Here is a 57,671-nt window from a genome sequence, read left to right as displayed (position 1 = left end):
TTTATATCCTTTTTTGGTGGTTACAAGAATTACACCTTCTGAAGCACGTGACCCATAAATAGATGCAGATGCACCATCTTTTAGTATTGAAATGGTTTCAATGTCATTGGGATTAATATTGTTTAAAACTCCAGGAATACCATCGACAATAACCAAGGCACCATCACCATTTAAAGATGACGCACCTCTGATTGTAATATTAAATCCGGCCCCCGGCTGCCCAGATGTAGGCTGAACAGTTACTCCAGGAATTTGGCCTTGCAATGCTTCGGAAACATTGGTAACCGGCCTGTCTTGTAATGCCTTTCCATTAATTTGCGCCACAGCACCGGCAACATTTACTTTTTCTTGAGTACCATACCCAACTACAACTACCTCATCCAAATCGGCAGCGCTTTCCTCCAATATAATGTTAAAATTAGTCTGTCCATTTAGGCTCACTTCTTTTGTAGCAAAACCAACGTAAGAAATTACCAATACCGAGTTTTCGTCTTCTACAGATATTGAAAAATTCCCATCAAAATCAGCTTGAGTTCCATTGGTCGTTCCCTTTTCAAGAATATTTGCTCCCGGTAAAGGAACACCATCCAAATCTGTAATGGTACCGCTTACTTGATATTGCACATTTTGATTCACCAATACTGCTTGACCGCTATCAACTGATTCTATGAGCTTTTTCTTCACGACAATAGTGCCACCTTCCGTGAAATTATACGTAAAACTTATAGGAGATAAGCATTTATCAAGCAGCTCCCCGGCTTTAATCACTCCTTTTTTGAGGTCGATATTTGGGGCGGTTTTAATCAGGTCATGCCGATAAATAAACTTATAATCGGTTTGTTTATTGATTAGGCGAAAGGCTTGTCTTATTGTCAGGGACATATCGGTATCAATGATAATCTCAGCATCTTGGGCCTCACCATTAAGGGGAGCGAGCGCAAATGAAATCGAACAAAACAGGAAAATAATGGATTTCATAAAAAAGTGTAAAAGAACTTTGCCCAATGGACAAGGTGGTCGGTTGATTAATTTAATTTTCATAAATTTGTAATGGTTTAGTTAAACATTGTTTTAATTGATCTACTGGGAAAAAGGCTATTGCTGTGGAAGGTGCTAGCCTTTTCCTTTTTTATTTAATAATTATTGTTTTATCGCTGATTTTGAAGGTTAATTGACCTTCGCTAGTGGCCTCAATAAACTTTAATATATCTTCTACCTCCTCGGTTCTTTCCAATATTCCGGTAAATACAAACCTTTTTTGTTTGGCATTCTCAAAAATAACCTCGGTATCATACCATCTTGACAGGACCGTCATTATTTCCTCCAAGGGTTTTTCATTAAAGGAAAACAAACCTTTTACCCATGATATTTCTTGGGTCACATCTATTTCCTGAATATCTATTTTATCACTTTCATTACCAATTCTTGCCTGTTGATTGGGCAACATGGTTTTACTAACTCCTCCATTTTGAATTCTAATTTTTCCCTCTACCAAGGTAGTGGCCATTATCTGGTCATTATTATAGGCCCTAATATTAAATTCAGTACCCAACACATCTATTTCTTGGGATTTTGTAAGCACATGAAATGCTGCCCCCTTGTGAGCTGTGCTTGGCGACACCTTAAAATATGCCTCTCCGTAGATTAATTCTACCTTGCGGGTATGACCGTCCTTAAATGCTACTGGATATTTTAATTTGGTTTCAGAATTTAACCACACCTCCGTACCATCTGATAATTGGACAAAGAATTGACCTCCTCTAGGAATAGTCAAATAATTATATAACTGCTCCTTTACAGCGGCTTCATTTTGCTCTTTATAAACATATACCAATTCCTCCCCATTACTGCTAGCTTTCCCTGTTTGAAATTTTTTTCCTTTTTCCAAAGCCACCTCATCTCCATTTTCGAGGGTTAGAATGGCCTTGTCTGTACCTGCTACAATTAAATTAGGTTGTTTTTCAGGTTCAGGCGTGTTTACCGCTTTGGTGTTATACAACAGATAAAATGTCATTCCCAACACCAACATTATTGAGGCAGCTACTCCCATTCTTTTATATAGGTTAGCCCTTTTAGTGCACTTGTCTTTTTTGAGTTTAGCTTTAATAGATTTCTTGGCCTTATTAACATCGTATTCTGTCATGGAAAGTGTACTTAGGTATTGTGTTTTAACATAACTAATGAAGACTTGCTTGTCCCCCTCATTCTTAAGTAAATCTTCCAATTTTTCCAACTCGGAATGATTTGCTTCTTTATTTAAAAACTTAACAATTATTTTTTCTATTTCGGCCATTTGAATTTCAACACTTATACACCTAATACGTTTAAAATTTTAATACCCCTTTATTTTTTTATGATTTTTTTTAGATATTCACTATTATTGTTAACTAATATTAAGAATCACCTATTTCAATGAAAAATCATAAAAACTTGTTTTTGGCTCAAAGATTAATTTCAGGGGACCCAAAAGCCTATGATCTATTGATGGATTCTTATTATCAGAATTTGTGTGCTTATGTCCAATCCTTATGCCATGACCATAGTATGGCAGAAGATATTGTTCAAAACGTTTTTGTTAAGGTATGGGTTAAGAGAAAAAAAATTAATCCAGACTTATCCATCAAGAGTTATTTATATAAATCGGTCTATAATGAGTTTATCAATCAGTATCGCAAGAATAAACCTGTAATATATCTGGAGAAAAAATATTTTGAGGCAATTGATTTGGTAGTCGACATAGAACCGGAAGAATTGGAAAGTTTAATTAAATTGATGAATATCGAGATCGAAAATTTACCCTCCAAATGCAAGGAAATATTTTTAATGAACAAAAAAGAAGGCCTTACCCATACTGAAATCTCCGAATACCTTAATATCTCCGTTAAAACCGTAGAAGGTCATATTACACGGGCCTTTAAAATTCTAACCGAAAAACTGGGCACAAAAATGGAAGCCGTTCTTTTTTTACTTTTTAATTTCAATAAACAAAATAGACAGACGTCCTTAAGATAAAGTCATTTAATTTTGTCCCGCTGTTTAGAGGCATTTTTGACTATTCTATTTTCATTATTATTAAAGTTGTGTTTAGTCACTTTTTGGATTACTTCAAAATCTTCAATGGGAAACAAAAAGTTATTCCATAAATTTCTTGGTTTAACAATACTATGAAATTGGCGTTAGAGGTTTTTCTTGCAATAACTCTCCTTAAGGCCCAAAGAGCCAGCCCAGCGTACGAGTCAATCCTGTTCCCTCTTAATTTTGACTTCAACTTAAATTAGCTCACACATTTTTTCCTTTAGACGCAATACTTATATTGATAGAGCCCGTGTAGCCAAATATTTTTTTACATATTGTCTTGTTATTCCTTTAAACAAAATTGACTATGAAAGTTAAACAGTTTGAATGCAAACCCTTAGCACATTATTCCTATGCCCTAATCAGTGATGGGGAAATGGCAATCATTGACCCTGAACGCAATCCTATGCAGTATTATGCTTTCGCCAAGACCAATAAAGCCAAGATCATTGCGGTCATTGAAACCCATCCACATGCAGACTTTGTAAGTTCGCATTGGCAAATTCACCAAGAAACCGGTGCAACCATCTACAACAGTAAAAAATTGGGAGCGGATTATCCACATAAATCCTTTGATGAAGGGAACACCATTAAAATTGGACAAATAACCCTTAGTGCCATCAACACCCCCGGCCATTCCCCAGACAGTATTACCATAGTTGCAAGAGAAGGAAAGGAGACCATATTGTTTACAGGCGACACCTTGCTTATTGGCGATGTAGGTCGACCTGACCTTCATGAAAAAGCCGGTAATATGAGGTCCAAACGCCAAGAAATGGCTGAGTCAATGTATCATACCGTACAGCAGAAGTTCAAAAATTTGCCCGATGAGGCTATCATTTACCCTGCCCATGGTGCCGGTTCGCTATGTGGAAAGAGTCAAACCGACGCCAGCAGCAGCACTTTGGGGAATGAGCGTAGGGACAATTGGGCATTTAAGAAACAGACACAAGAACAATTTATAAACGAGTTGCTGGATAGCCAGCCCTTTATTCCTTCTTATTTTGGATACAACGTGGACGTGAACAGACAGGGCGCGGCAATGCTTCGTACTGCTATTGCTGAAGTACCCTTTAAACTGAATACCTCCGTTGAAGGATTGATAGTGGATGTACGGCAGGAATCCGCTTCTAAAAAAGGACACTTAAAAGGAAGTATAAACATTCAGGCAACCTCTAAAGAGGCCCCCTTTGAAACTTGGTTGGGTGCCATCATTAAACCGGAGGAAAAATTCAGCTTGGTCATAGACGCCCCAAATGATTTGGAAACAGTCTTGCAACGAGTGGCAAAAATTGGATATGAAAAGCAACTGCATATGGTATTGACCCTTCCCAAAGAAAACCTGATTAAAACACCCCAATTGGATCTTTTGGATTTTAAAAAAAATCCCGAGCAATATACCATTGTTGACATTCGCAACGAGAGCGAGGTTGCCGAAGGTAAAATCTTTGGAAGCGCAATGACCATTCCATTAAACGAATTGCGGAAAACAGCAGCCAAAATCCCGTCCAACAAACCTATTATAGTGCACTGTGGCGGCGGCTATCGGAGTGCGGCAGGAAGTAGCATTATAGAAAGCAAATTGGATGGCGCGACCGTTTTTGACCTGAGCGATCATGTGACCCAGTTTAAGCAATGAGAATAAAAAAAGCCTCCCCTGTTATTAATATCTTACTAGGTTTCCGCGTTATTGTCCAACAAAAAAACAAAATCCTGTCATGCTCGAAAATTAGATACGCAAACCTCTCTCATTTCAATCACATTTTTTCGTAAGGCCAATGCGTATCTACTCCTTGACTACGAATGAGGCTTTGAAATTTCCGCACCGCAGCAGGATCTTTGTAAACCTCTTGGGGGCTTCGTCCCGTTTCCATTAAAAAAGGCACAAACATCCCTATGGTCTCACCAATACTCCATTCCACGGGGTGCAGTCTGTAACATCCGTTGGTAAGGTGGGTGGTTCCAATATTTTTATTTACGGGAAATATATTTCCCATCCGTTGTGGAATTAGCGCTCCTAACGGAATTTGAAATGGAAGGGAAGCAAAATCGATATAATTATCCCCTCCACTACTTGGATGCAGATCAATATGATAATATCCTATCCCCACACTATCCTCAAAATTATGGGCACGGGCTTCAGCTTCCGAAACGCCTTGAATACTTGCTCTTTGGGTTTTTCCCACATGATGTTCCGTGATACGGAATAAAGGCTTAATTCTTCTAGCCTCCCGTATATAGGGATATTTTGCCAATCCATCATTCGTTCCCATTACATCAGGTCGCAGTCTAATACCTGGCCAGCCCCAACCTCCATCTGGCCTAGGTGCTTCGGTTTGCAGCCAGTACAACAGGGACAGACTTAATTGCTTGGCCCTATTGATATGATGTTTCAATTCACTGTCGCTAACATCGACGATATTACCTAAAAAATAATCGTTTTGGGGATAGTTGACCAGGGTGATATCTCCTGTAAGAAAACCTTCCTCAAAATTATCCTTGGCCAATATCCTGCGATACATCCACAGGTTCAATACCTCCTTCATATGATTTCCCCGAGGATCAAAACCCAAATTCTTTGGCAAGAGGGTTTGCGGGTTGGAATAGTTGAGCTCGAGTAATTTTCCCACCCAAGGCATTTTCATTTCTGGGGTAAAGTCGCGCCAAAACCCATACTCCTCGGGTTTGTCTATAGTCCAATCCTCATTGGGCCTATAGTCCATGGCATAACAGACCGTAAAGGCCTGATTATTTGTAGGATCTGCTATTTCTGCCGCATGTAGTTCTCCTGTATCGGATTTGGCTTCGGCACCGGTAACATACTCTGTACCTGTCATGGGCAATAAATCGCCTAATTCTGTTGCGTCCGCAAAGAAAGGCGCCTCTAAATTCCTTTTCTCCCCTGTGGAAAGGTTTATAACCCTTACCGATTGCACTTTGTTCCCCTTGGTAGAGGCGTCCAAAGCCACTGTTTCCCTTAATAGGACCAGTTTACCGGCACTGATATAAGGGTCGAACATGGTTTCCAACACCCGTAACGAAATTTTGGGCTCATGGCTAATTTCCGAAACACTGGCATTCCCAGGATTAAACCTCTCGTTATCGGCATGCTGTTCTTTTATTGGATAATTATTGCGATAATAGGCCCTAACTTTTTTTCTAAACTCCCTATATAACGCGGTAGCCCCAAAATCATTGATCCATTTATGCTCATCAGGGGGTACGCCCTGTTGCGTTAATTGACCGCCAATCCAATCTGTTTCCTCGGTCATTATTACGGTCAAACCGTTGCGAAGCGCCCCAAAGGCCGTGGCGCAACCACCCGTTCCGCCACCGATTATTACAAGATCTGCTTTTAAGGTCCTACCTTCTATATTTATACTATTGACTTTTTTAGAATGCTTTTTTCCTTGGGATGCATAAATGGGGTTTAAAACCAACAACCCCGTACCTGCGGCCAAATTGCCAAAAAAAATTCTTCTTTTCATGGGAAGTAAATTACGAAAATACCTTTACTGCTAATTGCTGGACAATTAACGATATTGACAACAGAACTAAAATAGTCATTTTTTCACCTCAAGCTAAGTGTTGATATCGGTATGGTGAATATCTGTGATTTGTAGCGTAGTTCAATTCCATTAAGTTATCCACTTTACGTTTAAGAATGAAACACCAAAAACAAGTATCAAAAAAAGGAACAATGGTTTCCCAATGTTCCTTGTTACTCTAAACTAACTCAAACAATTTTGAGACTAACATTAAACTAATATAAAATTACCTACTGCTTCATTTCTGACCGCACCGATTTTATCCAAGAAGAATGTAACTGTAATAGTTCGTTCAACTTTTTCGGATTGGACTCGGCCAAATTGTTCTTTTCACCAATGTCATTTTCCAAATTCAACAAGTATAATTTTTCCAACTCGATTTTCTTCCCTTCAACAACAGGTTCTCTTACATTTCCAATAAGTTTCCAAGGACCTTTGCGCACTGCCCATTGGGCCATTTTGTCGTCATAACTCCCCAATTGCCAGTGCACTACCTCATGAACTGATTCCTTTTTATTATCCAGAATAATGGGCATAAGACTTTTTCCATCCAAATTATCGGGCACTTTGGAGTTGGTCAATTCTGCTATAGTAGTAAACCAATCCATTTCCATACTCAACTGATCGCGAACTTCATTTGCGGGAATAATTCCTGGATAACGTATTATAGCCGGCACACGGATACCCCCTTCGAACAAACTGAATTTGCTTCCCCTATAAGGCCCAGCATTACCTCCTCCCCAAAATGCCCTTTCCTCCAAGGAATGCCCGTGATCTGATTGGAAAACAACAATAGTGTTATCCGCTATACCCATCTCGTCCAGATAATCCAAGACATCACCAATTTTCTCATCCGTATTGGACACGAAAGCGGCGTATTCCCTTCTTGGCGTTGGAAGGTCCTTGTAATGCTCCAACCACTTTGTGGTACCTTGATAGGGATAGTGCGGTGCATTAAACGCCCAATAAATAAAAAAAGGCTCGTCCTGTCTATGGTTGATAACCTGTTTGACTTCTTCCACCATTAAATCGGAAAAATGTTGGCCATCATAATATACCTCCTCTGAATTTCTATACAGGTCGTGTTTGTTGGGCCCGTCCCAATAAAAGGTGTGGGAATAATTATCAATGCAACCTCGCTGATGTCCAAAGAAATAATCAAATCCCTGTCCGTTGGGCAAGTTCTGTTCCCTATGACCAAGGTGCCACTTACCAATCAGGGCCGTATAATAGCCATTTGGCTTAAGCATCTCTGCCATAGTGATCTGCTCGGTAGGCAATCCATGTTCCCCACTAATTTCCGCTCGTTCGGGTATTGGAACATTACCCTCCAGACCTGCCCGTAAATTGGTCTTCCCGGTCATTAGGGCGGCACGTGATGGTGAACATACCGGTGCTCCAGCATAGAATTGGGTAAACCTTACACCTTCCTTCGCCAACCTATCCATATTTGGGGTATGCAGGTCGGTAGCCCCATAACTATTCAAATCTATGGATCCCTGGTCATCGGTCAAAATTACAATGACGTTGGGCCTGTTCTTCTCCTGAGTTTGGGAAAAAGCTCCCTGGTAAAAAAGTAAAAAAAGCAATGCCAATTCAATTCCTATTGATTTTTTGAATACGTTCATTTGGTCTATTTAAAATTTAGTGGTGTATAAAGATTGCAAAAAATAAATAAACCCATACCATGAAATGCAGATTTGTTGTGGTGTCAATTACTGGCATCAAAACATATTATAAAATGGCAAAAAAAAGGAACAGTGGTTTCCCAATGTTCCTTTGAACTAAACTAACTCAAGATTGACGGTATAGTATTATTGATTTTTATTTGTACCTATCCTTTTTTCACCTTCGCTTATAATATCCTTGATATATATAGTGTTGCTTCCTCCATCTTTTAAGGAATTCAACTTATAAACGTTGTCCAATTGACTCTTGAAATGAGCAAATGCCCCATCACCAATTTGCTGAATGGCATTTATCGCAATCAATTTAATGCCTAGATGTTCCTCATTCAGATATTTAGAAATTGTTTCGCTTGCAATACCGGTTTGCCCAATTTGATATAAGGTTTTTGCGGCCAGAATAGCTACATCGGGGCAATCATCGTTCAATAATTCCTTTATAGCTTGCTGCGTATCCCATTCTTGGGCGGCAATCCGTGTCAGTCCTATTAAACTCCAATAGCGTACCGTGGCATTTTTATGGGTAATCCCTTTTTGAAATAGAGCATAGTTGTCCTCATCTCCGGTAGCCGACTTAATTGCAACATCTACAATTTGCTCAATAGGATAATTTTCAGATTGGGCATACTCATATATTGTTCCTGTTCTATTAATTTCAATAAGCTCGGATTCCGGTATAAAAGAGGCATTCTTGGTATTGATGGCATTATCTATCAACTTCCCAAAAAGTTTTTCCTGTACTATTTTGTATTCTGGTTTATCTGCAAGATTATTGATCTCCCAAGGGTCATTCTTCATATCGTATAGTTCCACAGTTGGTTTTTTCTCCCAAAAATAGCTTTGCGCTTCACTGCATTGCCCATTTCTATAGGCCTGCTCCCAAGCCCGGGCCGAAGCAGCTCTCCACAGATATGAAATATGCTGACCTGTAGGTCGATCGGGATAGAAATTATAAATGAGCCGATAACCTTTATCACATACCCCCAGCATATAATCGATGCGTTCATCCATCCTGCCTCGAAAAAAATTAACATGGTCAGGTGCTTCAGAGTTATACTTTCCCAAAAATGGCTTTCCGTCCATATGTTCAGGCGTAGGAATCCCAGCGAGGCTCATGACCGTTGGACCAAAGTCTATAAAACTAACCAATCGATCGTCCGTGCCATTGGGCTTGGTAGGAGCCAGTTTCATATACTTTGGCGGAAATTTAATTAGGAGTGGCACACGTGTTCCCGTATCGTATAAAAACCTTTTGCTTCTTGGCAAAATGCCCCCGTGATCACCATAGAAGAAAACAATAGTGTTATCCTCTTGTCCACTTTTTTTAAGATCCTTTAGAATTTCCCCAACCTGTTTATCCATCAACGTGATGTTATCGTATGATTTTGCCCAATCCTTTCTAATATCCGGACTATCGGGATGATAAGGAGGTAAATTCATTTTTGAGGGATCATGGACAAGATCCTTAGGGTCATAATTATGGATTACGTGCTCATGCGAAATTCCTACATTAAAAATGGCAAAGAAAGGTTGGCCTTTCTTTTTATTCTTATAATGTGCCTTATCCGAGCTTTCGTCCCATATGTTCCGTTTCAACATGGACGAATTGTAATCTTCCTTGGCGTTATTTGTACAATAATAGCCCTTATCTATTAAATACTGGGAATAGCTCTTTATATAAGAAGGAATGTTATAGGTGCTTCTCATGTTATGAGTGCCAGTGGTGGAGGCGTACATCCCTGTAATCAAGGTGGATCTGGCAGGGGCACAAACAGCGGTATTGGCAAAGGCATTAAGATAACGGGTACCTTCAGTTGCCAATTTGTCCAAGTTGGGTGTAATGGCATTGGCATCGCCATAGCAACCTAAATAGGGGCTTAGGTCTTCGGCTACAATCCAGAGAATATTAGGCAATTCGGTCTTAGATTGGGAAAAGGAAAAGTTGGCCGACAAGAGACCTAATACTGAAATATATAGAATTAATTTTGAGTACATCTTTAAAGATTTTTCATTTATGATGGGTTGGATCATTTATATTTTATCCCTAATTTTTATAGAATTTCCGAGATTCCATAAAGGGAGTAAATGGTTGTCCAAAAATTTGGCAATAACACATCCTAATACTTATACCTATTCCATTTTTTGGAACACAGCTCCCAAACGAAAGGTTTTCATAAGGCTAATGGGTAAATAATTTTACAGGTTTACCCCGCAAAGTAAAACACTAAAAAAAAAGAGTCTGAACAAAAATTATCGCTTTTAGCCATAAAATATATACAACAGCTATATAAATCAATAAATTTTCGTTCAGCCTCTTATTAAAAACTTTTATATGAAGCCTAGCTCCTAATATCCCGGATTTTGTTCAATATTTGGATTTTGATCTATAACATCTTGTGGAATTGGGCTCATATATTGTTTGGCCTCAAACTTGGCCGTATATTTCACCTCTTCCTCGACGCTGTAGACCCAAGTACCAGAATTATCCACGGGGCTTGAATTCCTGATGACCATATTGTGTCTTGGGACTCCCATAGTCTCCTCCTGCTGCATCAAGCGCTTGTTGTCAAAATATCTCTTGTTCTCAAAACACAGTTCTACCCTACGTTCCTTATGGATTGCTTCTCTCATCTCTTCTTTGCTGAGGCCGGCCGGAAGGTCTGGAAGGTCTGAACGATCCCTGACTCTGTTGATAGCATTGTAGACAGATGGATCCGGCCCAACGGCTTCGTTCTGCGCCTCGGCATAGTTCAATAGAACTTCTGCATACCTATAGAAAACATCATTCTGTCCGCTGGCATCGTTTCCAGGGGCCGCATCTGGATTCAATCGTTTCTTTTGGTAATAGCCAGAATCCCCAACATCGGTCTTACCTGCAAGGTCTATCTGGTTGGTCTTGTCTGGATTGGCATAGGTCTCATCGATACGGGTATAGATAATATCCTCTGTAGGCATCCAATCCAATTTGTAAGTAGCCCCGTCATAAACAATAAAATCATAGAAGCGCTTTTCCCTGTTTTCATAAGGGTTTTGAGGATCATACCCGGAAGCCGGGTCGGTAATAGGCAATCCATTGGCCATGGCAAACTGATCTACCAATTCCTGGGTAGGGTTATAATTCCCCCAGGTCAGGTAATTGCCCAATACATAGGTAGGTCCACCGCGTCTTTCATAATTGGATCCCATTCCGCCCACATTGGCCACAATTTGTCTATCCCAAATAATCTCCTCATTGTATTCATTGGAAGCCCGCCAAAGATTTGGAAGGTCGTCGAACAGATCATAGGTGCCATCATAAAGATCGATAAACCTTTTGTTCGTCGCCGCCGCAGTCGCCCAACGTCCAGCATCAGCTGTTGCGAAATGCACGAAATTTCCAGGATCCGAAAGATATGCAGTACCGCTGTTGAACAAAGGACTTGCGGCAAACAATTCCAGCCATCCTTTTAGAGCCAGGGCAGCTCCCAAGGTGGCGCGACCTGCGTCACCATTCCCGTTATTATATTTTACTTCCAAACTACCATCATCAACGATAGCACCAAGTTCTCCCGTAATAAAATTAAAGGTTTCTTCGAATGTTGATCTGGGAACCAGGAGTTCATCCTCGCTCATGGTATTTCTGTCCAGTGGCTCAGTGATAATAGGCAAGCCGCCAACATGCATAAAGTACTCGCTATAAAAGAAAGCTCGTAAAAACCTAAGTTCGGCCACCCGTTGTACGTAATACTCGTCCGAATAGTTTTCCCTGTTCTCCTCCAATTTTTGAATTCCCGTGTTGCATTTCCTCAATTTTACGAAAAAGTTTCTCCAAGTATACCCATTTGTAGGGCCATAAGTACCGCCCCATGGGCTATCATTGCTAGAGGATGGTGCCTGACATATTCCCTGTCTCCAGTTGGAAGCCGTATAGTAATGACTAATGTTGTAGTCATCGGTATAATAATCTAATTGCTCCGCCAGTGTACAAATCCTGGGAATTTCACTGTAGACGTCATTGATAAAGATATCGGCATTGGCTTCTGAGGCCCATTGGGTGGCATCGGTAAGTTTGGATTTATTCTCGTTCTCCAGAAAATCCTCCGTATCACATGAAATGGCACCCAATAAGAGCGATGCACAGATTCCAATAGTACTGATTTTATATATTAATCCTTTCATGGTTTTTATGATTTTTAAGTTAAAAAGAAATATCGACTCCAAAAGACAATGTCTTAGTAATAGGATAGGAGTTTTCACGATCGGTATACCCCAATTCTGGGTCTATAAAATCCAATTTACTTATGGTAAACAGGTTCTGTCCCGTTAAACGCAAACTTATCGATTCCATATTTAGCTTTTCGGACACGCTTTTTGGAAGGGTATAACCCAAAACTGCAGTTTTAAGACGTACGTATCCTGTATCTACCATCCAAAAATCTGAAGCTTGCGTATTGTTGGAATATGGTGAGGGTGTAGCCCTGGGATAACTTGCATTTTGATGGTCCGGGGTCCATCTGTTGTTGAAATATTCATACGAGGTATTACTTCCATTATTGGCAAAAGGGGATGTCAAAAAAGTTTGGATATTAATGTCCGAATTAGCCACCCCCTGGAAAAATAAGGAAAGGTTAAAGCCCTTATACTCCGCCGTGGTGTTAAAACCATAGGTAACCGACGGGTAAACAGGATTACCTATTACCGTTTGGTCATTCGAATCGATTATCCCATCAGGTGTGCCATCAGGGCCACTTAAATCCGCATACCTAACGTCTCCTGGGTGCAAATCCCCAAATTGTACCACGTTATAGCCATCCGTACTGTTTATAATTCCGTCTCCGTTGGTATCATCGGCCGTAGAGAAAAGACCCAGAGATTTATAACCATAGGGCGTTCCAAAGGGTCGTCCTACCCTAGTTCTATTAGGATTGTCCCTTTCCGCATCCGATTGGAACACCTCCAACATATTGTTCTCGGCATAGCTAAGGTTGGCATTAAGGGAAAATCGAAAACCATTATCCCACATTTTTTGGGTTCCCAATCCCACTTCAAATCCGTTGTTATCCATAGACCCCTTGTTTTCTTGGGAAAGGGCCAAACCGTATTCAACCGGCACAGTAACCTGCGGTGCAAGAAGCATTCCAGTTCGATCCTCGTGGAAGAAGTCGAACTCCATATTAAAAAGACCGTTCCACATAGTAAGGTCAAAACCTATATCAAATTTGGTCGATATTTCCCATGTAATATTGGGGTTGGGCTCTGTACTTACCCTAGACCCCTGTACAAGGCTTCCATTTCCAAAGGCATAGGCGTTACCACGTAAATCGTATCCTGCCAAATATTGAAATGCGGCAAGATTGCCATCGATATAGGGAAGGTTCCCCGATTTACCCCAGGAGGACCTAACCTTTAAACTATTGACGGAGGTCATCTCCTTCATAAAACTTTCCTCAGATATTCTCCATGCGGCTGAAAAAGCTGGGAAATAGCCCCAACGTTCTCCTGGTGCAAAGGAATAGTGTCCATCATACCTACCAGAGGCTTCCAGGATATATTTATCCTTAAAAGTATATCCTAAACGATATACATAACCGATCTCACTTGCAGTTCCTGAAGATCCGCCATTATCATAATCCAATTTATCTGAACTTCCCAAGCTCAACTCATCTATTTCAATAGCAAAATTGTTCCTACGGGCATTGAAAAAGTCATTTTTGGTCTCGCGAGCCTCTGCCACGAACAAGGCGGAAACACTATGGTCCCCAAAAATACGATCATAATTAAGGTACCCTTGATAGGTGAATTTTGTTTGCCTACGGTTTTCCAACTGCAGCCAAGTATATGGCTGTCCGGCACCTTCCTGCAGGGAAATTGCCTCGGTATAGGTATAAGGTTGCTGATCCAGGTCAATATTATAAAAAATAAAAGGGACGTGCCAAAGTTTATCATTGTTCGTAGTGGGGTCATAACTAAAAACCCCCTTCACCTTTAATCCAGGAATAAAAGGTAATTCTTGTTCAACATAAACCGAACTGAGTAAGGTATTATCCTCATCCTTGCGATAACCTTCGGACTCCAATACCCCTACTGGGCTACCTCCCGAAGATTCGCCCCATTTGTCCCCTTCCGGGTATCTCAAGGTTTGTATAGGCACAAACTTATAGAAACTTCTCATTAAGTGGGTCAGGTTTTCATCGGCATCGATACCGTCCGTATGCTCTATAGAACCGTAAAGTGACATTCCGAACTTGGTGGTCTTGGTGGCCTGAATATCCAAACTCATGTTGTAGTTATACCGTTGGTAGCCTACGGGGTCAAAAATTCCCTCTTGATCAAAGTAACCCAGACCGGCATTATATTTTATCACATCGGTCCCTCCACTTATCTGGAAGTTGTTAATGGATACCCCTGTATTTTTTGCAAACTCATCCGTAAAATTGGAGTCTGGGTATTTGTATGGATCTGACAAGTGTAATTGGTTGTAATCGGCTATAAGGCCCGGATCATTCGGAGGAGTAGTTCCCGAAGGGTTTAAATTAAAGTATCCTTCATTCTGCAAGGCCATATAATCCCGGGCACTCAGCATTTCTGGAAGGTAGGTCGGGTTTTGAAAACCATAAGAACTGCTCAAACTGATTGTAGGTTTACCAGTCTTGCCTTTTTTGGTAGTAATAACAATAACCCCATTGGCACCCCCAATACCAAAAGGCGCAACTGCGGCCGCATCCTTAAGTACGGTTACGGACTCGATTACATTGGGGTCTATTTGGCTCATGTTGTCCCTGCGTATTCCATCTACCACGATCAAAGGGCTAGTATTACCCGTAGAGACAACCCCTCGAATATAAATATCCGGGTTATCACTTCCAGGAGCACCACCATTTGGCCTCATACTAACACCGGTCATCCTACCGGCAAGATTCTGGGAAACATTGGAAGTAGGGATGCTCGCTATTTCCTTCCCTTGCATAGTACTTACCGAACCAGTTAAGGTAGACTTCTTTTGGGTGGCATATCCTACCACAACAATTTCATCAAGGCCAGCGGCATCCTCTTTTAGAATAACTGAGATATCCGTTCTTCCATTAAGAGCGACTTCTTGTGTTGCAAATCCAATATATGATACTACAAGCGTTGCATTTTCACTGTCCAATTGAATTGAAAACTTACCGTCAAAATCGGCCTGGGTACCATTGGTAGTGCCTTTTTCTACAATATTGGCTCCTGGCATAGGGACGCCAGATTCATCGGTAATTAGACCCGAAACCAGAACTTGATCCTGTTTACTGTCATTATCGGATTGTTTAGAAACCGTTTGAGGAATTTTTAAATTTTCGTCTTGAGTTAAGATAATTTGTGTCCCGCGCACTTTATATGCGGTGTGTGTACTACCGAATAAACTTCTCAATACGGTATCAATGTGCTCCTTATTAACACTCAAGGATAATTTACGCTGTAGGTTTACATCCTTTACCTTATAAATAAATCGGAATTTCGTAGTAGATTCAATGTCATCAATAATGTCCCGCACTGTAGCGTTCTCTACGGCCAAGGTAACCTTAGTCTTTTGCGCATAGCTATCATTGGCCTGTAAACCTAATAGAGTGGTAAACAACAGTAGCGTGGTCAGTTTCATTTTTAAGTCAAATTTCAACAAAGGTTTGCCTAACCTCCGCTGGTTAAGTGGTTTTTTCATATTTTTGAATGTTTAAGTGTGGTTAGTAAATAATTACTCGATCACTCTTTTTAACCGGGGAATGTTAGCGCATTTTCCGGTTCTTTTTTATGAATTCAGAGTGACGAAGATTCAATTCGAAATTCTATGTCATAGTTTATTTGTTTTAGGGTTCTACTTCTATTTAATGATTACCTTATTTTCCTGTATGGTATAATCTATTTCATGGGTGTCATTGAAATAACTAAGCACCTCATCAATTTTAACATCATTGAAACTGGCGTTAAAAATTTCTTTTCCCAAAGCAATATTGCTATTTTCCAACTCTATGTTATAATGGCGCTCCAATTTTGCCAAGATCTGATTAAAAGTTAAATTCCTAAAAACCAAATGCCCCTGCATCCAAGAAGTATATTGACTTGTATTTACCTTATTTACCAATATGCCTTTGGAGGCATAGTCAAAAGAACCTTTTTGACCTGGAGTTAAGGTAACAACCGCATCCTCCAATTCCTTTTTATTATCCAAACTCACAGCCCCCTCAACCAGAACAACATCGATATTTTTATCCTCATCATAGGCCGATACATTAAACTGCGTTCCCAAAACTTTCACATCCAGTTCGTTCACATTTACAACAAATGGGTTGGATACATTTTTGGCAACATCAAAATAAGCCTCCCCGGTAAGAAAGACCTCTCTTGGACCTTCGGTTAAAAAAGCTACTGGATATCTTAAGGAACTCCCAGCATTCAAGTGAACTATAGTACTGTCTGATAAAACCAATTGAAATTTTTTCCCGTGGGGTATTTTTAAGGTATTAAACACCAAATCTTCCTTTTGGACAGCATGGGAATAACTGATCTGATTTTGCTCTTGGGCCCCAATAATATTTCCATCCGAATCCCTAACTTCCTTCTTTCCTGTAATATCAATGGTCTGAATGGTACCATTATCCAATTCCAAGGTAATAGGTTCGTCCTCTGGCACCAAAGGTGCCTTACAACATTGACCATGGTTTGTTGAGGTATTTTGTTGAAAGTAGAATCCCAAACCAATTAGCAATGCAATAGCTGCTGCAGCCGCAAACTTTGTCCAAAGTGGGAAAAGTTTTTTAACCGGTTTTGTATTAATGTCGATTTCGTGGGTAACTTTGTTATAGGCATCATCAAGATTATTTTCCAATGTTGCCAAATTTAAATCGTGATTATCACGAACATAAGATTCAAGAATAGTTTGATTTTTTTCATCCTTCAACCAGTCCCGAAGGTCAATAATCTCCTTTTCTGTAATTGTACCAAGAAGCAGCTTAGTTATATTTTTTTTCATTATCTTATCACCAATTTTCTCCCGTTATGTGTTAGTTCCGAAAATCACTTTCATTACACATTACACAACCAATACTTTAAAAAAATATAAAACCCTTAAAAAGAATTAAAAAAATATTTGATATTCGCACTTATGTTCCAACAACCTACCAAACCAACAGCTAGGACAAATGAATGAAATTGAGGCAGTGATTGCCATGAAAAACGGCGATAGGTGTGCTTTCAAATATCTATTCAATATCTATTATAATCGGTTGGTGGCCTATATAGCCACATATACCAATGATAAAATACAATCGGAAGATATTGTACAACACGCCTTTATCCGGTTTTGGGAGGATAAGTCAAAATTGGACGAAACCAAATCCCCAAAGGCATATCTCTATGCCATTGCCTACAATAGATATATAGATACCGTTAAGAAGGCTAAAAAACAGGAAAAATTGCTTGGTCAAATTTGGGAACGCGCTTTAGTGGATAGAATTCAGGAAGACTCCGACGCCCTGGAAGAGCGTATCCAAAAAATGAAACAGGTCATTGATTCCCTTCCCCCAAAATGCAAAGAAATCATCGTGTTGAATAAGATTCAGGGGGTGAAATATAAAGAAATTGCAGATCAAATGGGGATTTCCGTAAAAACGGTAGAATCCCAAATGCGGATAGCCTTTACCAAAATAAGGGAGGCCTTTAAAGAAGATTATGCCCTGTTGTTTTTACTGTTTAAGTAAGTACCGTCCACTGTCTCTCTACTCCTTCCTCCCACATTGCACCCCAAAACTTGTGTACAAGTATACATTATTGAATGGCCGGCTCCTTATCTCTCTTTTAAATATTCAAGCTTTGGAAAGATCCATATACAATTCAACCAATAATTTTTTATGCTCCCGCGTTTACCAAAACCAATATTTTATAAATTAGAAATTAGGAATAATAGCTCGACAACAATTACACGATTATAACCAAAAAAATGGCACTAAATCATGGTAAATTACAAGCCTTCAATTAAAGAAATAGCGGTGTCCTTTTCCAATGGAAATTTTGAACTTGCATTTCCTTATTTATCAGAAAATATAACTTGGAACATTATTGGCGAAAATGTGCTCACCGGCAAAACCGACGTAATTGCGAATTGCCAACAAACAGCTGCTTATTTTAAATCTGTCCAGACCAACTTTATAACGGATCATATTATTGTTGCGGACAATAAAGTGGTCGTTAGTGGAACGGCCGAGTTTATAAAGGACGGCAGACGGATTAATTTTATTTCGGCCTGTGACGTTTATGAATTTAACGGGAACCATGTATTGGAAAAAATTTCTTCATATTGTATTTCCGATAAGAAATAATAATAAAATGCCTTCACGGGCTATAATAATAACATACTGCAGGATTTAAACTTTCATTATAATCCATGGAAAGTGCTAGAAAGCGAATCGTATATATCGATTTTAACAAGGTCTTTTCGACTTGATCGGACGACCCTAAATTAAATTATTTAAAACCTTATCGACCTTCAAATGGTTTTGGTTGACTTAGAGCTATTCACTTATCTTAAATTTATAATGGCTACCATATTGGGGATACTATTTTGCGGCACCTTGAGTGCAATACTTCGAAAAAACCGGACCATAAAAAAAATTATAACCCAAAATAATTCAAATAGCGGTGATTATCAACTCAAGTACCGAAACCAAATATAAGGTCTCAACTGATTTTGAAATTATCAGCCACGCAAAGACTCCTAACTTGGCGGTTCTCAACCTTCACATGCTCTCCCAACGCTCAAAGCCACATTTCCAATGGGTAAATCAATACAAAGTGCTATCTTTAAAGTTTTATTTTTAACCTAAGTGCAGAACAATATTTTGCTAGAATCGCCTTCTATGAAAAACAGTATCCTATTCGCCCTTGTATTACTAATTTGCCTTACCTCCTATTCCCAGGATAAAGAAGAAACCAAAAAGGACAAATGGGATGTCAACACCCCTGAACTTCCCTTTAAAAATGTTTCCATCACCACCAACGAAGGGTCTTGGATAAGCCTGGACGTAAGTCCGGACGGGAACCAGATCGTCTTTGATATGCTGGGTGATATCTACACCATGCCAATAACTGGTGGTACTGCCACCCTGATACGGGGCGGCCATGCCTTTGAAGTGCAACCCAGGTACAGCCCGGATGGAAAACATATTAGCTTTACCAGCGATGCCGGCGGGGGCGATAATATTTGGGTAATGAATACCGACGGTTCCGAAGCCGAACAGATCACCAAGGAGGATTTTAGATTGGTCAACAATGCGGTTTGGTCCGTAGACGGAAACTATATTTTTTGCCGTAAACATTTTACCTCCACCCGCTCCTTGGGTGCCGGCGAAATATGGATGTACCATAAATCCGGCGGCAAGGGTATTCAGCTTACCAAAAAGAAAAACGACCAACAGGATGTTGGGGAGCCATGGGCTTCACCTGATGGTAAATATGTATACTATAGCGAAGACGTTTATCCAGGCGGGGAATTTCAGTACAATAAGGATCCCAATAGCCAGATATATGTTATAAACCGTTACAATTTGGAAGACGGGGAAATAGAACGGGTAACAGGCGGGCCAGGAGGTGCCATACGTCCCGTAATTTCGCACAAAGGTGATGTAATGGCCTTCGTAAAAAGGGTTAGGGAAAAAACAGTACTCTATCTGCACGACCTTAAAACTGGAAAGGAATGGCCCGTTTACGATCAACTTAGCAAGGACCAACAGGAAGCATGGGCCATATTTGGACCTTACACCGGCTTCAACTTTACCCCAGATGATACTGCCATCATTATCTGGGTCCAGGGCAAAATCAAAAAAATTGACCTCAATTCCTTAAAGGCCAGCGATATTCCCTTTGAGGCCACTGCAGAACACAAGATCATAAATGCCCTGAAATTTAAAAACGATGCAGCTCCGGAGACCTTTGCCCCAAAGGCCATACGCAATGCGGTAACCTCCCCAGACGGAAAAACACTAATATTCAACGCCGCAGGTTACCTGTGGAAAAAATCACTGCCCAATGGCACCCCTGCCCGACTTACCACCGGAAAGGATCTGGAATATGAACCTGCCTTTTCCAAGGACGGCAAATACTTAGTGTACGTAACCTGGAACGATGAACATATGGGGGCCTTACATAGGTTGGACCTCAGCTCCAATAAAAACCGTCCTATTAAACTAACCAATGAAAAGGCAATTTATAGGGAGCCAAACTTTTCTCCAATCAACAACAACCTTATTGTATTTCGCGAAGAAGATGGCAATCAACATCAGGGATATGTACATACCAAAGAGCCCGGGATCTATCTACTGGAAATAAGTGAATCCAGAAAATCGGGCATCACCTCCAGTAAAAAATTAGTGGTAAAGGAAGGTATATTTCCTAGTTTTAATAAGGATGCCTCTCGGATCTACTACCAAACCGGAGGCTATCTCTTGGGGAACATCACCAAGACCTTAAAATCTGTCAACCTCCAAGGGAAGGAAGAACGGGAAATTGTAAAATCGAAATACGCACAACGAATCATTCCCAGTCCGGATGATAATTGGCTGGCCTTTACCAATTTGTACAAGGTATATATTGCTGCCCTGCCCAAGACAGGAAATACCATTGAATTGGACGGTAAGGCCACCAATGTCCCAGTGGCTCAGGTAGCCCGTGATGCAGGCATTAATCTACACTGGTCTTCGAATAGCGACAAACTAAACTGGACTTTGGGCGATGCCTATTTTAATGCGGCCATCAACCAACGATTTAGCTTTATGGAAGGAGCTCCTGATAGTATTCCGGCTATGGACACTGTAGGCCTTAAAATCAACCTAAGCCTGCCAACGGACAAACCCAAGGGAACCATTGCCCTAAAAGGGGCCAGGATCATTACCATGAACAATGATGAAGTTATAGAAAATGGAACCATCATTATCAACAACAATAAAATTACAAACCTTGGCTCCAATGATGAAGTCACTATCCCTGCCGATGCCAAAGTTTTGGATGTTAGCGGCAAGACCATTATGCCGGGATTAGTGGATGCACATGCCCATCTTAGTCATTTTAGGTTTGGTTTGAGTGCCCAAAAACACTGGCCCTACTATGCCAATTTGGCCTATGGGGTAACCACTACCCACGATCCTTCAGCCAATACCGAAGTGGTATTTTCCCAATCGGAAATGGTTAAGGCGGGAACTATGGTGGGGCCCAGAATTTTTTCTACCGGGGTAATTTTATATGGTGCGGATGGCGACTTTAAAGCTACCGTAAACAACTTGGAAGATGCACGGTCGGCCATTCTGAGAACCAAAGCCTTTGGCGCTTTTTCGGTAAAAAGTTACAATCAGCCAAGACGTGACCAAAGACAGCAGATCATAAAGGCGGCCCATGAAAAGCAGATAGAAGTAGTTCCGGAAGGAGGTTCCACTTTCTTTCACAATATGTCCATGATTTTGGACGGACATACAGGTATAGAACACAATATACCGGTAGCGCCCATATATGATGATGTCCTAAAATTATGGTCGGCCAGCGAAACAGCCTACACCCCTACCCTGATCGTTAATTACGGCGGATTGAACGGGGAATACTTTTGGTACCAAACCACCAATGTTTGGGAAAACGAAAAGCTTTTAAAATACACTCCAAGAAGCGTAATTGATGCTCGTTCCAGACATCGTACCATGGCACCTATTAAGGAATATGAAAACGGTCATATCCTGGTTGCCAATGCAACCAAGAAATTGGCCGATGCCGGTGTAAAAATAAACCTCGGTGCCCATGGGCAATTGCAGGGTCTTGGCGCACATTGGGAACTTTGGATGTTGGCCCAAGGGGGAATGAGCAATATGGAAGCCTTAAAAGCAGCCACTATTAACGGGGCCTCCTATCTGGGAATGGGCGATCAACTTGGGTCCTTGGAACAAGGAAAGTTGGCCGATCTGATCGTATTGGACAAGAATCCTTTGGAGGATATTCAAAATTCCAATTCGGTGATCTATACCATGATCAATGGACGTTTATACGACACCGAAACTATGAACGAGGTAGGAAACTATGACAACCCTAGAAGTCCTTTCTATTGGGAGATGAGCGACTACGCCCCTGCTTTTGATTGGCACGGGGAAACACATACGGGATGTTCTTGTGAGGTAGGACATTGATATAGTGTGTTTAAGACGAGCTTGAATAGGCACGAAGTCCGCATAAACCTGCGATAAATTTTTGTTGAATTTTATAATGACAACATTTATTTGAAAATATTGCTATGTCAGAATTTTGGGAAACGAATTTTATTGGGAAACAGGAAATGTGGGGCTTTGAACCTGCAAAATCAGCTGTTATAACAAAAGACTTTTTTATAAAGAAATCTGTTAAAAACGTGCTAGTTCCAGGTATTGGTTACGGTCGTAACGCACAAATTTTTATGGAGAACGGCATTAATGTCACAGGGATAGAAATTTCCAAAACAGCCATTGCATTAGCAAAAAAACATTATGGAAATGATATGACCATTTATCACGGATCCGTTTCCGAAATGCCTTTTGATGAAAAGAAATATGATGGTATTTTTTGTCATGCCTTGATCCATCTTTTGAACAAGAACGAAAGAATAAAACTAATCCAAGACTGCTATCACCAATTGGACACAAACGGTTATATGGTTTTTACCGCAATAAGCAAAAATGCCCCAAATTTCGGCAAAGGAAAAATGATCAGTAAAGACAGGTATGAAGTTCATGAAGGTGCCAAAATTTATTATTACGACAGGGAAGCAGTACATGCCGAATTTGACCAAGCTGGGCTAATCGAAATTGTGGAGGTAAAGGAAGACCAACCCATGTTTTTAATTAAGTGCAAGAAAAACTAAAAAAACTCTAGCCTGGGCAGCGAGGGGCACGAGCGTGACGCTCGCGACAGCGACGGGAAGTATGAGCGACGAAAAACCTTAGATTCAGCATAGCTAAATCTAAGGCACATGAATACCCGTTAAATAATTATGTCATGAGCTAAATCGCACTAGTAGCTCAACCTACACATAATTTATGCTTTTTAACTCGCTTCTAGTGCGAGCACCGACAATCGGCATCTCTTTACAAATATCCTAATTTTCGAAAAATTTCAGGCACCAAATAGGCTACATCCTTCTTTTTCAGTAATTTAATAGAAAACATATTGTGTCATGGTTAGGTTTCAACTGGATATTAATAATTCAAAACATACTGTAGAAGTTGCCGAAGGCACTTCCCTACTCTGGGTGTTGCGCGAACATTTGGGCCTTACCGGCACCAAATACAGTTGTGGCATAGGGCAATGTGGGGCCTGTATGGTACATATTGACAATGAACCCATGCGGGCCTGTCTTCTTCAGGTAGACAATTATGCCGACGGACAAAAAATTAAGACCATAGAAGGATTGTCCAAAAACGGGGATCATCCAGTACAAAAAGCATGGATCGAGGCCCAAGCACCTCAATGCGGTTATTGTCAGACCGGGCAGATCATGCAGGCCGTAGCCCTCTTGGAAACAAATCCCAATCCCACAAGGGAGGAAATAAAGTCCCATATGAACGGTATCCTGTGCCGCTGCGGTACTTACCTTCGTATTATCAAGGCCATTGAATTAGCCTCCAAAACCCCAACATCCATCGAAAACTAAAGCCATGGTTCAAACGAAAACCGAAATTAGCAGAAGGAAGTTTCTAAAATCATCCTCGGGGGTGGCCCTCTTCATTGGCATATCGGGTATACTGCCGCAGTTGATATCTTGCAAAGACCCCAATAAAATAAAGGAACAACTCGCCCAACAACCACTTACGGCCTGGGTGAAATTGTCCGAAGACGGCCTAATTACCATTTATAATCCGGCCGCCGAAATGGGTCAGGGATCCATGACCTCCTTACCACTAATATTTGCCGAAGAGATGGATGCCGACTGGTCTATGGTGAAGGTGGAGTTTTCACCCCAGGAATCGGAAATCTACGGTTCCCCGGGATGGGCTCCCGGAAGCAAACTAATGTTTACGGTAGGAAGCCGGACAACAAACAGCTACTACAACGTTATGCGAAAAGCAGGCGCCCAGGCCCGCTATGTTTTAATGAGCAGTGCCGCTAAACATTTGGAAGTACCCATAGAGGAACTAACAACATCCAATAGCCATGTACTCCACGGAAGAACCAATCAAAAAATAAATTACGGAGCCCTAATCCCTTTTTTGGAAATGCCGGAATCTCTGCCCGACTTTAGCGAAGCAGAATTAAAAAACCCCAAAGATTTTAAGCTGATCGGGAAAGATATTCCCCGTACCGAGATCCCGGCCAAGGTAAATGGTAGTGCTATGTTTGCCATTGACATCCGCTTGCCGGAAATGGTTTACGGAGTCTTGGAAAGAGGTAACCTCCACGGTTCCAAACCCAAACTGACCAATGAAACCGAAATTCTGGCCATGGACGGAGTAGTAAGGATAATCCCTTTGGATTATGCCATTGGGGTCGTTGCCAAAACCCTAGAACAGGCGTTGAGCGCAAAAAAAAGCTTAAAAATAGATTGGAGCGAGTCCAAGGCAAGCGGACACAATTCACAGGAAATTTATTCCACTTATGAAAAAATAGCCTCCCAAAAAGAAAAGGGCAAGGTGATCTTTGAAATTGGGGACGTTGCCAAAGCCAAAAGAACGGCTGCCAAAACCTATGCGGTGGACTATAAAAACGACTATGTATACCATGCGCAAATGGAACCCCTGAATGCAGTGGTGCAGGTTGCGGAAGATGGTGGCAGTGCCGAAGTTTGGGTAGGTAGCCAGCAAGGTATGGACACCAAGTTGGGAGTACCCAAAATTCTCGGAATAGCCCCGGAAAATGTTAACGTACACCTGCAATATTTAGGAGGTGGATTTGGTAGAAGAAGCATGAACGATTTTGTGGAGGAATGTGCCTACCTGGCAAAAGAAATGACACCACTTCCCGTAAAACTAATATGGACCAGAGAGGACGATGTTACCTATGGCGCCTTTCGCCCCCTTTCCTTACAGCGACTTACGGCCAGCACAGATTATAAGGGGAACATCACGTCATTTTCGCACGCTGTGGTGGGAGACGGAGGAAATCTGGTGGCCAGTGCAGTGGCCAATGACCACTATGATATCCCCAACCAATTTGCGGAATGGAGGGAAGCCTCCAATGGCATTCGACTAAAACATTGGCGTGCCGTGGGTCATGGCCCCAACAAATTTGCCATTGAATGTATGCTGGATGAAATTGCACGGGACCAGGGCTTGGATCCTTTGGATCTTAGGAGAAAATTAATGGCCAAAGCCCCCAGGGCCTTGGCTACATTGGAAAAAGTCGCTGAACTATCCAATTGGAGCACACCTTCCGATAATGGACGTGCAAAGGGTATGGCCTTTGTGGAACATGGATCATTGGGGACTGGTGTGTGTGAAATCTCGGTAGACCGCAGTACAGGAATTATCAAAGTACACCATTTTTGGATTGCCTTGGATGCAGGGGTAGTGGTACAACCGGACAACGTTAAGGCCCAAATGGAAGGCGGTATTATTATGGGCATGAGCAGTGTCCTCAAAGAACAAATTACCATAGTGAATGGCCGGGTGCAACAGTCCAATTATCACGATTATAATTTACTTAGGATGCAGGACGTCCCTGATAGTATTGAAACTGTAATCCTTGAATCCGCAGAAGTTCCCGAAGGGGTAGGAGAAACGGCAACACCCATGGTGGCCTGTGCCATAGCCAATGCCTTTTTAAGATTAACTGGAAAACCACTTCGCCATTTGCCCTTTTCCCCAGAGCGAGTGTTGCAGGCCTTGAACAGTTAAACCGTTCCAATAATAACACCTTAAAACCCCGAAATATTACAAAGTGGGTTTATTTATTTTGATCCCTAAATCAGAAATGTCCTTCAATAATCTGAAGGCTTTTTGTATTTTGGGGGGATGAAATTTAAGTTTGGCCTGTCCCTCATTTTTGTCCTTATTTACAATTGTTGTCTAGCAGGTTTGTCCCCTGAAAATGGCATTGCAAATTCCAATTACCAATATTCCGCTACAGTTAAAAAACCAACAGACTCATTAGAACAACTCAAAAAACAAATTGGGGGTTTTGCTAAAAAGAAGGACTACCAAAACGCTATTGTCCTTTCCAAAAAATTGCTCTTAAAGGCCAAAGTATTATCGGATAGCAGCCACATCACCAATGCCTATTGGAGGCTGGGATATTATTATAAAATATTGGATCAATTGGATTCCGCCTATTTCTACTTCGACAAAGCCTATGCCCTTAATCTAAAATTAAAGGATAGCATAGGTTCAGGAGACCGACTATTGGACATGGCCAATATCCAAAAAAGCTTGGGCGATTACAATGCTGGAATGGTCACTGCTACAGAAGGATTACAATATTTGGAAGGCACAAATGAATTAGTATCTGTCATTGGTTTGTACCAAAACATTGCCATATGCCAGAAGGAATTGGGACATCCTAAAGAAGCCCTGCGTTGGAGCGATAAAATTTTTAGCTTATTAAAAAAACAGCCCGCAGCGGATATCAGCAACGAAAATCTATACAACATAAAAACCACTAGGGCGAACATCCTGGCTGAACTAAAAAATTACCCTACCAGTTTTAAAATTTTAGACAGTATAGCCGCAAACACCCAAGGTAGCAATCCGTGGCAATTTGCACGTGCCATTTGCAATAAGGGTTATTATATGTGGTTAGAAAATAAGGACAACGCGCAAAGCGAATCCCTGCAGTTGGAAGCATTGAGAATACGGCAAGAATTGAATACGGCTCCCGGACTAATATCCAGCACTATCCATTTGGCAGAATATTATTTTGAAACCAATAAGCCCTTGGCATTGGATTATGCCCAAAAAGCCCTGACCAACTCGAAAAAAACCAATAATCCTGTCGCTATTTTGGAAGCTCTTGATTTACTATTGCCCCTGAAAAAAACCTTGGGCCAGGATGTTTCCGAAGATGCCATATTTTATTCCCAAGTGCAGAATACCCTTGAAAAAACCAAGCAAGCCGTTCGGGCTATCTATGCCGCAACAAAATATGATAATGATACCCTGGAAAAAAAGAACCTTATGCTCTTGGCCCAGGTTGCCATTAAGGACAAACAGAAAATTTTGGCCATATCTGCCGCAATTATTTCATTGACCCTGATTGTCTTTGTAATCTTTTATAAGAATCAACAAAAAAAGAAGGAACAGCTGGAAATGGCTTATAAGACCGAGTTGCGCCTTTCCAAGAAATTACATGACGAACTCGGCAACGACATTTTTTACCTTATGACGCAGGTTCAAAAAGACCCTCAGGAAATAGTGGCTTCCGAAAAGGTCATAATTCTGGAAGGTCTTAACAGCATTTACCAAAGAATAAGGGATATTTCCAAAGAATATACTGCCATTGATACCGGTGAAAACTTTGGAAAGGAATTCTTCTCCCTTCTAAATTCCTATAGCTCCACCAAAACCAAATTGATCACCAAGGAATTACCTTCCAATTTCTGGGAAAATGTTTCAGAAGAGGCCAAAATTGAAGTATATAGGGTACTGCAAGAGTTATTGGTGAATATGAAGAAACATAGCCAGGCCACTTTGGTTGCCATTACCTGTACCAAGAACAATAAACAAGTTATTATTAAGTATGTGGACAATGGAGTGGGTTTTAATACAACGGAGAATTATCTAGGAAATGGACTTAAGAATGTGGAAAACCGCATAAAAGGTATAAAAGGAAATATTATTTTCGACTCCAAACCAAACGAAGGGGTTACGGCTACCATAACGTTTGCCATCTAAGATATATATGCAATTGAATAGGATATTTGTTTCGGAGGACATAGACAGCAATAATCTGGGAGTTATTACCATGCTTCAAGGATTGGGATATACCCAAATTGGACATTCACAATACTGTGATGAAGCCTTACTAAAATTAAAAAGGGCTTTGTTGGATGGGAATCCGTTCCAAATTTTGATAACCGACCTGTCTTTCGATAATCCCAGGGACAAAAAACACCTACAAAACGGCCAAGAACTCATAGCTGCCATAAAAGCTGTCCAACCCGAAATAAAGGTGGTTGTTTTTTCCGTGGAGGACAACCACAGTACCATAAAATCCTTATTCGAGGACCAAAAAATTGAGGGCTATGTCTGCAAGGGATTGAATGGCCTAAAAGAACTAAAAAATAGTATTGAAGCTGTATCCCAAAACAAAACATATACCTGTCCCATAGCCACAGCCGTTTTACAGCGTAAAAACGTCCTGGAATTGGATGGATATGAACAACAGCTGCTCTTGTACTTGGCCCAAGGTCACAAACAAAATGAAATAAGTGCCTTATTAAAGGAAAAAGGAATTTCCCCCAACAGTATACGATCGGTTGAAGCCAACATTAGTAAGTTAAAGGATTATTTTGATGCCTCCAACACCACGCAACTGGTATATATAGCTACGAGTATGGGGATTATTTAGAAATGTTCCCAATTTTATTTAACCAATTGCGCTGTCAAGCCTTTCAGGAGCAAATATCCTTGAATCCATCGATAGGAACTACCCTAAACAGAAAAGGTCTTCTTTAGGTTAAGTAAACCCAACAACATTAAAATTTGCATCTAAAAGTCTGTGTTCTTGCACAATAAAAGCTTTAGTACAAATTTTTGCCCCTTTATAATCCCAAGGTAATCCATAGCATCAATTAAAACCTGGCATTGGTAAATTGAGATCGGTGTTTTCCAAAATCAGAATCCAATCCTGACCTCTTCCAGAACTAGGTGGTTGGTAGGTTTGGATACCATCGGTGTCCGACGTACCCAAATGATAGGACACTCCATATCTTGGATCGTACCAAATAGCCTTTTTATTGGCTCCGGAGACCTTTCCCTTGTCTATTGTAAAGGCCATGCCACTTGGGGAATAGACCATGGCAAAAGAGGCATCGGTTGCCAATACCGCCCTAATGGGTTCTCCCTTCACCTCCATGCTATTTAGGATCAGTTCGGGCTTAGGTATCCACTTGGAAAAGGAACGTGCCTCCACTAAAGTTCTAAGATGTTTCATTTGATATGCCCCTGCAACGTCCATGGCATTATACCATGGAATGTTGGCCCCAATAACCGACTTCCGCTCGGGAGCGTACATCTGCCAAATATTATTGTTGCCATAGGTATGCCCGCAAGCCCCTGCAAAAACTGACCAATAGGCAGCCTGTCTTACGTCATAGTCATCAAAGCGATCCTTGGGATCTGTACCCTTAAAATAAAACCCTACCGGAATGTTTTCATATCTCGGCTCCCCGTCCAGGGTTGGTTTTTTAGGCTCAAGAGCATAATCATGCGCTGCATATAATCCGTTGTCATGGCCATGTTGCCCGTGTGAGGACTGATACATATTAAAATCCAACCATTCGGCATCATGAAAATAATCGGACGACATGCCCGGACCTCTTGGATGGAAGGTGATCAGTTGTTGATTATTGCATCCCTGCCTCAGTCCCTTTGCCATGGCCTCCACAATCTCACGATCTTTGGGTGTACGGATATTGCGATCCCCGCCCAAAATCCATATTACCCCACTATCCTTATATCGCTTCCCTAAAAAAAGTCCATACTGCATGGCAGTTTCAGGGGTGAAAATAATGTCTTTTTCGCTTAGGGAACTCCAATAATTGCCCCATGTGGGGAGCATTCCCATGACAAGGCCCAAGGAATTCGCCTTCATTACTATGGCATCTACATGTTTAAAATAAGCCTCATTGGGCCTTTTTGGATCTTTATTAAGTAAGGGCAGATCTCCATTGGCATTGGGGACACTTAGACCCTCCAATTCCGATAAAATAACCGCCTGTATTACTGTAAAACCCTTATCGACCCGATTTTTAAGATAATGATCCGCCTCCTTCATATCCAGTCTATGAAATAACTCCCAAGCCGTATCTCCGAGATAGAAAAAAGGCGTGCCATCTGCCTTTTCAATATACCTTCCATTTTCGCTTATTCCCAAGGACTGTCCAAAAATCGATTGAAAATACAAAAACACCAAAACCAGTTTAAAATAAAAAAGTAGTTTTCCCATAACAATACCTAGTAGAATTTAGTAATTACCTCCTAATATCTGAAAAATAATTAAGTATCTGGAAATTAAACATTTATTATACAATAAGTGTATAACCTAAAAATATAAGACCCCAATTATTAGAAAATTTCTGTTCATTCTTTTCAATAGGATTGTCCCAGCCACTAAAAGGCAACACTTTTTAAGAGCCTATTTTTAAGTCATTGGTTTAATTAATTCAATCACCCTAAGGCAAGGGGCATGGGAGTTTTAGTTTTTCCTGCCGCCATTAAGACCAACCCTTCCCAACTAGTTTATTAGCAATTGTTGTCATTACCCAAATAGGTGGGCAGTAGTATTTATGCAGTACTCTTAGGCTAATTTTTAGGTTTAAAAAACGCATTGGCCGGAATAGTTTCCCGTTCCAGATTTGGACCGCTCCATTCCAGTTTCAGTGATGATTTTCCCCTCCTAGGGCTTTTAAAGTAAATCCTATAAGGATGAAGTCCGGCTTTTAGTTTAATGCTTCCGCTTTTGGGCGAGTTTTGAAAATACTCATAATCGGCATCAACTACTGCTGCATCATGGATCCTAAGAAATGCCGCTGAATTGGCCGATAGGTAAAAAGTATAGTCACCGTCCAATGGAACACGGATGAAACCCTCAAAGAACATGGCCCCAGAATCATTACCGCTATTTACAGTACCATTCAACTGGTCAACAACACCTTCTTCATACTGGGCAAGGGTTGCCACTTCCGGTACCCATGGAAATTCGCCCTTAAAGGATTTCCATGAAATGCCGTTTTTGGTTTCCACCTCGTCCACGGCAGGGACAAGAACATCATCATAGGGCCTTAATGCCGTAGTATTTGGAATTCGAGATCCTAGGACCTTATCCTTCATCTTTTGTTGTAATGTGGCCAGTTTTGGATCATCCGCCAAATTGTGGGTTTGTTGTGGATCCTGTAAAACATCATAAATTTCAAAATGATCGTTATGCGATTTGATATCGTAACGCAAGCCAACATAATTTCCAAATCGCACCAACTGCATTTGGTTACGGGCGCGTCCTTGATGTTCCGGTATAAAATCGTCATAGTCCGGTGTCTTTCCTGCTTGAAAATACTCTATATAAATATTGCTTTCTGGCTGTGTTCCTTTTCCCAGTAAGGAAGGCAATAGTGAGACCCCATCCGAAATGGCAGGCGCAGGAAGTCCGGCCATTTGTGCAAAAGTGGCCATCCAATCATAGGATATACTAGGTGTTTCAATCTTATTTGCTGCCGGAATATGCCCAGGCCACAGGGCCAATGTTGGCATACGCACTCCTCCCTCCAAACAATCGCGCTTTATACCATCAAAGGGACCAAAACTTTTAAAAAAAGTAGGGTCTATAGGTTGATTGGCCAAATAGGATTCCTTGGAAGGACCATTGTCCGAAGTAAATACCACCATGGTATTGTCATCAATTTTCAAATCCTTGAGCAACTGAAGGATATCACCCACGGCATCATCTATACGCCTGGTATCTGTAGCATATCGCTTATACACCTCTGGCCAAGACAATTGGGCGGTTGCTGGATCCCCATCATGGTCATAGGTTGCATTGGCATAATCCGGATGCATCCATGAATCCACTTCTCCCGAAGCGGTGTTGATCATTTTTCCCGGCTCCCCCAACCATTGAAGGCCGCCATTTAAACCACCACCCGCCGGATATGCCTGGGTAGGGAGTTCAAGAACGGCATGGGGGGTATCATAGGCCAAATACATAAAAAAGGGTTTTTCACCTTCCTCTCCCTTTTTAAAATCTACGATCCATTTCTTGGCAGCTGCCGTAAATAAATCGGTCGTATAGCACTTATCAAGGTCTTCGGCTATATTTACCCTGTTTTCGTACACTTCCTTCCTGCCCCTATAAATACCTTCTTTAGGATAGTGTTCATGGCCATCACCATGGCGTATATAGCCCAAATAATAATCGAAACCACGATTAAGGGGATGTGCCGTCCAATTGGGTGCCTTACCGCCTTTGCCCTGTAAGCCCCATTTCCCAATGGCAGCAGTGGTATAGCCCGCGGTCTGCAATACGGACCCTAGAGTATGGTTGTTGTCCAAGGCCTTGTCGAACTGATTGTCCCTTATATTGGCGTGACCCTGACTCCGCCCTAACAAAAGTGAAGCTCTGGAAGGGGCACAAACCGGGGCTGCGGAATAATGCTGTGTCATCAACGCACCCTCTTCCGCCATTCTATCCAAATTGGGGGTATACTCACGTGGATGGGCTGCTCCCTTTTCCTGGGCCCTCATATTCTGAAACAGTACCCCCAAATCCCCATAACCCAAATCATCTGTAAGTATAAAAATAATATTGGGCTTTTTATGTTCCCTATTACCCTCCTCTTTTTCATTACCCTGGGCCATTAATGTAGTTGTGCCCACAATCATCATTAGGGCGAACATAATTTTTGTAATCGTTGTTTTATAAAGCATAAAGCGATTTTTTCTTAAATGATTGAAAATGATTCGGGCAAATTAGCATTAATCTGCTTTATTAAAAACAAATGTGGTCAGCGATTTACCCATAATCTGAAATTTACCTTTACCAAACTGAACGTTGGGCATTTTACTAAGATTGTAAGATTCACTGGTAACATACCTCTCCATTTTGGTATTGGGCGGTAAGGCCACATTCAATTTTATATCAGTAACGGCATCACTTTGATTTACTACAACCAGCACCAAACTATCATCGGTATTTTTATAAGCGGATAGCAGCACCCCGTCCTTTAGGTTTTTCTCTGTATTATAGGCATCATAGATAACTGACACCCTTTTGGCCCCCGGCCTGATAAACCTGGAATAATTACCTAAGGCCCATAACAATTTGGAGCCATAAAAATCACCGTCATTAGTCTCCTTGTCAATATAGATTAGTCCGTCCTTAAAATCGTAAGGGCTCATGGCCAACCACCAATGCCATGCACTGGCATTGGCAATAGTAAGATCGGCATGGATAAGACGGGCTACATAGAGTGCCGTAGGCATTCCAAAATCCCTACCTTTTCCCTTAATCTCCTCATTATTCTCCAAAATACAATATTCACTCATCCAATATTCCAAGGAAGGGTATTCCACTAATTTTTCGGTTATTCGTTCCCTTTCCTTTTTAAGTTTTGAAATATCCCAGGTAGTAAAATAACTATGTGCCGCGATCTTCGGCGCCAAGGATTTTAGATTGCCCAAATAATTCGGATTTTCAGGAGCAAAGAACGATGCTATCTGATTGCTCCTGTTAGGATGTTTTTCTTTCTCTCCGGTTAAATAATCTATTTGACCGGCTTCGGTAATTTCAATTTTGGAATCTATTTTATATTGATTAAAAACTGAATCGATTACCCTAGTGGCATTGGCCAATTCGTCGTTGTTCCAAGGAGAACCTTCTTGTCCGCCTTTCCACTCCCATTGAGGTTCATTGAACGGACTTATATAATCGAAATCGATGGCTAGACTATCCTTAAAGTGTCTTAATACCCTCGCAAGAAAGTTGGCATAATCCACATACTTTTCCTGGGATAAATTGGCCGCCAAGCCATCGTCTGAATGTGCCTTGTTGTTTCTGGTCAATTGTATTGGCGGACTATTGACAAACGCTATGAATTGATTTACCCCATTTGCCTTTGCTGCCTGCAGAAACCAACGTTGTCCTGCTTGTTTTTGCCAATCATAATTCCCATTATCCAGTAAAAAGCCTTCGGCCCTTCTCCATGGATCCTTAATACCACTTTCTTCACCTTGGGCCGTACTTCCCGCCCCTATATTAAAACGCCAAGCCGAAAGGCCGATTCCTCTTGGTGATCCATCCGTATTGCTGTCCAAACTAAACAACCACTCGGCCATTTGTTGCTTTTTTTCATTGGGCCATACGCCCGTAAACTGGGCAGCCCAAGCATCGGAGGCTGCAAAATTGTGAATGGTCTGGAAATGGGTATTCTTATTTATTTGGACCTCTATTGTAGGATTTTGTTGTGCCCCCGCCCAATTAAAGGCGCACCAAATGAAGTATAATTTTATCAAATTTTTCATCGCCGCCATTTACGGATTCTATAGTAGGGGTGAAATTGTATTTAATCTTTATCAACACTTAGAATGTCAGTCATCATTGATGAAACAAATTAATAAAAAGAACCCTATACGTAATGATAGGGCTCTTTAAAAACTAAACTAATCTAACTACTAACAATTTTTTTATTCTACACTCAGATAGGTGCCCTGATCAAAAGTGAATACTTCGGAAGGTGTCCTTGCCTCCTTAAAAAGCAATTTCATTTCCTCTACAATTTCCGGGTATTCCTTGGCTATATTATTCTCTTCCCCTATATCGGTATCAAGATCATAGAGTTCCATCTGATCCTCGGTTGATGCAAAAACATTATATTTCACCGCTTTCCATTTGCCTTTTCTAATGGCTTGTCTGCCACCTTTCTCATGAAACTCCCAATACAAATATTCGTGTTTTTTTTGCTCTTTTTCCTCTCCCAATAGCGTAGGTAAAAAGGAAACACCGTCTAAGGAAGAGGGCACTTCCATATCGGCAATACTTGCAAATGTTGGAAATACGTCCCAGAATGCAGAAACATGATCTGTTCTAGTATTTGGTTTAACATGTCCAGGCCATTTAACAATTAACGGAACCCTGATTCCTCCTTCATAAAGATCCCGCTTGGTACCTTTAAACGGACCATTACTATTAAAATAATCCGGGTCGGCACCACCTTCGGTATGTGGGCCGTTGTCCGAAGTAAACATAACAATGGTATTGTCCGCTATGCCCAACTTTTCCAATTTGGCCATTATCTCACCAACTTGCTTATCCAAAATATGTATCATGGACACAAAGGCGGCATGGGTTTCCTTCTGTGATTCATAGGGTCCATTTCTATATTCAGGCCCATCATCCACACCCTTATAGGCCTTTTCAGGAGGGAATTTTCCTCTGTATTTTTGCATTATTTCCTCTGGTGCTGCTAGTTCTGCATGGGGGATAATTGATGCAACATAGAGAAAAAATGGATTGTCCTTATTGAATTCAATAAAATCCAACGTTTTCTCATGGATAAGCTGGGGAGCATAAATCCCCTTTTTCTTCCCTGAATTTTCCTCCAACACTAAGGAATCGTTATTGGCCCACAAATGGCGAGGGTAGTAATTATGTCCCAAACGCTGGCAATTGTACCCGAAAAAAGTATCGAAACCTTGGTTTAAAGGATCGCCTTCCGAACCTGGGTAACCAAGTCCCCATTTACCAAAAGCACCAGTAGTATAGCCTGCTTTTTTCAGGGCTTCTGCCAATGTATAGGTATTATCAGGAATAGGGTATTGTCCCTCGGGTTGTATTTCCTTGTTACCACGCACAAACGTATGGCCGGTGTGCATACCTGTCAACAAGGCCGATCTAGATGGGGCACATACCGTACTACCCGAATAATGTTCGGTGAACAGCATTCCCTGGCTAGCCAACTTATCTATGTTGGGTGTAGTAAACTTCTGCTGCCCATAGGCACTTAAATCCCCATAGCCCAAATCATCTGCCAATATGTAAATAATATTGGGTTTTGCAGTATTTTCCTGAGCGTTGTCAGTTTTGGCGGCTGCTGTTTGCTGCCCCTTGTTCTTGCATGAGGACAAGCCAATAATCAATAATAAAAATATAACTAAATAAGAAGACTGTCTCATCATTGAAATGGTATCATAAATGCCATGGGACAGCTTAAATCCGCCCCATGGCAATAACTTAATTTTGGTACTATCTATACCCATTATTGGTAGGGTCCGACTCCAATAAATTTGGATTCAATTCCAACTGATTCTGTGGAATAGGTAATAAAACATGGTAAGGCTGTATGTTGGCAGCAGGATTGTTCCAAGCTCTATGTTGAACCGTCTTTACCCTGTCCAACAGAATACCCCAACGAATAAGATCCATTCGGCGATGTCCTTCTGCACTAAGCTCAAATTTTCGTTCCTCGTACATGGCTTCCCTAAATTGAACCTGGGACATACCACTCCAAGGCTGATCCGGTTCAAAAGCGCGTTCCCTTACCTTATTAACATAGGCATAGGCATTGCCCGGGCCATTGGCTTCGTTTTCAGCCTCAGCTGCCATAAGATATACGTCAGCTAAACGGAATACGATATAGTTTTCAGGATGATTGCCTCGTAATGAATTTTCCTGGTCCAAATTCCAATTTTTACGGAAGTATGGGAAAGATAATTTCCATCCTAAATATTCTGTAACGATGGTAGCATCATAACGTAAATCCCCATCCTGCCAATTTTCCCTTAAGGCAAATTCTGGCAAAGGAACGGACCAACCATAACCGGTCATATCTTCATTTCGTTCGCGCAAAAGACCTTGAAATATGTTAACCTTGGAACCGGAAACCCCGTTTACCACGGTATCCTTATTACGGTTTGCAGGTTCGTCCCTTATACGTGGGTTGTAATCATCTGTTCTTGTAGTAGATAATTCACCTACTAAATCTGACTCAAAATCGATTACAAAAATATATTCATCATTGTATTGGTTGCTTGGATCTGATTGATCGAATACATCGGCATAATCATCCAAGAGCCTATGCGGACTTTGATCAATTACCTTATCACATTCAATCTTCGCCAATCCCCATTCTTTATCAAAAAGATGATACTTAGCCTTAAGGGTTGCTGCGGCCCATTTGGTAGCCCTACCCAAATTACTGCCGGAATAGGAAGTTGGCAACAAATCAAAGGCCTTTGCCAAATCTGTTTTCATAGCACTTCTTATTTCCGCTTTTGGCGTTCTCCCTAGTATGGACCTTTCTGGTACCGGCAATTGCTCGGTATAAAAAGGAACGTCGCCCCAAAGATTGGTCAAATGATAATAGGCCAATGCCCTTAAAAACAAAAGCTCTCCCACTCTTTGATCTCTGGCTTCTTGCGATAAACTTTCATTACCTTCAATATTGGAGATAAACTCGGTAGTATTGTTTACCACACGATATAGGTAAATCCAGGTACCATTGCCATCTGCCGTACCTTCTTGAATAAGATAATTGTGTATCTCATTATTCACGTTTCTACTGGCCGCCTGTATGTCGGCACCACTTGTGTAATAATTGTCCAATCCACGTTGCGCGTAAAGGTTGTTATTATGAAATAACCTGTAGACACCGTTTACCGCAAGTTCTGCTTCCTTATCATTGGTGAAAAAAGATTCTGGTGTAATTTCGTCCCTTAAATCCTCTTCCAAAAACTTGTCACATGAGCTCAAAACCAATAAGCCCATAAGTAGCATTAATAATTTGCTCGTTATTTTAGTTTTCATATCTGTATTTTTTAAAATTCTAGTTTTACACCTAGGGTTATTGTCTTAGCATATGGATATTGACCTGAAGCAAAACCTTGGGAAACAGAACCAAGTCCGCTACCCGCAGTAAAGGCATTTACTTCTGGATCCCCCAATGTAAAGTCTGACCAAAGGAAAAGATTCGTTCCTGTAACATATACATTCATTGCGCTGAATACATTTCCGAGCCCTTTTGCCTCCATAGGAATATTATAATTTAAGGTCATCGTTTTCAATCTCAAATAAGAACCATCCTCTATGTTCAAATCACTATTAACATTAAATAGACTGTTGGATGGACCTGCCCTTGGAATGTCGGAAGTCTCATTTACACCTGCTATCCAACGTTGCAAAACAATAGGGTCCACATTTTGTTCTCCCCTACCATAGTAGGCCGTCTGTGTTCTAACATTCCAAATTTCGGCACCATAGCTACCATGGAAAAACACATCCAAGGAAAGGTTTTTGTAGGTAAAGGTGTTTCTAAATCCTCCGTAAAAATCCGGTATTGGACTACCAAGTACCTGAAAGTCTTCGTCATTAATATTGGTATCACCATTTACATCTTCATATCTTGGACCTCCGATAAATGATCTACCTTGCCTTCCATCGGCAATAATCTCATCAGCAGTTTTATAGGTACCTAGGTATTTAGCCCCTACAAATGTCGGCAATGCTTCCCCAACAATCAACCTAGCAGAGTTACCTCCTTGATTTCCTGTAGATTGCAATGAAATATATTCCTGATCATCCAACTCCAATATCTCACTCTTGTTAGAAGATATACTTAGATTGGACTCCCAAGTAAAATTATCGTTCTGTACATTAATCGTATTAAGACCAAATTCGAAGCCCCTGTTCTCTACAGATCCCAAATTCTGCAATTGGGTAGTTGAATTGGCTCCTACCTGACCAGATAGAGCTACGGATAATAGTAGGTCATCTGTTGTCTTTTTATAATAATCGGCTTCCAAAGAAATCCTATTGTTCAAAAATCCAAGTTCCAAACCTATGTCCATTTGCTTGGTTGTCTCCCAGGTTAAACCACTACTGGGAACTTGTCCAACAAGTACTCCATTTACCTGAGAACCATTAAAGACAGTCGTTGTATTGGCATAAGTGGCTATGGAATTGTAAGCCGCAACGCCTTGTTCCCCCACAATACCATAACTACCTCTTATCTTAAACCTGTTGATTAGGTTGGAATCCATCATAAACTCTTCCTCATCAACGTTCCAAGCTGCACCCACAGAAGGGAAAAAGGCATATTTATTACCTGTCTCAAATACTGAGGACCCATCATAACGTCCTACAAGGGTAAGCAAGTATTTGCTTTTGTAACCATAATTGACACGACCCAAGAAAGAAGTCAGGGTTCGTTGTCCATATCCTGAACCAACCAGTGCTGTTTCTGAATCACCTAATGCCAAGTTATTAAACGAAACTACGTCATTGGGAAAATTATCGGCTTCGGCAAACGTACTTTCGTTATTATCTTTCTGCCAGGTAAAACCTCCCAATACTTTTAAGGAATGGTTCCCCAAATCCACGTCATAATTTAAGGTATTCTCATTCAATAAACTCTTGGAAAAATTGGTATTGATCCTACCAAAACCACCATTAACACGTTCAGGCAAGATACCTGGCAAATAATTGTTCTGTTTTACATAGTTTAACTGTGCACCAAAAGTAGATTTAAAAGAAAGGTTTTTTGCCAATTCATACTCTGCATAGGCGTTAGTTATGATTTGGGTAACCAAGTCATGATCCACTCTATGTTGTATATCTGCTTCCGGGTTTCTCTCCAGACCTGCACTTATAGGATTCTCAAAGGAAAAACTACCGTCTTCAAGATAAACTGGTCGTATAGGCAATACGCTGGAAACAATATTGCCATAATCTACTTTATTGTTCTCAATTTTGTAATGCGTTAAGTTTGTCCTGATACCGGTCTTAAGCCTATCGGAAACCTTTACATCCACATTGGTTCTAAAGTTTACCCTTTCCAAGCCAGAACCTCTTAACAATCCCTTTTGATTGTAGTAGTTTCCAGATATAAAATAATTGGCATTTTCAGAATTCCCCGTAATGGATAGATCGGTATTGGAGATAGAACCTGGTTGCTCCACCAAATCCAACCAATCGGTTGTAGTAGTATTCTCAGGATCCAACACCAATGGTAAGGTTGTATCCGTAAACCCAAAACCATCGGGTCCAGGTACAAATTGATACGATTCATTTTTATAATCGATAAAATCCCGTCCGCCCAAAATATTGATACGGTTGGCCGTCTCCTGAATACTTTGGTAATGATTGATTGCAATTACAGGCTTTCCTGGTGCCATGCCCTTACCATTTTTGGTGGTAATCAAAATAACACCCGAAGCTCCCCTAGTTCCATAGATAGATAATGCGGTAGCATCCTTTAATATCTCAACAGATTCAATATCGTTGACATTAATAGTATTAAGGTTAAATCCGGTACCTGCAATAAACCCATCCACAACGTAAAGCGGATCATTGTTTCCATTAATGGAACTGTTTCCTCTAATACGAATGGTAGCACCTGTACCCGGTGTTCCATTGTTGGAAGTAACTTCCACCCCGGTGGCCCTACCCTGTAATGCCTGGTCTACCCTAGCCACTGGCTGGTTTTCCAGAACATCGGATTTAATAGAAGCTACGGAAGACACCAAATCCTTTTTGGTGGAGGTACCATAACCTATAACCACCACCTCATCCAAAAGGGAAACGTCTTCCTGAAGGACTACATCAATAGTAGTAGACTTTCCCACCTGAACACTTTGAGCAATAAAGCCCAAATACCTAAATTCCAAAACAGAGCCTTCAGATGCGGCAATGGAATAATTTCCATCAAAATCCGCAACAGCACCTGTAGTAGTCCCCTTGACCAAAACATTCACCCCTGGAAGAGGCTGACCTGTTTCATCAACGACCGTTCCGCTTATAATTTGCTGAGCTTGAAGCGATACAATACTGAAAAACAGTAGTAACAATAAAATACTTTTTAATTTCATATTGGTATATGTTGGTTAATAATTAATACGACTATCCCACAATAATCGACATGGTGTAAATATAAAATGGGACATGGGGCTATACATCCCAATTTGGTGTAATAATGTTGCATTTCCTTGATTCAAAGGCCTGAATAGCCTATTTTGCAACATATTTACCCTGAATATTTGACATTAATCCTCCTTATTTCGCAATAAGTCGAGCTATTTTTAACATTTATTAACATTATGATGGCATTATCCACACCTATTCGTTAAAAGGCCCGGCCAATACCAGATAACAGCTCCAAACCATGAAGTACATAACATTATATCTGTTTGCATTGTTAATTCACCTTGGCTGCATGGCTCAAGGGAACAACACCATTCTTCAAAAACTGAATATAGATGGAGTACCCTTTAACAAAAAGACCAATATTGTTTTTGAGGATCACTTGGGTTTTCTATGGTTGGGAACGGATAGTGGCCTATATAGATATGATGGGCATTCCCTTAAAGAAAATCAATACGATGTATTTGATGAGAATTCCATCCCCAACAACAGTATAAACTCTATTGTAGAGGATGATCTTGGAAATTTATGGATAGGAAGCGAAAGCTACTTAATTTTCTATGACAGGCAATCCAACAGGTTTAAAGGCTTTTACAAAAACAATACCTCAAAAGTTTTAGGGAAATCTTTGGATGGCACTATTTGGGCCAATTTACGCAACACTGGAATCGTAAAAATAATCCCCAATGAAAAAGTCGATAACATCCAATTTCAAACCGAATTTAATTATAAACAAGACAATAGCATTTGGGCCAACGACAAACAAGTCAATCATTTTGCAGAGGACAAGTTTGGCCGAATTTGGCTTGCCACCCCTAACGGCATAATTGTTTTAGGAAAGGAAAATAAATTAATCCAGTCTGGATTTCTAAAAAATACCGCAACCATAATCCACACAAAAAACAACAGGTTTATTGCCACCACCGATGAGGGTGTATTTGTTCTGGGTTATGCAAAGGCCAATAATAAATTGGAGGTCTTAAAAACCTATAACCATTTTCCCGATACCAGCCCTGTAGCGCCTACATATACCGCCTTGGCCCAAGAAGAGGAAACCGCAACCCTGTGGATCGGAACACCATCCAGCTTAATAAAGGGAACCCTGAAAAACAATAAATATTCTTTTGAGAACGTAAATAATTCCAATAGTCAGAACGAATCTTCCCAAAGCAGAATCAATTCCTTAACACTAGACAGATACAACAACCTTTGGATCGCCTCCAACAAAGGAGTATATAAATACATTGGAAGGACTTCCATTTTCGAATACACAGGTGTAGACGAAAATTTGACAAATTTCTTCCCTCAATCTTTTTTAAAGGAAAATAATCGAGAGATCCTCTTGACTATAAATCAAAAAGGGCTTTACAGATTCAACAAGAAATTAAATACCAATGAACCTCTACTTTATACCACAGAAAATTACACCGTAGTAAAAAAAGATTATGAAAACAAGGAGCTGTTAATTGGATTTGGAAGAGCACTTTTAAAATCCAATAACTACACCATAAAAAACCAAACATTAGGGGTAGATACCCTGCAACATTTTTCAAAAGGCATAAAAGACATTATACCTTTAAACCAAAATGAAATATGGGTCGGCCTATGGGGTGGTGGAATAGACATTGTACATACAGGGCCCAATCTTTCCAAATTTAAACAAAAGACTATTTCCCTATTAATGGGAAAGAATGTTTCGGTAATGCATTTGGACAAAAAGCAGAACCTATGGGTCGGCACTAGGGGCGATGGCCTATTTATGGTAGACCTGATTAATGAAGAATTAAAAACATTTAACCCCAACCTTAAAGATAAAGATGGCCTTTCTTCCAATGCCATTCTATGCTTGTTGGAAACGGAACCCGGGAACATCTGGATCGGGACAAGGGGTGGCGGCATAAATTTTTACAACAGTGAAACCAAAACTGTACAATCCTACGGTAAAAAACAGGGATTATTATCTACCACCGTATCCAGTATTGAAACTGACAACTCTGGAAATTTATGGCTTAGTACACAGGCCGGAATTTCAAGATTTGATATTACAGAAAAAAAATTCGTGAATTTTGGAATGGAGGATGGCCTGGCTGAAAGTCATTTTATCTTCAACTCTTATTTAAAAGACCAAGATGGGACCATATACTTTGGCTGTCCCGGCGGATTTTACAGTGTTGATACCAAAAATTACAAAAAATCAGATCTTATCCCCAATACCGTTATCACCAAATTTGACATCTTGGGCAATGAATCCACTGAATCCCCATCCGAGAATTTTTCATTGCCGATACAGGGCATTGGTTCTTCTGAAAAACTGGAACTCCCCTATAACAGTAATAACATCGCCATTGAGTTTTCTTCACTGGATTTTACAGCACCGAATAAAAATGAATATACTTATAAGTTGGAAGGCATCAATGATTTTTGGCATCACACCAAGGCTTCCAATAGAAATGCCAATTACAATGACCTGCCCCCTGGGAAATATACCTTTAAGGTAAAAAGCTCCAACAGTGACGGTGTTTGGAATACCACCCCCACCGAACTCAGCTTTGTGATTGCACCTCCCTATTGGCGAAGTAATCTAGCGTACTTCATTTACATTGTGCTTTTGGCCGTATTCATATACATTGCCTTTCTATTGGTGCAAAGATGGTATACTTTAAAGAAAAATTTAGTCGCTGAGACCATAAGCCGAGAAAAAGATAATGAGATAAACCGAATGAAAATGGTTTTTTTCACGGATATCTCCCATGAATTACGCACACCTTTGTCCTTAATTCTCGGAACTATTGAAAAAGTGGTAAAAGAAAAGAAATTTACCTTAAGTCCGTTGACTTCCCAACGCATCTACAACAATACCTTAAGAATGCACAGGCTGATCAATCAAATCATGGATATTAGAAAATTTGACGAGGGCAAACTAAAATTGCGGATATCCAAAAATGATATCGTAAGGGACATAAGAACCATAAAAAATGCCTTCAACGATTTTGCAAGAATTTATGAAATAAAATACCACTTTAACTGTAACAAGGAAGAAATAAGGGGATGGTACGATGTAGACATTATGGAAAAAATACTGTTTAATCTACTTTCCAATGCATTTAAACACACCCTAAAAAAAGGGGAAATAAGTGTGACCCTGGAAGTTGCAAATATGAACGACAACGATTTTATTAGGCTACACAGAAAAAAGGGCGAGTATATAAAATGTTCCGTTCGGGATAACGGAATTGGTATACCCAAAAAAGACCTACCACATATTTTTGATAGATATTACCAAGCTACCAAGACTTATAGCAATCAGATTCCCGGTACGGGAATAGGCATGGAATTGGTTCAAAAACTTGTGGAAAGACATCACGGCAACATCATAGTTGAAAGTGAGGAAGGTGTATTTACAGAATTTACCTTTTTTCTACCAATCCATAAAAATGCCTTCGATAAAAAGGAAAGAATAGATACGGGCAAACCCTTAACTCGAAATTTTATCCATAATTCCGAATTTCAGGTTATTGAGGAGGTATCTTCAGAATTCGATGCTCAAACAGACTCAAATCATAAAGACAAACCCAAGGTACTGTTGATTGAGGACAATAATGACTTGAGGTTTATGGTAAAAGAGGAATTAAAGGATGATTTCCATGTAGTTGAGGCCTCCAATGGTCAAGAAGGTTACGAAACCATTCTTAAAGAAAAACCGCAATTGATTATATGCGATATACTCATGCCCATCGAAGATGGTGTATCTATGCTTAAAAGGGTGAAAGACAATAATGATATAAACACCATTCCCATTTTTATGCTAACTGCCAAAAACTCGGAAGAGACAAAAATAAAGTGTTTGAGCTTGGGGGCTGAGGACTATATTGAAAAACCATTCAGCTTAGAATTTGTAAAATGGAAAGTAAAAAACGCACTTATAACCCGACAAGAACTCAAAGAAAAGTACAGTAAAATAATTACTGCAGAACCTCAAGAGATTGAAGTGGACTCCCAGGATGAAATGTTTATTAAAAAGCTAGTTCAAATTATAGAAGACTCCATGGATGATAATTTACTGAGTGTGGAGTTTCTAGCTTCGGAAGTGGGGATGAGTAGGGCCAATCTTTATAGAAAGGTGCAAGCCATTATGGACGAAACTCCTGTAAACTTAATTAAACAAATACGTTTAAAAAGAGCCGCCCAACTCCTAAAGAAAAACCAAATGTACATTTCAGAAGTGGCCTATATGACGGGGTTCAGCAATCAAAAATACTTTAGCAAATGTTTCAGTAAGGAGTACGGCAAAAGTCCAACAGAATTTGCAAGGCAATTTTCGAAGGATAAAGCAATAATCAAAAAGGACCTAGTGCCTTAGTGCAATGCCCTGTTTAAAACATTTTACCATAATTTAGACCCTATCCAATACCAAATAACCATAGAAACATGAATCACCTAAGACCATTCCTCACCACTGTTGTTTTAACGATAATGTGTTGCCTACAGTCCTGCAAAACCCCCAAAGAAAGCTTGCCAAATAAGGCACTTCCCAATATTGTCCTTATAAATGTAGATGATTTGGGCTGGAAAGATTTAGGATTTATGGGAAGTGAGTATTATGAAACCCCAAATTTGGACACATTGGCAAAGGAGGGTATGATTTTTTACAATGCATACGCCGGAGCTGCAAATTGTGCTCCCAGTCGGGCCTGTCTACTATCCGGACTTAATACTCCACGACATGGTGTTTATACGGTAAGCCCATCGGACAGAGGAAATTCCAAGACACGAAAACTTATTCCTATCCAAAATACGGACCACTTAAATGATACCATATATACTCTCCCGCAAATGCTAAAATCGGCCGGATATATTACCGGAAGTTTCGGAAAATGGCATGTAGGCAATGACCCAAGGAAACAGGGGATAGATGTTAATGTTGGTGGAAGCTCCAAGGGCCATCCCGGAAAAGGGGGGTACTTTTCTCCTTATAAAATAGACCATATTACCAATGGCCCGGAGGGTGAATATTTAACAGACCGCATTACCAATGAGGCCATCTCATTTGTTGAAACATATAGGGACACCACCTTTTTTCTTTACCTTCCCTTCTATACGGTACATACCCCAATAATGGGAAAAGAGGAGCTCATTGATAAATTTAAGACCAAAAAGGGTTCCAATGGTCAGGATAGACCGGACTATGCCGCTATGGTGGCCTCCATGGATGAAAATGTGGGCAAACTTCTAACCTCGTTAAAAGCAAACGGACTGGAAAAAAACACCCTGGTAATCTTTACTTCGGACAATGGAGGAATTAGGTCCATATCCGAACAAAACCCCTTACGTGCCGGAAAGGGTTCTTACTATGAAGGGGGAATCCGTGTGCCCTTACTCATAAAATGGCCTGGAAAAATAAAACCTAATTCCAGCTCTAACACCCGTGTTAGCAATTTGGACTTTTACCCTACCCTACAAAATATCGCAAGTCCCGATAAAAAAGCTCTGCTACTGGACGGTATTAATTTAGGACCCATATTCGAGGGCAGTTCCCAGGCAGAGAGAGACCTTTTCTTTCACTTCCCCATATACCTTCAGGAATACCAAGGCTTACAGGATGGTAGCCGTGACCCATTGTTCCGTACCCGCCCTGGATCCGTAATTATTTCCGGCGACTGGAAACTGCATGAATATTTTGAAGACGGCGCATTGGAACTTTACAATTTAATATCTGACCCTAGTGAGGAAAATAATGTTGCAGAACAAAATCCAGAAAAAACCCAGGAACTCCTTAAAAAACTGATGGATTGGCGCAAAGCAACCAATGCCTTGGTTCCAAGCCAAAAGAACAAGGAATACGACGCAGCTTTTGAACAAAAAATGATTCAAGAAAAAAGTGTGAGATAGAGATTTTTGCTAATCTTATGGAACGCAATCCCGACTTAGTGAGATTATTCAATAAATTATTGGTAGGCCAAAAATTTGGTCTCTAAATGCAATCAATGCCATTATGAAGGAGGATTTCCAGAGGTTTGGCAAAAAAATCGTAAATCAGATAATTCCTGCTTTCTAATATTGCCCGACCATTTGCATTAGAAAAGCATTTCATTATCTTAGAAGCTTAACTCGTTGCTATGCCCACCTACCACCTCAACATCAATGGTTCCAAAAGCAAGATCGATACCGAGGCCGACATACCTTTGCTATATATTCTAAGGGATTACCTAGAACTTAATGGCCCAAAATTTGGCTGTGGACTTTCCCAATGCGGAAGCTGTGCCGTTTTGTTAAATGGTAAACCTACAAACAGCTGTATGCTTCCGGTATCCACCATTGGGGATGCCGAAATAACCACCTTGGAAGGACTTGAATCTTCTGAAGGCCAGCTACACACCGTGCAGCAGGCATTTGTAAACGAACAGGCTGCGCAATGTGGTTATTGTCTCAACGGTATGCTAATGTCCGCGGTTGGCCTTTTAAATACCAACTCAAACCCTGATGAAAAGGAAATCAGAAATGCCCTGCAAGGCAACCTCTGTCGCTGTGGTACCCATACCAGGATCATCCGAGCCATTAAGACAGCGGCTAAAAACCTGTAATCCCAACCTGCCATGACCGTTAAACCACTTAGAACCAGAAGAAAATTTCTCAAAGACTTGGGTTATATCAGCGTTGGTTTCACATTGTTGGGGGCCTGCACAGGTGTGGAAGACCCCATAATGGCCGCCCGAGTGGATTATGACGGAAAGCTTCCAGGAAGTATGGGGCGTGCCAATACGGTCAACGCCTGGTTGGAGATTTTGGATGATGGAAGTATTAGGATTTTATCAGGAAAAGTAGAACTGGGCCAAGGTATCCGCACCGCCATCCAACAAGTTGCCGCGGAAGAGCTGGATATGGATCTGGAGAAGGTGCAGGTACAGCTGGCAGAGACCGGACGCACCCCTAATGAAGGCTATACCGGTGCCAGTGCCTCCATTCAGAACAGTGCCATGTCCGTACGTTATGCAGCAGCTACCGCTAGGCAAGAATTATTGGGGTTGGCGAGTAAAAAACTGAATGCCCCCATTACCGAACTACTACTATACAATGGCATTGTAAAGTCGAAACCGGACAACAAATCCCTCACTTTTGCTGAAATCCTCGAAGGTGTACAAATAGAAAAGCAAGTAAGCCTTCCTGTACCCATTAAAGATAAGAAGGAACACCGCTATGTAGGAAAAGCTATCCCTAGAACGGATATTAGAGACATGGTACGTGGACAGGCCATTTACATTCAAGATCTACGCTTCCCGGGAATGGTGCATGCCAGGGTGGTGCGACCTCCAGGATATACCTCACAACTGATTTCCATAGATGATACCACCTTAAGAAGCGAGGTTCGGGGTGTTCTTAAAACGGTAGTAAAAGGCAGTATAGTGGCCGTAATTACCGAAAGGGAATATCAGGCAATTAAAGCGGAAAAATACCTTAGGAATCATACTGAATGGACAACTCCCATAGCCTTTCCTGAATATAACAACCTCTATGCACATATTAAGGAGGATGCCACCGGATCAGAAACCGTGAAAAGTGTAGGAGATGTAACGGCAGCTTCCAAAGAAACGGACACCCTTAAGGCAAGATATACCAAACCCTACATAAAACATGCTTCCATGGGCCCCGCCTGTGGAATAGCTATGTTTGATGGGGAAATATTACATATCTGGTCACATAGTCAAGGGATATATCCCATGAGGGAAGCCTTGTCGACCATGCTTTCCCTGGACTCCGAAAAAATTCATATTACTGCAGTTCCAGGAGCCGGTTGTTTTGGACATAGCACTGCAGATGACGCTGCTGCCGATGCCGCCCTTCTGGCATTGGAATACCCCAATACCCATGTGCGGGTACAATGGTCCAGGCAGGATGAACACAGCTGGGACCCCTATGGTCCGGCCATGATCGTGGAATTGGAAGCAGGTTTGGATGAAAACAACAATATAAACTTCTGGAAAGCTGAAGTGTGGACAGACTCCCATAGTACCCGCCCCAACAAAAATGCTGGAACCGTATTAACGGCCAGGTATTTGGAACCCCCTCATCAGATGAAATCGAGAGGGTATTTAGGAGGAGGACTTAGAAATGCAGATCCATATTACAGTATTCCGAACATGACCGTGAATGCGCATTACTACGACGGACCGTTGCGGACCTCATCTTTGCGCAGCCTTGGGTCCTTTACGAATATCTTTGCCGTGGAGTCCCTTATGGATACCTTGGCCGAAAAAGCCGGACAAGACCCTTTGGAATTCCGTCTAAAACATTTGGAGGACGAAAGGGCCATTGCGGTCCTCCAAAAAGTAAAAGCCCTGACCATTTCCCAGCAATCAGCTGATGGTGAAGGCATTGGATATGCCTTTATGAGGTATAAAAATACCGATGCCTATATTGCCGTGGCTGCCAAGGTTGCTATTGATAAAAATAACGGCAAGGTCAACCTTCTTAAAATGTGGGCTGTAGTAGACGTGGGGGAAGTGATCAATAGTGACGGACTTACCAATCAAATTGAAGGCGGGATGATCCAAGCGGCCAGCTGGACCCTAAAGGAACAAGTAACTTTCAACACAAAAGAAATTACAAGTTCTGACTGGCAAAAATACCCCATATTAGGCTTTTCGGAAATCCCGGAAGTGGAGGTAGCCATCATCAACCGGCCAAGCGAAGATGCCAAAGGTGCTGGGGAAGTCCCATTGCCACCTACTGCCGCAGCAATAGCCAATGCTATTTATAAGGCCAGCGGAAAACGGGTATTTGATCTACCGATTACCCCAGATAAGATTTTGAGGGCATAGGCCAATCCTGTTCTCCAATAAAACCATACAAATTATCATAGAAAAGGTCATTTCCACCGGGAGGGAGAAATCACACAACTAGCGCAACCAAAACAAAAATTAAGTGCATAAATTCTCTATCCTCTGGATAAGCAAATACGTAAAGCCTGTTTACCGACCAAGGTTGGCACGTACTACAAATTTAAACTCCATGGCAGACCCTCCAGCAATAGGTCCCCATTGGATAAAAATCCAACGAAAAATAGCGGGTAAAAACCCGCTATTTTTCTTTTTACACATTATTTTGAATGCGCTAATATTTCTTGGATTGTTCAATATACTTATCATCCAATTCCTTGGAATCCTTATACTTTACCCTAAGTTGGGCCAGTTTTTCCTTTAACTCCTTCACGATCTCCGCATATGCCGGATCATCATAAACATTGTTCATTTCCTTGGGGTCCTTCTTGCGATCATATAATTCCCATTCGTCCACATCGTAATAGAAATGGGCTAGCTTGTATTCCTTAGTAACTATGCCATAGTGGCGTTTTACCATATGCACACTAGGATATTCATAATAGTGGTAATAAACAGCTTCGCGGTTCCATTTGGCACTGTCCCCTTTTAACAATGGCATAAGGCTTTCCCCCTGCATATCTGCCGGTGCAGAGATTTGGGCAGCTTCCAAGAAGGTCTGGGCAAAATCCAGATTCTGCACCATTTCTTCCTCGGTGGTTCCCGGTTTTATTTCATTGGGCCAACGGACCAACAAGGGCGTTTTGAAGGACTCATCGTAAATAAAACGCTTATCGAACCAACCATGCTCTCCTAAATAAAAACCTTGATCCGAGGTATAGACTACTATGGTATTTTCGGCCAGGCCATTGTTATCCAGATAGTCCAGCACGCGTCCCACATTGTCGTCCACAGAGGAAATACTTCCCAAATAGTCCTGCATATACCGCTGGTATTTCCAAGTCATTTTTTCCTTGTCTGTCATGGAAGGCCATTTTTGCCTAAAATCTTCGTTAATAGCATCTATAATAGGCTTGTACTCTTGCTTTTGCGCTTCGTTGGCACGATTAAATTCGTTATAAATATTGGCCTGGGTATTTTGTACAATAGGCACTACATTGCCCATCTCCTCAATGGTTTCGGGCCAAATCTTACTATCATGGCTATATTCCATATGATATAAAAGATTCATTTCTGCAGTTTTGGCTGCAGTACCCCTATTGGAATAATCGTCAAATAAGGTTTCTGGTAGCGGAAATGTTTTTTGGGTATACTCCTTAAATTTATCCACCCTTGGCCACCAAGGTCTGTGCGGTGCCTTATGGAGATACATTAAAAAGAAAGGCTTGTTCGGATCCCGTTTTTTATCCAACCACTCCAAACTCATGTCCGTAATAATATCCGTTACATAGCCAGTAATGGTGGTATCTCCCTTTTGGGTGATAAAATCCGGGTTAATATAATGTCCCTGCCCAGGAAGGATCATAAATTCGTCCACGCCCTTTGGATTGTTGCCAAAATGTAGTTTTCCAAACATGGCCGTTTGGTAACCAGCCTTCTGAAAGATCTGCGGAAAGGTAACCTGAGTAGTATCGAAAGGATTGTGATTGTCTATTTTTCCATTAATGTGGGTATGTTTCCCTGTAAGAATGGTGGCTCGTGAAGGTGCACAGATAGAATTTGTAACACTGGCATTTCTGAACAACATCCCTTCCTTGGCCAACCGGTCTATATTAGGGGTTTGGATCAAATGATCGCTATAAGCACTAATGGCCTGATAGGCGTGATCATCGGACATAATGAACAGGAAGTTGGGTTTCTGGGGCTTCTTCGCCTCTTTCTCGGCACAACTGTACAAAGACAAAAGACATAGGGTTACAAGGGAAAATAATGGTAATACTTTCATATAGTTGAATGGTTTAAATAAGGTACCTAATATAGGAAACAATAAATATATAAGGTTTATATATAAACTTCAAATAAATATGAGCCGTGGTCATTTGGAGCTGGATTAAAACGTCTTAGTGATCCTAAAATAGGCAAAGCCATTCTACAATCGTGTAGAATGGCTTTGTTCATAGTTTTTTAGCAGTCTTTGGATAAACCTTATCTATCCCATCCTCCTCCTAAGGCCCTGTACATACCTACCTTGGCCAACATTTGGTCCTTTTTGGTCTCTACAAGTTCCTCGCTGGATTCTAGGGCATCTCGTTGGGTCAGAAGTACTTCCATATAATCGGCCCTGGCCGATTGAAAAAGTCGGATGGAAATATCTATCGACTCGTTAAGTGCCTGTACCTGACCTACTTTTAATTCATAGCTCATGTTGAGATTATCCAAATTGGACAATTGATTTGCCACTTCCATATAGGCATTTAATATTGCCTTCTCATACTCATATGCCGCCTGTATTTGCCTAGCATTGGCATTGGCATACGCCGCCTTGATTGCATTTCTATTGATCAACGGAGCTACTACATCCCCAACCACGTTATACAACAAAGATTGTGGCGTAGAAGTCAAAAACTTTGGCTTAAAAGCCTCCAAACCAACCCCTGCCTTTATCCCTAAGGAAGGGTAGAAATTGGCCTTGGCCACTTTAACATCCAACTTGGCCGCAGCCAGTTCATATTCTGCCTGCCTTATATCCGGTCGGTTTTGAAGCAGTTGGGAGGGTATCCCCGCGTTTACCTCTCCCACGGGCCTTTCAATAAAACCATTAGAATCCCTTAGGATATGTTGCGGTGATCTCCCGATCAGAAAATTAATCTTATTCTCAGTTTCTACGATCTGCTGTTGAATCTCGTATTTTTGACTCTTGTTCTTAAGAACCTCCGCCTCAAATCTACGCACCGCCAACTCCGTTGCCCTTGCTGCTGTTTTTTGAAGCTTTACCATGGCCAGAGCATTCTGTTGAATGGCAAGATTCTGTTCAATAATAGCCAATCGACTGTCCAAAGCCACCAATTCATAATAAGATGCGGCTACCTCGGAAACCAGGCTGGTCACCATAAAATTCTTTCCCTCAATAGAGGAGAGATATTCGAAAACAGCAGCCTTTTTGGAGTTTCGCAGCTTTTTCCAAACATCCACCTCCCAAGAAGCGTAAGCTCCTACCATAAAATTGGATAGAGGTTCCGGGAACTCCTCCCCCTCCCGTATTTCAAGATGCTCCTCCACTGCACCATTCCTGGTATAAGCGCCCACTTTCTCAACTTCCGCTCCAGCCTGAATATTCACAGAGGGCAGATATTCCCCTTTTCTGGTCCTGATCTCATTTTTGGCCATCTCCACCTGTTGAAGCATTATATTCAACTCCTGATTTTTTATCAAGGCTGTATCTATCAGCGCGCTTAGATGGGGGTCCGAAAAAAAATCCTTCCATTGGATACTAGCACTGTTCAAACTATCTTCCAATTGATTTTGATACCTCTCCGGCACATCTGAATTCTCTTCCATCATCGTTTTTGATGGTACACAGGAATACAATGTTATAACGGCGAGTATATTTAGCCCGCACACCCCGATCTTTTTTATGGATAATATTCTCCTATTTTTCATCCTCTTGTCCTTTGGTTAGTTTTTTCAAAAGTTTCGTAATCTCCCTTATTTTGGCCCTAGTCCTACTTTCTCCCTCGCTCGTACGCATCAATTCTTCGGAAAAAGGTTCACTGGCCTCATCTTTGATCAGATTCCTTCCTTCTGCCATAGTAGCAAAAATGTAGTAAAGCCCAGGTATGACCAACACTCCAAATAGTGTTCCTATAAGCATTCCGCCCAAAGCCGAGCCGCCAATAGTCCTATTTCCAATGGCTCCAGCTCCGGTAGCAACAACCAAGGGAATCAAACCCGCAATAAACGCGAATGACGTCATTAAAATGGGCCTAAAACGGGCGCGGGAACCTTCTATGGCCGCTTCAAGAATGCTGGCACCCTGCCTATGCTTTTGCACGGCGAACTCTACTATAAGCACCGCGTTCTTGCCCAATAGACCAACAAGCATAATTACCCCTATCTGAGCATATACATCATTGGCCAAGCCCATCATCCTCAATAGCGCAAATGAACCGAAAACACCCACAGGCAAGGATAGAATAACAGCAAAAGGCAATAGAAAACTCTCATATTGGGCCGCTAGCACGAAATACACAAATATCAATACAATGATAAAAATGTATAGAGATTCATTTCCTCTTTTGGCCTCATCGAACGAAAGCCCTTCCCAGGCAATGTCATAACCTCTGGGCAGGGTTTGGGCGGCGACCTCTTTTATGGCGTTGATAGCGTCCCCAGTCGTGTACCCAGGTGCAGGAAGCCCATTAATTGTGGCCGAATTATACAAATTGTAGCGGGTAATCTCATTGGGGCCCAAACGTTTTTCCATGGTCATAAAGGCAGAATAAGGTACCATTTCCCCTTCTTCATTTTTTACGAACAATTTTTCCAAATCCGATGGAAGTGCCCTATACTCGGGAGCCGACTGGGTATAGACCTTAAAGAACCTTCCGAACAGAATAAAGCCCTGTTCATAGGTACTTCCGATTAAAATATTCAGGTTTTCCATTGCCTTACCTATAGAAACCCCTTTTTGCATGGCAATCTTATTATTGATTTTAAGTTCGTATTGGGGATAGTTAGCCGAGAAAAAAGAAAACAATCCAGTTAATTCTTCCCTTTTGGCCAAAGCGTCCATAAAATCATCATTTATCTTTCCAAAACCATGATAATCCGTGGAATTGGTCTTATCCAATAAACGCATGGAAAATCCGCCCGAAGATCCAAAACCAGGTACCGCTGGCGGCTCAAAATATTCAATCCTGGCTCCCAGATTTTGGGTTTCCTCTTCTAATTCCTCCATGATCTCATGTACGGAATGATGACGCTCGGACCATGGTTTTAAATTGATTAGACAGGTACCGGCATTGGACCCACGTCCTTCGGTCATAATCTCATAACCGGCCAAGGAAGAAACCGACTCTACTCCATCCATCTCTTCACAGATCTGTTGCAATTTACGGGCAACATCATTGGTCCTCTCCAAAGTGGCTCCAGGTGGCGTCTGTATAATGGCATATATCATTCCTTGATCTTCATTGGGAATAAATCCTGCTGGCAGCGATTCGTTCGTAAAAAATATCCCCGCGCAAAAGGCTATTAGGATACCAAAGGTGACGATCCTTCTGGTCACGATTTTATCCAATAATTTTACATAGGTCCCCGTAAGACGTTCAAAGCCCTTATTAAACCATGCAATAAACTTATCAACGGGCGATTTCCTCTTGGGCTTCCCATGATTGTTCCTTAACATTATAGCACATAATACCGGGGTAAGGGTAAGGGCCACAACCGCTGATATTACAATGGACCCGGCCATAGTAATGGAAAACTGTCTGTAAAACACCCCTACCGGACCGGTCATAAAGGAAATGGGGATAAATACGGACACCATAACCAAGGTAATAGCGATAATTGCCCCTCCAATCTCGCTCAACACCTCTGTGGATGCCTTATAAGGGCTTAGATTCTGCTCCTCCATTTTAACATGGACTGCCTCCACCACAACGATGGCATTATCAACAACGATCCCAATGGCCAGTACCAAGGCGAATAAAGTAATAAGGTTAATGGACAGCCCAAATAGCTGCATTACGAAAAAAGCACCGATCAGTGAAACAGGCACCGCAATGATCGGGATCAGCGTTGATCGCCAATCGCCCAAAAACAGGAAGACCACTATAGCAACCAAAATGAAGGCATCACGAAGGGTATGGAGTACCTGTTCAATAGAGGCATCCAAGAAGTTGGCAACATCATAACTGATCTTATAGTCCAATCCCGGTGGAAGGTCCTTTTTAAGCTCCAGTAATTTTGACTTAACCTCGTCAATAACATCCTTACCGTTACTGCCCAAAGTCTGTTTTAAGATAATGGATGCTGATGGGCGACCATCCAAATTGGAATAAATATCGAAGAACTCGCTACCAAGTTCCACATCGGCCAAATCACCCAAGGTAATGGTTTCCCCCTCCGCATTGGCACGAACTATAATATCCTTGTACTGTTCCGGTTGATTGTAACGCCCTACGTAGGTAAGGACATATTCCAAAGACTGGGATTTAATTCCGGAACTTTGCCCGATCCTTCCTGGCCTGGCAATTATACTCTGGTCTTGCATGGCCTCCATGATTTCTTCGGCAGATACATTATAGGCACGCATACGATCTGGTTTTAACCACACCCGCATAGCGTACTTTCTACTACCCAATATCTGCGCACTGGCAATACCGTTGATACGTTGTATTTCGGGTATAATTTTAGTATAGGCATAATTGTAAAGAAACTTTTCATCATTATGCTCGTCTTCGGCAAACAGGTTTACGTACATCAACATACTGGGTTGTACGGGGGTTATAATCACCCCTTCCTTTTGTACCAATTCGGGTAGGTTCGGCATTACCTGATCTACCCTTGTCTTTACCATCACAACCGCCGTATTGGGATCCGTTCCGGGTTCAAAAATAACACGCAGCGTACCTTCCCCGGCACTGGTGGCATCGGATGCCAGATAGCGCATTCCCTGAACACCGTTAATGGCCGTTTCCAATGGAATAAGCGTTGAGTTTACCAATACATCTGCACTTGCACCTGGATACGCTATAAATATATTAACGGTAGTAGGTGCTATTTCGGGGAATTGTGAAATAGGTAATTGTTTAATGGCCAAAAGGCCGGTAAAAACTATCATGACTGATATGACTATGGCCAATACCGGTCTTTTTATAAATTTTTTGAACATCTTTTGTGAAATTAGGTTAGGTATAAAAATTAATTACCGAAGGGGTTTTCTTGTCCTCCTTACCTTTGGATGGGAGAACGCCCCATACTTTGTACAATTAATCTTTAAGTTTCCTATAGGTTATACTTACTCGGCGTAAAGTGATAAGTTGTTTATAACCGATTTTGGTTCAATAAATTCGGTTTCTACATGGTCCCCGTCCTTTACCATACGAATGCCGTCAAGAATTATTCTATCTTTCTCGGAAAGTCCCTTTTCAATGATAAAAAGATTAGGTAGTTCTCCGGCGATAGCTATTTCCTTCTGTTTTACTACTGCCTTATCATCAACTACAAAAACATATTTTTTATCCAAAACCTCAAAGGTGGCCTTTTGCGGAATAATAAGCGCGTTGGTATGGGGTACCTGCATAATTATGCTACCTGTTTCCCCATGGCGTAAAATACCATCGGGGTTGTCAAAAGTTGCCCTAAAAGCAATGTTACCGGTCTCATGGCTAAACTCTCCCTCAATGGTTTCAACAATACCAGTCTGATTAAAGCGTTTATTGTTGGCCATTAAAAGGGCCACCTCTTTTTTACTATTTCGATCAACACTGGTAATGTAATCCAAATACTCCGCCTCGGGCACATTGAAATAAACCCACATTTTACTATTGTCCGATAGGGTAGTCAACAATTCCCCTTCATCCAAAAGACTGCCTTCCCTAACATGCAGGTGGTCCATAATACCATCAAACGGAGCTTTAATATTAGTGAACCCTAGATGGGTCTCTGCAAGCATAACTTCTGCTTTGGCCTTTTCAAAATTAGCCTTTGCCATGGCCAGCTCATTTGCAGAAACTACATTGCCATCGGCCAATAATTTAGTATTCTCATATTCAATTTCGGCCACCCGAGCTTCCGCCGTGGCCTTTTGAAATTCCGCCTCATATACATTGGGCATAATATGGAACATTTGTTGACCCTTTTTTACGGATTGACCTTCATCAACCGAGATTTCCTGTAAATAGCCCTTTTCCAGAGCACGGACCTCAATATTTCGAATGCTATGTATTTGGCAGACATAGTCTTTTACAACCGCGGTATCTTTTTTTATTGGACTGGTCACGAGATATTTGGTTTCCTCTCGTTTTTCATGTTTTTCGGAGTTACAGCTTAATTGGCTCAGTAGTAAACACACGCCAATA

The 57,671-nt window shown here is 41.2% G+C and carries 32 protein-coding genes (2 of these 32 cut by a window edge); 14 read left to right on the top strand and 18 right to left on the bottom strand.

Features of this window, described 5'->3' with window-relative positions; all coding sequences use genetic code 11:
• Positions 1-978, bottom strand: the 5' end (the start) of a protein-coding gene (locus BUA60_RS05715) for a SusC/RagA family TonB-linked outer membrane protein (RefSeq protein WP_072860709.1). 2,373 nt of this gene lie to the left of the window's left edge; the window shows 978 of its 3,351 coding nt (coding positions 1-978); the start codon lies at positions 976-978; its stop codon lies beyond the left edge, outside the window.
• A gap of 151 nt (positions 979-1,129) precedes the next feature.
• Complete coding sequence (locus BUA60_RS05710) at positions 1,130-2,293, bottom strand: FecR family protein (protein ID WP_084532488.1); 1,164 nt, start codon at positions 2,291-2,293, stop codon at positions 1,130-1,132.
• Positions 2,294-2,412: 119 nt separating this feature from the next.
• Here BUA60_RS05710 and BUA60_RS05705 point away from each other — a divergent pair, with 119 nt between their 5' ends.
• The gene (locus tag BUA60_RS05705) at positions 2,413-3,012 is read left to right on the top strand and encodes an RNA polymerase sigma factor (protein ID WP_072860707.1); all 600 of its coding nucleotides are present in this window, start codon (positions 2,413-2,415) and stop codon (positions 3,010-3,012) included.
• 370 nt (positions 3,013-3,382) lie between these two features.
• Positions 3,383-4,714 (top strand): MBL fold metallo-hydrolase, encoded by a 1,332-nt coding sequence (locus BUA60_RS05700; protein ID WP_072860706.1) that lies wholly within the window; start codon positions 3,383-3,385, stop codon positions 4,712-4,714.
• A 118-nt stretch (positions 4,715-4,832) separates the two neighbouring features.
• Here the strand turns inward: BUA60_RS05700 and BUA60_RS05695 are convergent, their stop codons facing one another.
• The 6 genes from BUA60_RS05695 to BUA60_RS05670 all read right to left on the bottom strand — a co-directional run bounded on the left by BUA60_RS05695 (position 4,833) and on the right by BUA60_RS05670 (position 17,288).
• Positions 4,833-6,563 carry an FAD-dependent oxidoreductase gene (locus tag BUA60_RS05695; RefSeq protein ID WP_072860705.1) on the bottom strand — a complete coding sequence of 577 codons (1,731 nt, stop codon included), beginning with the start codon at positions 6,561-6,563 and terminating at the stop codon, positions 4,833-4,835.
• Positions 6,564-6,853: 290 nt separating this feature from the next.
• Positions 6,854-8,251, bottom strand: coding sequence for a sulfatase family protein (locus BUA60_RS05690; protein WP_072860704.1), 1,398 nt, complete (start codon positions 8,249-8,251; stop codon positions 6,854-6,856).
• A gap of 186 nt (positions 8,252-8,437) precedes the next feature.
• The gene (locus BUA60_RS05685; protein WP_178346966.1) at positions 8,438-10,303 is read right to left on the bottom strand and encodes a sulfatase-like hydrolase/transferase; all 1,866 of its coding nucleotides are present in this window, start codon (positions 10,301-10,303) and stop codon (positions 8,438-8,440) included.
• 351 nt (positions 10,304-10,654) lie between these two features.
• Positions 10,655-12,466, bottom strand: coding sequence for a RagB/SusD family nutrient uptake outer membrane protein (locus BUA60_RS05680; protein WP_072860703.1), 1,812 nt, complete (start codon positions 12,464-12,466; stop codon positions 10,655-10,657).
• A 19-nt stretch (positions 12,467-12,485) separates the two neighbouring features.
• Entirely contained in the window at positions 12,486-15,980 is a 3,495-nt protein-coding gene (locus tag BUA60_RS05675) for a TonB-dependent receptor (protein ID WP_218587888.1), read from the bottom strand.
• 159 nt (positions 15,981-16,139) lie between these two features.
• A complete protein-coding gene (locus BUA60_RS05670) occupies positions 16,140-17,288 on the bottom strand; it encodes a FecR family protein (RefSeq protein WP_072860702.1) in 1,149 nt (382 codons plus the stop codon).
• Positions 17,289-17,457: 169 nt separating this feature from the next.
• Between BUA60_RS05670 and BUA60_RS05665 the strand changes: the two genes are divergently transcribed.
• From BUA60_RS05665 to BUA60_RS05625, 8 genes are all read left to right on the top strand, one after another.
• A complete protein-coding gene (locus tag BUA60_RS05665; RefSeq protein WP_072860701.1) occupies positions 17,458-18,015 on the top strand; it encodes an RNA polymerase sigma factor in 558 nt (185 codons plus the stop codon).
• A gap of 252 nt (positions 18,016-18,267) precedes the next feature.
• On the top strand, positions 18,268-18,633 hold the full coding sequence (locus BUA60_RS05660; protein WP_072860700.1) for a nuclear transport factor 2 family protein: 366 nt from the start codon (positions 18,268-18,270) through the stop codon (positions 18,631-18,633).
• A 537-nt stretch (positions 18,634-19,170) separates the two neighbouring features.
• Positions 19,171-22,473, top strand: a complete 3,303-nt coding sequence (locus BUA60_RS05650) for an amidohydrolase family protein (protein ID WP_072860698.1) — start codon at positions 19,171-19,173, stop codon at positions 22,471-22,473.
• A gap of 104 nt (positions 22,474-22,577) precedes the next feature.
• A complete protein-coding gene (locus tag BUA60_RS05645; RefSeq protein WP_072860697.1) occupies positions 22,578-23,180 on the top strand; it encodes a class I SAM-dependent methyltransferase in 603 nt (200 codons plus the stop codon).
• A gap of 312 nt (positions 23,181-23,492) precedes the next feature.
• A complete protein-coding gene (locus BUA60_RS05640; protein WP_072860696.1) occupies positions 23,493-23,969 on the top strand; it encodes a (2Fe-2S)-binding protein in 477 nt (158 codons plus the stop codon).
• A gap of 4 nt (positions 23,970-23,973) precedes the next feature.
• Entirely contained in the window at positions 23,974-26,148 is a 2,175-nt protein-coding gene (locus BUA60_RS05635; protein WP_072860695.1) for a xanthine dehydrogenase family protein molybdopterin-binding subunit, read from the top strand.
• A gap of 117 nt (positions 26,149-26,265) precedes the next feature.
• A complete protein-coding gene (locus tag BUA60_RS05630) occupies positions 26,266-28,140 on the top strand; it encodes a tetratricopeptide repeat-containing sensor histidine kinase (RefSeq protein WP_072860694.1) in 1,875 nt (624 codons plus the stop codon).
• Between the two features lie 13 nt (positions 28,141-28,153).
• On the top strand, positions 28,154-28,816 hold the full coding sequence (locus BUA60_RS05625) for a DNA-binding response regulator (protein WP_178346965.1): 663 nt from the start codon (positions 28,154-28,156) through the stop codon (positions 28,814-28,816).
• Positions 28,817-29,035: 219 nt separating this feature from the next.
• On the opposite strand, the gene BUA60_RS05620 is transcribed toward BUA60_RS05625, so the two are convergent.
• The 6 genes from BUA60_RS05620 to BUA60_RS05595 form a co-directional block, all read right to left on the bottom strand.
• Positions 29,036-30,415 (bottom strand): glycoside hydrolase family 140 protein, encoded by a 1,380-nt coding sequence (locus BUA60_RS05620; protein WP_084532486.1) that lies wholly within the window; start codon positions 30,413-30,415, stop codon positions 29,036-29,038.
• 356 nt (positions 30,416-30,771) lie between these two features.
• A complete protein-coding gene (locus BUA60_RS05615; protein ID WP_218587887.1) occupies positions 30,772-32,889 on the bottom strand; it encodes a sulfatase-like hydrolase/transferase in 2,118 nt (705 codons plus the stop codon).
• Positions 32,890-32,937: 48 nt separating this feature from the next.
• A complete protein-coding gene (locus BUA60_RS05610) occupies positions 32,938-34,482 on the bottom strand; it encodes a glycoside hydrolase (RefSeq protein WP_178346964.1) in 1,545 nt (514 codons plus the stop codon).
• A gap of 162 nt (positions 34,483-34,644) precedes the next feature.
• On the bottom strand, positions 34,645-36,216 hold the full coding sequence (locus BUA60_RS05605; protein WP_218587886.1) for an arylsulfatase: 1,572 nt from the start codon (positions 36,214-36,216) through the stop codon (positions 34,645-34,647).
• Positions 36,203-37,762, bottom strand: a complete 1,560-nt coding sequence (locus BUA60_RS05600; RefSeq protein ID WP_072860691.1) for a RagB/SusD family nutrient uptake outer membrane protein — start codon at positions 37,760-37,762, stop codon at positions 36,203-36,205. Before BUA60_RS05600 ends, BUA60_RS05605 begins: the two co-directional genes overlap by 14 nt.
• Positions 37,763-37,773: 11 nt before the next feature.
• Positions 37,774-40,821, bottom strand: coding sequence for a SusC/RagA family TonB-linked outer membrane protein (locus BUA60_RS05595; RefSeq protein ID WP_072860690.1), 3,048 nt, complete (start codon positions 40,819-40,821; stop codon positions 37,774-37,776).
• 293 nt (positions 40,822-41,114) lie between these two features.
• On the opposite strand from BUA60_RS05595, the gene BUA60_RS05590 reads away from it, so the two are divergent.
• From BUA60_RS05590 to BUA60_RS05575, 4 genes are all read left to right on the top strand, one after another.
• Entirely contained in the window at positions 41,115-45,233 is a 4,119-nt protein-coding gene (locus BUA60_RS05590) for a two-component regulator propeller domain-containing protein (protein WP_084532485.1), read from the top strand.
• Between the two features lie 68 nt (positions 45,234-45,301).
• On the top strand, positions 45,302-46,762 hold the full coding sequence (locus tag BUA60_RS05585; protein ID WP_218587885.1) for a sulfatase: 1,461 nt from the start codon (positions 45,302-45,304) through the stop codon (positions 46,760-46,762).
• A 227-nt stretch (positions 46,763-46,989) separates the two neighbouring features.
• Positions 46,990-47,454, top strand: coding sequence for a (2Fe-2S)-binding protein (locus BUA60_RS05580; RefSeq protein WP_072860687.1), 465 nt, complete (start codon positions 46,990-46,992; stop codon positions 47,452-47,454).
• A gap of 12 nt (positions 47,455-47,466) precedes the next feature.
• On the top strand, positions 47,467-49,689 hold the full coding sequence (locus BUA60_RS05575; RefSeq protein ID WP_072860686.1) for a xanthine dehydrogenase family protein molybdopterin-binding subunit: 2,223 nt from the start codon (positions 47,467-47,469) through the stop codon (positions 49,687-49,689).
• Positions 49,690-49,981: 292 nt separating this feature from the next.
• On the opposite strand, the gene BUA60_RS05570 is transcribed toward BUA60_RS05575, so the two are convergent.
• The 4 genes from BUA60_RS05570 to BUA60_RS05555 form a co-directional block, all read right to left on the bottom strand.
• Positions 49,982-51,592 (bottom strand): sulfatase family protein, encoded by a 1,611-nt coding sequence (locus BUA60_RS05570; protein ID WP_072860685.1) that lies wholly within the window; start codon positions 51,590-51,592, stop codon positions 49,982-49,984.
• Positions 51,593-51,792: 200 nt separating this feature from the next.
• Positions 51,793-53,247, bottom strand: coding sequence for a TolC family protein (locus BUA60_RS05565; RefSeq protein ID WP_072860684.1), 1,455 nt, complete (start codon positions 53,245-53,247; stop codon positions 51,793-51,795).
• Positions 53,237-56,482: an efflux RND transporter permease subunit gene (locus BUA60_RS05560; RefSeq protein WP_072860683.1), complete on the bottom strand. Its 3,246-nt coding sequence runs from the start codon at positions 56,480-56,482 to the stop codon at positions 53,237-53,239. Before BUA60_RS05560 ends, BUA60_RS05565 begins: the two co-directional genes overlap by 11 nt.
• Before the next feature lie 126 nt (positions 56,483-56,608).
• A protein-coding gene (locus tag BUA60_RS05555) for an efflux RND transporter periplasmic adaptor subunit (RefSeq protein WP_072860682.1) crosses the window boundary here: on the bottom strand, positions 56,609-57,671 show its 3' portion. 20 nt of this gene lie beyond the right edge of the window; 1,063 of the gene's 1,083 nt are visible here — the last part of the coding sequence; the start codon falls outside the window, past its right edge — the gene reads right to left on this strand; its stop codon occupies positions 56,609-56,611.

Source organism: Arenibacter palladensis (assembly GCF_900129275.1).
GTDB lineage: Bacteria > Bacteroidota > Bacteroidia > Flavobacteriales > Flavobacteriaceae > Arenibacter > Arenibacter palladensis.
Note: the sequence above shows the minus strand (reverse complement) of the source record. Positions and strands in the feature narration are given on the sequence as shown.

Excerpts from the sequence above, each read along its gene's own strand:
- BUA60_RS05710 (WP_084532488.1), bottom strand. The coding sequence starts at position 2,293 with ATGGCCGAAATAGAAAAAATAATTGTTAAGTTTTTAAATAAAGAAGCA.
- BUA60_RS05705 (WP_072860707.1), top strand. The coding sequence starts at position 2,413 with ATGAAAAATCATAAAAACTTGTTTTTGGCTCAAAGATTAATTTCAGGG.
- BUA60_RS05700 (WP_072860706.1), top strand. The coding sequence starts at position 3,383 with ATGAAAGTTAAACAGTTTGAATGCAAACCCTTAGCACATTATTCCTAT.
- BUA60_RS05695 (WP_072860705.1), bottom strand. The coding sequence starts at position 6,563 with ATGAAAAGAAGAATTTTTTTTGGCAATTTGGCCGCAGGTACGGGGTTG.
- BUA60_RS05690 (WP_072860704.1), bottom strand. The coding sequence starts at position 8,251 with ATGAACGTATTCAAAAAATCAATAGGAATTGAATTGGCATTGCTTTTT.
- BUA60_RS05685 (WP_178346966.1), bottom strand. The coding sequence starts at position 10,303 with ATGTACTCAAAATTAATTCTATATATTTCAGTATTAGGTCTCTTGTCG.
- BUA60_RS05680 (WP_072860703.1), bottom strand. The coding sequence starts at position 12,466 with ATGAAAGGATTAATATATAAAATCAGTACTATTGGAATCTGTGCATCG.
- BUA60_RS05675 (WP_218587888.1), bottom strand. The coding sequence starts at position 15,980 with ATGAAAAAACCACTTAACCAGCGGAGGTTAGGCAAACCTTTGTTGAAA.
- BUA60_RS05670 (WP_072860702.1), bottom strand. The coding sequence starts at position 17,288 with ATGAAAAAAAATATAACTAAGCTGCTTCTTGGTACAATTACAGAAAAG.
- BUA60_RS05665 (WP_072860701.1), top strand. The coding sequence starts at position 17,458 with ATGAATGAAATTGAGGCAGTGATTGCCATGAAAAACGGCGATAGGTGT.
- BUA60_RS05660 (WP_072860700.1), top strand. The coding sequence starts at position 18,268 with ATGGTAAATTACAAGCCTTCAATTAAAGAAATAGCGGTGTCCTTTTCC.
- BUA60_RS05650 (WP_072860698.1), top strand. The coding sequence starts at position 19,171 with ATGAAAAACAGTATCCTATTCGCCCTTGTATTACTAATTTGCCTTACC.
- BUA60_RS05645 (WP_072860697.1), top strand. The coding sequence starts at position 22,578 with ATGTCAGAATTTTGGGAAACGAATTTTATTGGGAAACAGGAAATGTGG.
- BUA60_RS05640 (WP_072860696.1), top strand. The coding sequence starts at position 23,493 with ATGGTTAGGTTTCAACTGGATATTAATAATTCAAAACATACTGTAGAA.
- BUA60_RS05635 (WP_072860695.1), top strand. The coding sequence starts at position 23,974 with ATGGTTCAAACGAAAACCGAAATTAGCAGAAGGAAGTTTCTAAAATCA.
- BUA60_RS05630 (WP_072860694.1), top strand. The coding sequence starts at position 26,266 with ATGAAATTTAAGTTTGGCCTGTCCCTCATTTTTGTCCTTATTTACAAT.
- BUA60_RS05620 (WP_084532486.1), bottom strand. The coding sequence starts at position 30,415 with ATGGGAAAACTACTTTTTTATTTTAAACTGGTTTTGGTGTTTTTGTAT.
- BUA60_RS05615 (WP_218587887.1), bottom strand. The coding sequence starts at position 32,889 with ATGCTTTATAAAACAACGATTACAAAAATTATGTTCGCCCTAATGATG.
- BUA60_RS05610 (WP_178346964.1), bottom strand. The coding sequence starts at position 34,482 with ATGAAAAATTTGATAAAATTATACTTCATTTGGTGCGCCTTTAATTGG.
- BUA60_RS05605 (WP_218587886.1), bottom strand. The coding sequence starts at position 36,216 with ATGGGTATAGATAGTACCAAAATTAAGTTATTGCCATGGGGCGGATTT.
- BUA60_RS05600 (WP_072860691.1), bottom strand. The coding sequence starts at position 37,762 with ATGAAAACTAAAATAACGAGCAAATTATTAATGCTACTTATGGGCTTA.
- BUA60_RS05595 (WP_072860690.1), bottom strand. The coding sequence starts at position 40,821 with ATGAAATTAAAAAGTATTTTATTGTTACTACTGTTTTTCAGTATTGTA.
- BUA60_RS05590 (WP_084532485.1), top strand. The coding sequence starts at position 41,115 with ATGAAGTACATAACATTATATCTGTTTGCATTGTTAATTCACCTTGGC.
- BUA60_RS05585 (WP_218587885.1), top strand. The coding sequence starts at position 45,302 with ATGAATCACCTAAGACCATTCCTCACCACTGTTGTTTTAACGATAATG.
- BUA60_RS05580 (WP_072860687.1), top strand. The coding sequence starts at position 46,990 with ATGCCCACCTACCACCTCAACATCAATGGTTCCAAAAGCAAGATCGAT.
- BUA60_RS05575 (WP_072860686.1), top strand. The coding sequence starts at position 47,467 with ATGACCGTTAAACCACTTAGAACCAGAAGAAAATTTCTCAAAGACTTG.
- BUA60_RS05570 (WP_072860685.1), bottom strand. The coding sequence starts at position 51,592 with ATGAAAGTATTACCATTATTTTCCCTTGTAACCCTATGTCTTTTGTCT.
- BUA60_RS05565 (WP_072860684.1), bottom strand. The coding sequence starts at position 53,247 with ATGAAAAATAGGAGAATATTATCCATAAAAAAGATCGGGGTGTGCGGG.
- BUA60_RS05560 (WP_072860683.1), bottom strand. The coding sequence starts at position 56,482 with ATGTTCAAAAAATTTATAAAAAGACCGGTATTGGCCATAGTCATATCA.